Raw genomic sequence first — 56878 nt, 5'->3', positions numbered from 1 at the left:
TTGTGGAACACGTAGTACAGCAATCCGGCAAAGACCGCCGCGATGAGGACGTGGCTGACCTTCAGCCTGCGCTCGATCACCGCCATCCAGATGCCATAGAAAAGAAACGTCGCCACGATGAAGCCGAGAGTGTGGAACGACAACAGATAGCAGAAGAACGAGCCGATGGAAAAGTACTTGTTGAAACGGATCTCGTCGGCGGAGCCCTGCGACGTGTTGCGGATCTTCCAGGCGTAATACAGCGAGGTCAAGGCGCACAGCCCCATCAGGACCAGCAGCGCCTGCGGATAAGCGCGCACTTCGGCGGGCTCGTACAGCGATCGCCATAAGAAAAACAGGACGAAAACGACCTCGAGGGAAAGCGTTCTGACAAGAAACACGGGATTTTCCTCCTTCGCTGTGAAAAAGAGGGTCCCTGCGGGAACGAGGAACCCTCTTCATCGGTCGAAAAACTACTTGTTCGTCTTCACGCCGGTCTCGGCGATCACTTCGGCGATGTCCACCTTCTGCTGATCGACCAGCGCCGTGAAGTCGGCGCGGTTCATCCACATGTTGGCGGGCAGCCCCGCTTTGCTGTAAGCGTCGACGAACTCAGGATCCGCAAACGCCTTCAGGAAAGCCGCTTCGATCGCGGCCACCACTTCTTCGGGCGTTCCCTTGGGAGCGACAAGACCGCGCCAGGGGCCGTCCACAACCTCGATGCCCTTTTCGGCGGCGATGGGCAGTTCGGGATACTCCCCGAGACGCTTGGGAGCCAGCGTCAGCAGATAGGCGACCTGGCCGCTGCGCACCTGCTCGGAAAGCTCGGAAGGCGAGACGATCGTCAGGTCGACGTGGCCGCCCAGCATGGCCGTGATGGCCTGAGAACTGCCGTTGGTGGGCACGCAGACCCACTTCAGTCCGCTCTTCTTGAGCACGCGGAGCACGGCGAGGTGGTCGCTGGCCATGGCGCCGGAGACGCTGATCTTGACGCCGCCGGGGTTGGCCTGCGAGGCGGCGACAAGCTCTTCCCATGTCTTGAAGCGATCGCTCAGGCAGGCGATCGTTTCCGGTTCGTACACCATATTGACGATGGGCGTAAAGGAATCGACCGTGAAATTGGTCTTCTTGGTCAGGGGCGCTATGACGACGCTGGGCCCCACTTCGCTGAGCGTATAACCGTCGGGGCGGGATTTGGCGACTTCGGCATAACCGGTCACGCCGCCGCCTCCGGGACGATTCTCGACCGCCATGGGCTGGCCGAGATATTTTTCGGCGACCTTTGCCGCCAGACGGGTGGTCATGTCGGCGGCGCCGCCGGCGGCGAAGGGAACGATGATCTTGACGGGCTTGGCGGGATAGTCGGCGGCGAAACCGCACGCGGGGATTAGAAACGCTGCTGTTGCGACAAGTAAAGCCGAAATGCGACGATTCATTTTCATTACGGGATCCTTCCTTTCGGTTTCAGATTTTAAAGCGGATCGGGATCATGTTCCGTGTCCGCCCAAAGCTGGAATTTATTTGTACTCCTTTTTCTCCCAAATGGAATAGATCGCTTCCATGGTTTGGGGCGCTACGCCGCTCAGTTCCTTGTTCATCCCAAGCGCCGCCGAACGGGCCAGACGCTCCTTGGCTCCGGCGGCGACCAACGGCTCGACGCCGACTTCTTTCATCAGTTCCATCGACTCGCCCACCTCGAAAGAACGCCGCTCCGAGTGGATCAGGTCGGCGCCGGCCATCCGTCGGGCAATGTCCTTGAACGACTCTTTGTCCATCGTGCCGGCGACGGAGTCCATGATGCGCTCCTCGACGCCGCATTTGCGGGCGAACAGGAACGTTTCGACAACCAGCGCTTCGAAGCCTTTCATGAAAACGCTGCGCACCAGCTTGATGCGCGAGGCTTCGCCGGCTTTCGAGCCGGCGCCGGCCAACGCGATCTTCATGCCGTAGGGCGTCATCGCCTCTTTCCAGCGTTCTGCGCCGTCGCCGGAGGCGAGCATCGGCACCTTGTGAGCGGAGACGACCAGCGAGCCGAGCATGGCCGAGTCCACGTACTGCGCTTTTTTCCCGGCGAACAGAGCCGCTTCCTTTTCTTTGACGTGGGGCAGCGCCGTGGTCACATCGACGAACAGCTGGCCTTCCTTCGCGAAAGGCAGCAGCCCCTCGGCCGTGGAGGCGGTGAAGCGCGCCGGCACGCAGATGACGACGATGTCGCAATTCTTCACGACCTCTTCGGCCGACGCCGCCGCCGCGACGCCGGCGTCGGCGCAGCGCTTGAGCACCGTGTCCTTGTACGCGCCGCCCATGTCGAGCGCCACGTCAAAGGCGCGAATGTCCCCGATCCCTTCGCTCTTCAGCCCCTTGCCCATGTGGTAGGCCGCTTCGCCGAAACCGATGTAGCCAAGTTTTACGCTCATCACATCGTCCTTCTTTCCTATATTTGAAAAAAAGATATTTAATAACTGAAATTATACTATCAGCAGATTATAGTCTTGTCAATCAAAAGAACGCTCTCCCATCGATTAATATACAGTATACATTCAAAGCCGCTGTTACCCGTACCGCCAGGCTAAATATAAGAGAAGAGCGTCAAAAAAAGAGAAGCGGGACGGCGCGCCGGAGACAATCTCAGCGTGCCGTCCCGCTTCTTTCGTGCGAGAGTCATGTTTTTCATTCGTATTTCCGCCGCGGATTTTTGGGGAACCAGCCTTTTCTGACGCGTTTCGCCTGAGCTTTCAGCTCGACGACGCTCCACAAATTGGTGGCGCCGAGAAAGGCGAGGATAGGCGAGGCGACGCCGCGCAGGCAGGCGGAAGCGGACAGGCAGATCAGCCCGGCCACGGCGAATAGCGGCCAGACGCGCGTCCCGAACCAATATTCCGCCTTGATCACGAGCGGATGGTAGGCGGCGATGATCAGCAGCGAAGCGGCGGCGAGAACGACGCCCTCATAGTTCAGATTCACCGCGCGGCGTCCTTCCACGACGTCGGAAACGCCCGCAACCCCTTGCCCGCGTAATAGGAAAGGAAAATGAACAGCGCCATGATGGAGAAATAGTTGAACAACACCGCGAGATCGCTCTGCGTTTCGTCGAAGAAAGCGAACTGGCTGCGTAGCGTCAGGAATCCCCACACGTTCATGCGTCCGAAGGCGCGCGCCCCGCAGACGGCCAGCGCCGCCGCGCCGAAACGCATCAGCCAAGCGGCCGCGCCGCGATGGCCCTTGACCTTGAAGACGGTGCGCGTCATGCCCATGACCATGCTCCAGTGCAGGCCAATGTGGACGCTCATGAGCACCATGCCCCAGTAGGACGCGGCCAGATGCAGCGTACGGGCCGCGCCGACGCCGCGGGTGATGTCGAGGAAGGCGAAAACCGTCCCCGAGATCATCACGCCCGTGATCATGATCACCGCGGCGTCGAGCAGCATCAGCAGGATCGCGAAGTCTTGCAGTACGCGCAGAAGCGTGTAACGCCCGCTGAAAAAGCGCGCGAACCAGTGCCGGTTGAGGACGGCGTGAACGATGAAAAGCACGCCGATAAGGGTGCCGAGGACCTCGTGGGCAACGTCGCCGACGACCTGATAGGCCATCAGCGCGACCATCAGCGCCGTCATCGCGAAATCCACGGCAAGGCGCGTAAGCGCGTTGGCGTTCATGAAATTTTCTCCTCCTAGAATAATGTAGTCGCACTTGTTGACAGATTATTGAACGGAACAATCTGCGATAATGTCAGCATGCAGTGTGAGCGTCGCCGTTTGTTTCCTTGGGGACATTTCCTCGTAAAGGAGAGTGGCGCCTCACCTCTTGCGGCAGTTCACGAATGAGCTGGATGTTGAGACCGAAAGTCTTCTCCGTCTGTCCAAGGAGGTTGTGAGCCGCAGGAAGCGTGAGAATTCACCTGCAAATACGTTGTGGTGAGGTGACTCATGTACTATCTTGGTATTGACATCGGGAAGAACAATCACGAAGCAGGGCTTATCAGGGAGGACGGCAGCCACGTCGGCAAGTCGCTGCGTTTCGCCAATGCGCAGGAGGGCTTTCAGCAGCTTCTGCTCTTTCTCGAACAGAGTCTTCCCGAGCGGGAGGCCTTCTGTATCGGCATGGAGGCGACCGGTCATTACTGGCTCGCGCTCTACTCCTTTCTGCGGGAGCAGGGTTTTGCTCTGCATGTGATCAACCCGATCCAATCCGACAGTCTGAGGAACTTCCACATCCGGAAGCAGAAAACGGATGCGGTCGACTGCTTTCTGGTGGCTGAGGTGATCCGTTTCGGCTCGTTCAGCGCAACTCATCTGGCTGATGAAGATATCATGGCGCTGCGCAATCTGGCCCGTTTCAGAGAGTCGCTCAAGGACTCCTGCGCCGACTACAAGCGACAGGTCGTCACCGTTCTGGATCAGGTGTTTCCGGAGTATGCCGCCTTGTTCTCCAACGTCTTTGGCGAGAGTTCAAAGGCATTTCTCAAGACGTACGGCACTCCGGAACAGGTGGTCGACGTGAACACGAAATCGCTGGCCGCTTTGCTCAGAAAAACCAGCCGGGGCCGGCACGGTACTGACAAAGCCCGTGAGCTCAAGTCTCTGGCGGCGCGTTCGGTCGGCCTGACTCTGTGTTCGGATGCCTTTGCCTTTCAAATCAGGATTCTCATCGAACAGATCGAATTCACGGAGAAGCAGATCGATGAGATCGACAAGAAGATCGCCCGGCAGCTGAGGAAGTTTAGCTCTGTCATCCTCACTGTCCCCGGCGTGGGGCCGGCGACGGGCGCCGTGATCCTCGGTGAGATCGGCGATATCAGTCGTTTCTCCAATCCCAAGAAACTCGTCGCCTTTGCCGGGATCGATCCGACTTCGTTTCAATCGGGGAACTATGTCGGCCAGCACAACCGCTTGTCCAAGAAAGGATCCCCCTACCTGAGACGAGCTGTCTGGATGTCGGCGCTGATAGCAGTCAGATGCGATCCTGTCTTCAAAGCGTTCTACGAAAAGAAGCGCGGTGAGGGGAAAGCGCATGGGACTGCATTGGGGGCTGTGTCGAGAAAACTGCTTTATACGATTTACGCTGTTCTGAAAGCCAACAAACCTTACGAGGTACGCCGCCAGGGCATAGAATGATCCTGTTCCCGCGGGGTTCCCTGCTCGTGTCGCTTCCGTGTGAGCTCGTTCGCGTGCTTGTTTTGTCTGAGTTCTGTCCAATATGCCGTTTTCAGGGGCGCTTTGGCTTTTTCACGCGGGCAACCGGCTAGAAATACTTCGGGCATGAGCTCGAATTTCCTACTTGACTTTTAATAGCTGGTCTCCTTGTGAATCAGAAGCCTGCGGTCAAAGATTCTGCGCCGGCAGATCGTCGCGGTCGCGCGTACGGTAATAGCGCAGCCGCGCAGAGGTCTGCTGGGCGATCTGTCCCGTCAGCGAACCGCAGACGATGCCGCTGACCAGCAGAAACGGCAGGTAGGAGAGCAGCCCCGCGGTCTGCGTCACGGCAATGGCGGCCGCCAGCTGCCCGACGTTGTGCAGCGCGCCGCCGGCGGCGCTGCACAGCCACAGGCGACGTTCCGGGATGACGCGGCGCAGCGGCAGCGTGCCGGCCAAACAGAGCATTCCGCCCGACAGGCTGAAGATCAGTGCGGCCGCATTGCCGGTGAGCAGCGCGCCGAGCAAAATGCGGGCCAGCAGCACCAGCAACGTTTCGCGAGCGGTGCAGTGGTAGAGCGCCCAGACAGTGACGACGTTGGCCAGCCCCAGCTTGGCGCCGGGCACGGGGATGGGCGCGGGCAGAGCCATCTCGGCGGCGAAGAGGATCAGCGACAGCGCCGTGAGCAGCGCCAGTCGGGCGAAGTTTTTCGTGTTCATCTTTCCCTCCTATTGCGACAGACTGTCGAGCTCGCCCTCGCTGCGCGGCGCGTAACGCACCGTCAGTCCGTGCGGCAGGCAGATCAGCGGCAGCGAGGCCGAGCGCAGCCAGCCCATTCTTACGCAGTCCTGTCCCGGACAGTCGGCGCACAGCACTTTGACGCGTCCCCGTTCGACGAGCAGGCGGTTATAACCGCCGCCGGGAGCGCGGATGTTGATGGTGCGCGAACCCGTTTCGCGGCTCAGGTCGAGGCGGGCGATCACTTTGCCGCGTTGCACGATCTCGACGATCCGGCCGGGCGGCGCGAACCAGCGCCACAGGCACCAGCCGATCAGGAGCAGCAGGGCGGCGGGGATGAATTTTTTCATCGCCGCACCACCGTTACTTTCGCGTCCGCGTAAGCGGGATCGACGGCGAAGCGCGCGTTCAGATCCTCGCTGACCCACAGTTCGCCGTCTTCGGCGAGCAGCACGAAGCCGGGACTGCCGTGTTCTTTCCAAAACGCGGCGGTTTTTTCCGCGCCCATGACGAAGTACGCCGTGGACATCGCGTCGCAGATTCTGCCTTCGGGGCCGACAGCCGTGGCGGAGATCACGCCGCTGCGCGCCGGGGCGCCCGTGCGCGGATCGAGGATGTGCCAGTAGATCTGGCCGTCGGGGCCGGTGAAGAAACGTTCGTAGCCGCCGGAAGTGACGACGGCCTCCGCCGCCGTGCGCAGCACGCCGATCAGGCCGCCGTCGGGGACTTGATGCCGATGCGCCATCTTTGGCCGTCGGGGCGCACCCCTAGCGTCTGCACGTTGCCGCCCAGGTTGACCAGCGCCGATTCAACGCCCGCGGCGGCCATGGCGGCCAGCGCTTCGTCGCCGGCGAATCCTTTGCCGACGGCGCCGAGGTCGAGCATGCTGCCTTCGTCGAGGCGCAGCGTTCGTCCAGAGAGGTGGACGCGCTCCGCGCCGGCGAGTTTGAGCAGTTCCGCCAATTCGGCGGCTTCGGGCACGCGGCGTTCCTCCGTCGTGAAGCCCCAGGCGCGCAGCGCGGGATAGAGCGTGGGGTCGAACGCGCCGTCCGTCAGGGCGTTCATGCGCAGCGCGAAGGCCGTCAGCGCTGCCGCGTCTTCGCCGACCTGTACCGGCGCGCCGCCGGCGGCGTTGAGGCGGCCGACGTCGCTGCGCGGATCGGTGACGGACAGCTTGCTTTCGATCTGTTTGACGCGCGCGCGGGCCAGCGACAGCGCCCTCTTGCCGCGGGGCCCGTACGCCGTCAGCGTGATCGGCGTGTCCATGGCGTAGAAGCTCACGCTGTGCTTCCGAGTTTTTGCGAATTGGTTCCAGCCGATCCATCCCCCCAGCGCCAATAGGGCGACGGCTGCAAAACTGAGAATTCTTTTCATGACGTTTCCGCCTTTTTGCGCCAGTCCTCGCCCGTGGAAAGCCGGAGCTGACGATTTTCTTCCGTGATTATGGTAGCACGCCGGCCGTTTTCCGAAAAGAGTCTTGCATTGTCCAAAACGGCGATTATAATAGAGGCATCTCAAAGCAGAGTAAAAACCGATGCGTCAAGTGCCGGCTGAACGGGGAGTTGACAGCTGGACGAAAAGCCTTCCGGGCTTGCGGTGTCGGGTTTTGCATCCCGCTGCTGCATATCGGGCGAGTCCGCCTCCTTATGTAGTAAGAGGAAATTACTGCGAAGGAGGCGCTTTTGTATGATGACATCAGGCAATCCGCGTTCGTTGGGCGCTGGCGAAAACCGTTGGCTCGCTTCGCTGCGCGAGTTCCGTTCCATCCGCGTGGTGGCGTTCTGCGGCGTCATGTGCGCGCTGGCCGTGATCCTCCGCGCCGTGGCCACCATTTCCCTTGGGCCGTATCTGAGGATCGGCCTGTCGGGCTTCCCGAACCAAGTGGTCGACTACCTCTTCGGCCCCGCCGCGGGGGCTTTGTTCTCCGGCGCGCTGGAAGTGATCAAGTTCATGATCAAACCCGAGGGCGTTTACTTTCCGGGTTTCACGCTCAGCGCCGTTCTGGCCGGCGTGATTTACGGCACGATACTGTACCGCCGCCCGCTCACGGTGACGCGCGTGTTCGTCGCCCATCTGCTCGTCAAGCTGATCGTCAACCTCGGCTGCAACACGCTGTGGCTCGTGATCCTCTACAAAAAAGCCGTGTGGGCCATTTTCCCCGCGCGCGCCATGACCAACCTGATCTGCCTGCCCGGCGACGTGCTGGTCACCTATCTGCTGCTGAAGACCGTCGAGCGCGCGATCCTGCCGCTTTTCGGCGGGCGTTTTTCAGGACGTACATAAAAAACCAGGCCGACCCTGCGGGGCCGGTCTGTTTTTTTGGGGGCTTTATCATTCTGATTCTTGATAGAAAGTATCGACATAGTTTGCCGGGTGCTGCGAGGGAGATCCGATAGAAGAGGCAGTGGGCCTGTTCATTCTTCTCTCCATTGATCCGGCGCTGAAAGCGAGATTCATAAACAAACGTGTTTGGTTCAATATCAAAACGGGGGTTTGAGCTGATGGTTTATGCCGCTTCTCAATTTGTTGCAGACATAGGACCGTTTCTGTTTTACGTGCAGCATAAACTTAATGTGAAATGTTATTAATTAAAGTATTTTATTCTGAAGGTAAATTTTCAGAGTAAATGCAACCTCGTCAAAGTAAATGCGACGGGGTTGCATTTACTTTGACAGGACAAAAGCAGCAAGCAGTCATTACGAACACATAATAACGATCAAGATTGCGCTAACGGAACAAATTCAAGGGGATGAAAAGCTGTTACGAGGAAATTGTCCGAAAAAAGAGCATACAAAAGTGACCCTCAACTGAAAGCAAAATTTTCAGTTCAGAGTTAATGCAATCAAGAAATTAAAAAGGAGCCGTTATTTACCGGCGAGAAGAGTCCGCTTTAAACAGATATCCTGTGGCGGAATAAGTTCGAGTCCGAGTAAATGCAATACGTCCTCGCCATACAGGTTGATAAAGATCTCTGCAGGAGATTTTCCGTTAAATTTTTTCCTCCCGTATGAGTTTATATGAGACATCATCAGGTTGATATCAGTTTGGGATAAATTGTCGAAAGTTGTTCCCTTGGGAAGGATCCTTCGAATGAGAGTATGATTATTTTCAACCTTCGGTTTTTCCTGCGGTGCTTGTGGATTGCAATAGAACATATATGATTTTCTTTCTCCGTCCGGACCTTTTTCGATAGCCGTCGGATTGGAAAACTCTGTACCGTTGTCAGCAAGAAGGACCTGAAACATGGACTTATAGCGTTTCCTGCCCAGAAGAGTGAAGAGCATTGTAAAAATCTGCTCAACAGATTGAGCAGTATTTTTATCTCTCAAAAAAGCCAGCATAAAGTTGCAGTTTCTTAAGATGACAGTCAGAAGAACTTTTCCTCCTGCGGTGCCAACGACACTGTCGATTTCGGTAATAAGCATGTCCGGATGTTTCTCCGAAAAAGAGAGAAAATCATTGTAGGTACGGCCTTCACGACATTTTTTATCCACCTTCATGTTATTTCTTTTTCCCTTTCTCTTCTTAAAACGGACAGCTCGGGGCAAGTCTATTTTCCGTGCCTCTAAAATACCCGAAAGCAGGAGCCGTCTGGCGGTACTTTCAGAACAGGGAACAGTATCTCGATTATTACGGATAATATGATAGAGAGACTGCCCCTGTTTGATGAGAGGAGAGAAAAAAGAATCAATATCTGCAAGCTCGGCATCGGAGATATTGAAGCCTTCACGAGCCTCATGCAAAGTTTTCTCGTAAGAGTCATTTGCAGATTTAGCAGAATAGATCCGTTTTTTTAAAGTGCAGCGGTGACGGTTGGGGCAGCCGTTACAGACATACGGAGGAACCGAAAGCTGCGGGCAGACCTCCTCCTTAAAGTCAGGACACATCGTATTACATCTTGAGCACCGGAAACACAGTGAACGGCATTTCGGAGAGGTGTTACAAAGGGAAGTAACGGAGCAGTCATACCGGTGAAGGCAGCAGTTTGCTGTCCGGCCATAACAGCCTTTGAAGACAGTCTCTGCATGTTTTCTGATCTCTCTGGAGATCGTACTCGGCGACTTCAGAACTGTTGAGGCAATACTTCTGAGAGATTCTCGCCGGTTGAGGGCGCTTTCAATGGCTTTTCTTTCAGCCAGAGTCAAATGTTTGTTCATGATGATGAACTCCTTTCCGAGATCTGTTGTCTCGTAAGAAAGGTCTTTCATCAATTCAGACTAGGGCTTGTTTAAAAAACGTCAAAGTTGCCTAAATCGATCCAATCGCTTAAACTTTTCTCATGGAAGAGAGAAGATATGAACTGACCTCCAGCGAGTGGAATCGAATCAAGAGAATGCTGCCGCCCGAACACCCGAAATCAGGTCAACGTGGACGCCCGGCAAAATACGATAACCGCAGGATCATCAATGGGATTCTGTGGCTTGCCAGAAGTGGAGCGCCATGGAGAGATCTTCCGGAGCGTTACGGCAAATGGCAGGCAGTTTACGCACGTTTCAGGCTGTGGAAACAGCGGGGAATATTCGAGGCGATCTTTGCCGCCCTAAGCGCTGATGCCGACATGGAAAATCTCTCTATCGACTCCACGTCCTGCAAAGTACATCAAAGTGCCAACGGGAGAGGGAAAACCCCGGAAGGGGGAAAAAAGGGGCTCAAGCGATTGGCATGTCCAGAGGCGGCAAGAATACGAAAATTCATGCGATAGTAGATGGTTTAGGCAATCCGCTGGCGCTCCTGCTCAGTCCCGGCAATGACCACGATTCCCGCCATGCCGTGTCCTTGCTCGGGCAAGCGGAAATCAGAGGGAGCAACGTCATCGGCGATAAGGCTTACGGTTCGCAAGCCATCAGAGAGTACATTACTTCTCGGGAGGGAAGTTACACTATCCCGCCGAAGAGCGATAATCCCGAACCGTGGTTTATAGATGAGCATGTTTACAAGGAACGACACTTGGTTGAATGTTTCTTTCAGAAAATCAAATGGTTCCGTAGAATTTTCACCCGCTATGACAAACTTGACGCTTCGTTTTTCGCTTTTGTTCTTGTCGCTGCCAGTGTTATTTTATTGAAATAATACAAGCTGAAATGTTTTTTAAACAAGCCCTAAATGCAAGCTCCTTTTAATTCAGATTTAATGCAACGGGGTACCGGATGTTGCGTTGCATTTACCTTGAAGAATTTCAATTATTCTGAATATAATTAAAAGGAAATGGTTGGTTTTTTTATATTCAGTTTGTATAATATGGTAGGATTTGTCCGTATAAAAAGGGCATCCGTAATTTCTTAAAAGGGAGATGAGAAAAATGTCACGTGAGAAGGATGTTGCAAGAGGGCAGTGGAAGTCCAAGTTCGGCTTCTTGATGGCGGCGATCGGTTCTGCCGTTGGCTTGGGCAACCTCTGGGGGTTCCCCTATAAGATGGGAAAAAGCGGCGGCGGGGCGTTCCTGGTCGTGTACCTGGCAGTGGTCCTGTTGGTCGGCGTTGTCATTATGCTTGGAGAGTTGGCCCTGGGACGCAAGACCGGTAAGGGCGCCGTGGAGGCCTATCAGGCTCTCTCGAAGAAGTTCGCCTGGGTGGGATATCTGGGCGTGGCTTCGCCGTTTATCATTCTCGCTTTTTACAACGTCTTGGGCGGCATGGTCTTGAAGTACATGGTCGCTTTCGTCGAATCGATGTTCTCGGGGGGCGCGAATTTCGCGAACATCAAAAGCGGCGCTTACTTCGGAGAGTTCATCTGCAGCGGCTCCGACATGCTCCTCTATCTGGCGATCTTCCAGGTCCTCAACATCGTGGTCGTCATGAGCGGCGTCGAAAGCGGCATCGAGCGCTTCAACAAGTACGCCATTCCCGCCCTTGCCATCATTCTCGTCGGGCTGGCCGCTTACGTCTACACCTTCCCAGGCGCTGAAAAGGGTTTGGACTTCATGTTCAAGCCGAACTTCGCGGTATTCTCGGATCCTGAGATCGGCTTTTTCAAGGTCTTGAAAACGGCGGCAGGGCAGATGTTCTTCTCTCTGTCTCTCGGCATGGGAGTCATGATCACCTACGGTTCCTACCTGTCGAAGGAGCAGGATCTCTCCCGGGAGATGTACATCATCCCGCTGGCCGACACCATCATCGCGGTCCTGGCCGGTATGGTCGTCATGCCGGCGTGCTTTGCCTTCGGCCTTGCCCCTGCCGGCGGCCCCTCGCTGCTCTTCGTGTCTCTGCACGAGGTCTTCGTGACCGGTATGGGAGGCTTCAGCGGTTCCTTTGTGGGATTCCTCTTCTATTTCCTGGTGTTCCTGGCCGCCATTTCCTCCTCGATGTCCCTGCTTGAAGTCTGCGTAGCCTACTTGCTTGACCGTCAGATCCGCAAGGGGAAGGCCCCCGCGCGCGCCACAACGACCATTGTCCTCGCGGCGGTGCTCTTCGTCGTGAGCTTCCCCGTCGCGCTGGACGGGCTGGGCAGCAACGTAGCCGGCGGCGCGGCGATGAACAGCCCCGGCGTGATGATGGGGCTCACGAAGGTTCCAGTGGCCTTCGACTGCTGGCTTGACTTCTACGATATGCTCTCCGAAGGCGTGATGATGCCTCTCGGCTCTCTGCTCATGAGCGTCATGTTCGGCTGGGTTGTGGGCACGAAGGTCATTGCCGACGAAGTGGCCCTCACGCCTGGCAAGAAACTCCGCTTTGAGTGGTTGGTAGATCTCTGCTTCAAGGTCATCGTGCCCGTTATCCTCGTCGTGGTGCTTCTGGCTCAGCTGCAGGACTTCGGGCTCATCTAGGGGATCTTCGAAAAACGTTCGGGTTCATATGGGGACCGGCATCGCGCACTCCAAGCGCGATGCCGGCCTTTTCTTTCCCCGCCCTTTTCGTTTTTTCAGTCATAGCGACGGCGGGGATTGCGCGGATATTTGCCGTCGCGGACGCGTCGCGCCTGTTCCTTGATCTCGGCGATGGCCCAGAGGTTGACGGCCCCCGTAAAAGCGGCCAGATAACAGCCCGTGCCGCTGAGAAACAGCGAAGCTCCGATCAGCGCCGCGCCGGCGAGTAGAAACAGCGGCCAGACGCGCTCGGAAAACCAGTATTCGCCCCAGATCACCACGGGATAATAGGCTCCCATGATGAACAGCGAGGCGGCGCCCAGCGCCGGGCCGGCCAAGTTCAGTTCCATGCCGCGTGCCTCCGTGGATTTTCGGCGCTTGAAAAACGCCGGAATTTTTTGTAGATTATGTGCGGAAACGTCATTATTGTATCACCCCAAGGAGGAGAAAAACGTGAAAATCGCCGCACTCGATACGCCGTCGCTGCTGATTGATCGCGAGATCATGCGGGACAACATGCGGTTCATGCTTGATTACGCCGCCTGCCACGGCGTCAGGCTGCGCCCGCACACAAAAACGCACAAGATGCCCGCCGTGGCGCGCCTGCAGGTGGAAATGGGCGCGAGCGGCATCGCCGTGGCCAAAGTCGGCGAAGCCGAAGCCATGGCCGCCGCGGGGCTGGACGATATCTTCATCGCCAACGAAATCGTCGGCGCGCGGAAATGGGAGCGCATCCGCGCCCTGGCGCAGCGCGGCGTGAAAGTCGGCTTCGGCGTCGACAGTCCCGAGACGCTGCCCGGCATCCAAAAAGTTTTCGCCGGCGCCGACCGTCCCGCCGAAGTGCTGATCGAGATCGAAGTGGGCGAGGGACGCTCGGGCGTCGTCGAGGAAAGCGATTTCGCCGCTTTGCTGGAGGAGATCCGCCGCTATCCTGCGGTGCGGTTCAAGGGGATCTTTTCGCACGACGGCAACAGTTATGGCGCCAAAGACCGCGAGGAACTGATCCGTATCGCCGTCGGCGCGCAGGAGCGCACGCTGCGCTTCGCCCGCCTCGCCGCGGCGGCCGGCATGCCCTGCGAGACCGTCAGTTACGGGGCCACGCCGACTTTTATGAACGAAGTGCCGATCCTCGGCGGCATCACCGAACTGCGCCCCGGCACGTTCATCTTCATGGACGCCTCGCAGGGGCACGCCATCGGCACGCTGGCGCGCTGCGCCGCCACCGTGCTGGCGACCGTGATCAGCCGCCCCACGGCGGAGCGCGTCATTCTCGACGTCGGCGCCAAGGGACTGACCATGCAGCGCCGCAGCGAAGGCGTCTGCGCCACGCCGGGACACGGCACGCTGCTCGAGCATCCCGGCGTGCACATCGACAAAGTCTTCGACGAACACGCCATCGTCAACGACGCGGCGTTCCGCGAAAAGGTGCGCGTCGGCGACCGCGTGCGCGTCATCCCCGTGCACATTTGTCCTGTGTGCAATCTGTATGAATATGCCTACCTGGTCAGCGGCGACGAGGTGATCGACCGTCTGCCCGTGAGCGCGCGCGGCAAACTGCAATAGAAGCGGAGCGGCGGAGCCGTTCTTCGGCAGAAGTCTTTTTGGAAACGGCAAAAATGAAGAGGCGCTGATGCGCGTCAGAGTCTGGATCGAAGACTGTTTCTTGAGGATAATGTTCCACGTGGAACAATGAAAACATTCGCCGGTCGATGAGTCGAATCTCATCGACCGGCGAACGCTTTTTCGTCTTTTGGAAAGTCTCCGTTTATTTGCTCCAGCGGATCAGCAGGCCGTCGCAGGGGAGTTTCTGCACGTCCTTGAGATGGTAATATTGCGGGAATCCCGTCAGGTCGTCCGTGCCGGCCATGGTCAGGGCGCCGCGCGTGCCGTCCACGGCGGGAGCGACGACGATGCTGATCTCGTCGGCGAGCCCGCGGCGGATGAACTCGCCGTTGATCTGCGAACCGCCGCCGATGACGAACGTTTCGACGCCGCAGAGCGACTTGATCTTTTGCAAAAACAGTTCGAGGTCGAGATCGTCTTTGCCGGCGACGATGTAGGGCATCTGCAGATCGTTCAGATAGGCGAGGAACTCGGGCGCGCATTTTTCGGTGATCACCTCGACGATGGGCATGCGGCGCCCGGCGTAGTCCATGACGTTGCTCGGCCACCTCAGCTTACCCCAACGGTCGAAGGCGACGCAGATGATCGTGCCCTCGGGATAGCGGTACGCCGTGTCCTCGTACGTCACCGGCACGCCTTTGTACTTGGAAAGGTCGACTTCAGTCTTGGAAAGATCGACTTCAAGCCCGCTCTGGCAGGTCGTGCGTCCCAGCCCGTAAGCCTGGCCGTAGCTGAGCAGCAGGCGGTCGTATTCATCGCCGACCTTGTCGTAGTCGGCGCTCGGCTCGAACTCGACGTCGATCTTGCCGTCGATGGTCGTCATCATGTGGCAGATCACTTTTGCCCGGTCTTTCATCAATAACAGCTCCTTTGCCGAAGATGTTCAAACCTGAAGCGGTTCGATTATAGCCGATACCTTGCCGCCGAAGGATGTTTTTTTATCGCTCCGGCCGTTTTTTGTCCTGCGGCCGGCAGCCGTCGCAACCGCGGCAGCTGCCGCAATCGCCGGAACGCCGCCGGGTTCGCAGGGCAAGGAAGACGGCGGCGCCGATAACGCCGAGCGTCAGCCAGCTGGCGGCGTTCATCACGCCCACCCCAGCAGCGCGCCGGCCAGCCTGACGGCGTAAGCGCACAGCCACGCCGCGGCGCACTGGCCGACGACGATGCCGGCTGCCCAGCGTCCGCCCAGTTCGCGCCTGATCGCGGCGACGGCGGCCACGCAGGGCGTATAAAGCAGGCAGAACACCAGCAGCGCCGCGGCCGAGAGCGGCGAGATCAGCGCCAGCAGACGCTCCGTGCTGCCGAGCATGACCGTCAGCGTGGCGACGACGCTCTCCTTGGCGATGAAGCCCGTCACCAGCGCCGCGGACACGCGCCAGTCGCCGAAGCCCAGCGGCGCGAACAGCGGCGCGACGAAGCCGGAGACGGAGGCGAGCATGCTGTCCTGCGAATCGGCGACCGCGTTCAGATGAAAGTCGAACGTTTGCAGGAACCAGATCGCGATCGTGGCCATGAAGATGATCGTGAAAGCGCGCTGCAGGAAGTCCTTCGCTTTGTCCCACATCAGCCGCAGCACGTTCTTCAGAGCGGGCAGGCGGTAGTTGGGCAGCTCCAGCACGAAGGGCACCGCCTCGCCCTTGAAGACCGTGTTCTTGCTCAGCAGAGCGGCGAGGACGGCGATGACGATGCCGAGCGCGTACAGCCCGATCATGATCAGGCCGCTGTGCCGCGGGAAGAACGCCGCCGTGAAGAAACCGTAGATCGGCAGCTTGGCCGAACAGCTCATGAACGGCGTCAGCATGACGGTCATGCGCCGGTCGCGCTCCGACGGCAGCGTGCGGCTGGCCATGACGGCCGGCACCGTGCAGCCGAAGCCGATCAGCATCGGCACGATGCTGCGTCCCGACAGGCCGATGCGGCGCAGCAGATGATCCATGACAAACGCCACGCGCGCCATGTAACCGCTGTCCTCCAGCATGGACAGGAAGAAAAACAGCACGACGATGATCGGCACGAAACTGACGACGCTGCCCACGCCGCCGAAAACGCCGTCGACCACCAGCGAGCGAACGGCCGGATTGACATCCAGCGACGCCAGCAGCGCTGAGACCTCTGCGGTCAGCGCGCCGATGCCCTGTTCGAGAAAGTCCTGCAGCCAGGCGCCGACGACGTTGAACGTCAGCCAGAACACGGTGCCCATGATGGCGGCGAAAGCGGGAATGGCCGTGAAGCGCCCGGTCAGAAGGCGGTCGATGCGGCGGCTGCGCTCGCGCTCTTTGCTCTGCCGCGGCTTCACGACCGTGCGCCGGCAGAGCTTGCGGATAAAGTCAAAGCGCATGTCGGCGATGGCGGCGGCGCGGTCGAGGCCGCGCTCCCGTTCCATCTGCGCGACGATGCGCTCGAGCATCTCCTTCTCGTTCTCCGTCAGATGCAGCGCTTCCAGCACGAACCGGTCGCCTTCGATCAGCTTGCTGGCGGCGAAACGCACGGGGAGGCCCGCGTCGCGGGCGTGATCCTCGATCAGATGCATAATGCCGTGGATGCAGCGGTGCACGGCGCCGCCGTCTTCGTTGCGGTCGCAGAAGTCCTGACGGCCGGGGCGCTCCTGATACTTCGCCACGTGCACGGCGTGATCCACCAGTTCGCGGAGTCCCTCGCCTTTGGACGCCGAGATCGGCACCACGGGAATGCCCAATTCCGCCTCGAGTTCGTTGATACGGATCGAACCGCCGTTGCCGCGCACCTCGTCCATCATGTTCAGCGCCAGCACCATGGGCACGTTCAGCTCCAGCAGCTGCATGGTCAGATACAGACTGCGTTCGATGCTGGTGGCGTCGACGATATTGATGATGCCGGCGGGGTGTTCGTCAAGGATAAAGCGGCGCGAGACGATCTCTTCGCTGGAATAGGGGGAGAGCGAGTAAATGCCCGGCAGATCCGTGACCCGCGTGCCAGGATGCCCTTTGATCACGCCGTCCTTGCGGTCGACCGTGACGCCGGGAAAATTGCCCACGTGCTGGTTGGCTCCCGTGAGCCGGTTGAACAGCGTCGTCTTGCCGCTGTTCTGGTTGCCGGCCAACGCAAAAGTCAGCGCTGCGCCCTCGGACAGCGGGTGTTCGTCGGCCTTCGCGTGATAGCGTCCGCCTTCGCCAAGGCCGGGGTGCTCCGGCTCTTTGCGGCCGGGCGCGGGCGTTTCGCCGCCGTTCCGTTCCGCTTCGGTCAGCCCGCGGATCTGGATCCGCGCCGCGTCGGCGAGACGAAGCGTGAGCTCGTAATCGTGGATCATCAGTTCCATTGGGTCGCCCATGGGCGCGAACTGGGTGACGCTCACCCGCGCGCCGGGAATAACCCCCATGTCGAGAAAATGCTGGCGCAGCGCCCCCGCGCCGCCCACGGAAACGACGACCGCCGACTGGCCGATTTTCAGTTCGTCCAAGGTCATGAAAGATTCCCCCTGCCCCCTATTAAAGAAAAATCCCCTCACGGCGTTCGATCCTTTCGAGGGGATTCCGTTTGCCGCTTATTATATGGTATCGGCAACGATTTACAAGGGCGGAGGGCGGACGTCCAACGGCGGCGAAAAAAATGATCGGACGGCGTTCGCAGGGGAGGGGAGACGCGAGGACGCGGACGGAATTCCCTCAGTCTGCGGACGGTTCTGCCGTCGTGAATATAAAGTCAGGAATAATCAATCTCTTTATTCTCATTTTGTGATGTTTCTCCGGCCGTCCGACGCGGCTTTCCGGCCGCGGTATAATAAAGCTCGGCGCCGTGATACGGCGCCGAGCGAGGAAAGGAAGGCGATACACCATGAACATGAAAAGACGCGCCGTCGCGCTGTGCTGCATCGTGCTGCTGGCGTTCGTCCCGGGATGTCCGGCGGCCGCCGAACCGTCGCGGGACGCTTCCGGCTTTGTGCTGGTGGCCGAGGCCGTTCCCGACGTGATCCAGGAGATCCGCTACGCCACGACCTTCAACTTCGTGGGGCGCCGCATCGACGGCTACGAGCAGCCCTGCGCGCTGCTCACCCGCGAGGCCGCCGAGGCGCTGAAAAACGTCAGCGACGACCTGATCCGTCAAGGTTACCGGCTCAAGATCTACGACGCTTACCGCCCCCAGCGCGCCGTCGACCATTTCGTGCGCTGGGCTCGGGACGCCGGAGACGACTCGATGAAGCCTTGGTTCTATCCGGCGCTGGACAAGAGCCAGATCTTCGAAAAAGGCTACGTCAGCGCCCGATCCGCGCACTGCCGCGGCAGCACCGTCGACGTGACGCTGTTCGAGATGAGCTCCGGGCGCGATGCCGATATGGGCAGCCCGTTCGACTTCTTCGGCGAGATCTCGCGCTTCGACGGCACGCCGGCGCTGACGAAGCGGCAGCGCGCCAACCGCCGCCTGCTGCGCGACGCCATGACGAAGCGCGGCTTCCGCGCCATTTCCGGCGAGTGGTGGCACTTCACGCTGAAAGACGAACCCTGCCCGACGACCGCCTTCGACTTCCCCGTCAGCGCCGAAAGCCTGCGCGGCGGATCAGCGTCGGACGCGTCGGCGGGGGAGCGCGATGAAAACGTGAAGGAGCCGGAAGAAATCCCCGAAAAATGAAAACGAGCCGCCGTGCGGGAATTTTAAGATCCCGCGCGGCGGCTTGCCGTTTCATTGTCATACTGATTCTTGATGAAAGTATCAGCATAGTTTTTGTGAATTTCGTCCGCAGCGCCTCTGTATTCGGCATTTTAATTGAGAAATTGTATGAGTCGTTTGCGCGGGCGTTTTCCGTTGAAGCTATTTTTCCGTGGCGGTCTTCTCCTTGCGGATCACGTCGTGCGCGCCGCCTTCGACGATGCTGGTGGCGCTGACGAGGGTGAGCTTGGCTTTTTTCTGGAGCTCGGCGATGGTGACGGCGCCGCAGTTGCACATCGTGGACTTGATCTTCAGGCAGGTGCGCTCCACGTTCTCCTTGAGCGGGCCGGCGTAGGGCACGTAGCTGTCCACGCCTTCCTCGAAGGAGAGCTTGCCGGCGCCGCCGAGGTCGTAGCGCTGCCAGTTGCGGGCGCGGTTGGAGCCTTCGCCCCAGTATTCCTTGACGAAGGTGCCGCCGACGAGCAGTTTTTCCGAGGGACTTTCGTCGAAGCGGGCGAAGTAGCGGCCGAGCATGACGAAGTCGGCGCCCATGGCGAGGGCGAGCGTGATGTGGTGGTCGTAGACGATGCCGCCGTCGGAGCAGACGGGGATGTAGACGCCGGTCTTGCGGTAATATTCGTCGCGGGCCTGACAGACTTCGATGACGGACGTGGCCTGGCCGCGGCCGATGCCCTTGGTCTCGCGGGTGATGCAGATGGAGCCGCCGCCGATGCCGACTTTGACGAAATCGGCGCCGCACTCGGCGAGGAAGAGGAAGCCTTCTCGGTCGACGACGTTGCCGGCGCCGACCTTGACGGTGTCGCCGTACTCTTTGCGGATCCATTCCAGCGTCAGTTTCTGCCACTCGGAAAAACCTTCGGACGAGTCGATGCAGAGCACGTCGGCTCCGGCCTTGACCAGCGCCGGCACGCGCTCCTTGTAGTCGCGGGAGTTGATGCCCGCGCCGACGACGTAGCGCTTGTGGTCGTCGAGCAGTTCGTTGGGGTTCTCCTTGTGCTCGGAGTAGTCCTTGCGGAACACGAAGGCGGTGAGGCGGCCGTCCTTGGCGACGATGGGCAGCGAGTTGAGTTTTTTGTCCCAGATGATGTCGTTGGCCTCGCTCAGCGAGGTGCCGTCGGGGGCGGTGATGAGGCGGGCGAGAGGGGTCATGAAGCCGGACACTTTGTCGGCGGGGTCCATGCGGCTGACGCGGTAATCGCGGCTGGAAACGATGCCCACGAGTTTGCCGTTGGCGGTGCCGTCGTCGGTGACGGCGACGGTGGAATGTCCGGTCTTCTCTTTCAGGGCGAGGATGTCGGCCAGCGTGGCGTCGGGGCGGATATTGGAGTCGCTGGGGACGAAGCCGGCTTTGTGGCTTTTGACTTTGGCGACCATGGCGGCTTCGCTCTCGATGGACTGCGAGCCGTAGATGAAGGACACGCCGCCGGCTTTGGCGAGGGCGATGCCCATGGTGTCGTTGGAAACGGACTGCATGATGGCGGAGACCATGGGGATGGAGAGCTTGATGGCGGGAGATTCGCCCTTTTTGAACTTGACCAGCGGGGTGTGCAGCGAGACGTTTTCCGGCCGGCATTCGCTGGACGAGTAGCCGGGGATCAGAAGATATTCGTTGAAAGTATGCGCCGGTTCGTTGATGTAGGTTGCCATTCTAAACCTCCTGAAAGATGGGAATTCGCTCGCCGGGTGTTCCCGTGCCGAGTGGAAATTATGCCGCAGTATAAACGCATCGGTATTTTTTTGCAACCGCCGTTTTCAAAAAAAACGGGACGCCGTCGCGACGAAAACCGACCGGCCCCGGGGCCGCGAAAATTCTGCTGCGCGGCCCCGGGCGAAAGGACTTTGCTTATTTTTTACATTCTACCAGAAATATGCAAGTTGAGCGCGCTCGGGCCAGGGCAATCGCTTACGAAATAAGCAAGCCCGTCGGCACCAGCCCCAGGATCTGCAGAGCCGTAGGAATGCCAAGCCCGCAGAGCTTGCGCTTGCTCCTCATCCCGCATTTGCATGTTTCACAGGTCTTCAGCATCTGCAAAGCGAGTTTTCGCAGAATGTTCATCACTTCCGCCGCGTTCTTCGCTCTCGCACGGCAGTCATCCTCCCTGAAGGCCATGTCTAGCATCCAGTGTAAGTTGTTCTCGATCGCCCAGTGCTCTCTCTTGATGCGCAGAAGGTCTTGCGCCCGGGCTCCTTTCAGGCTGTAGATGAAGTAATGGTCTTCAGTGCTGGTCTTGTTATCGACGTTCCGGGTGTTGTGGATCCAGGCGACGCCCGTGATGCCTCGCCAGTCTTCAAGTCCTTCGAACCAGCTCAGGTCGTTGGAAAGGTAACATTCTCTTCTCTCGATGCGCCCATGATCCTTCTCCAGGGTGCTGGCATACTGTCCTTTGGCTTTGAGTTCTCTTGTGCTTGTGTCCTGCGCTTCGCTGCGCAGGTGCCAGATGATGTCGTCGTGCAGTTTCTTCTGATTGCCTTTGACGGCGAGGACGTAATCTCCGCCCTTTTCGATGATCTTGGCGGCGATGTCCTTCTGCGTCCCCATGGCGTCGATGGTGACGACGGTGTCTTTGACCTGAAAGAGATCCAGCAGTTCGGGGATGGCCGTGATCTCGTTGCTCTTCTCGTCGGTCTTGATCTGACCGAGGACCAGCTGCGCCCGACTGGCAAAAGCGGTGAGCACGTGACTGGCTTTCCGTTCGGAACTGCCGCTGCGGCATATGGTCTTGCCGTCGATGGCGACGGTCATGCCTCTTGACTCCGCCAACTTGCCCAGGTGGACGTACAGCTCGCTCATCCAGGCGTTGAAGCGTTCGGACAACACGCGGGGATCGAGGCGGCTCAACACCTTGCCAAAGGTATCGTGAGAAGGGGTGCCGTGGCGGAAGTCGCAGAACGGCGCCAGATATTTCTTCTGATGATCGGCAAACATGGCCATTTCCGTATAGGTATCCATGTTGCAGATCACGGCCAGCACGCTGACCAGAAGGATATCCTGGAGCCGATAGTGGATCGCGTTGCCTGTGCGGAAATCTTCAATTTCTGCCAGCAGTTCCAGAAATGTCTGGTTCATTTTCGTGCCTCCTGTCGGTGTTTTGGGGCGTTTTCGGTGTTTCTTTGTATTCTACCGCAGGGAGGCTTTCTTGGGATGAACTTACTTTTCTGCGTTGCGGCTTTCTTCTTCTCGTGAGCTTAATGGCAATTTCCTCGAGTGGATTTTCGTAAGCGATTGCCCTGCGCTCGGGCGGCATTTTTTGAAGGGGCCCGGACCACGGGACAGGATCCGCCGCGGAACGCGGGGAAAACAAGGCGAAGACACGCAAAAAGCCTGACGGTCGCTCGATCGCCAGGCTTTTTGCGTATGGAATGTTCCACGTGGAACAATGCCAATTATATGCTTTTTTTTCGTGTCTCCGTGGTGGCTTTTTGTCCTGCCTTTCAGGCTCCACGCAGCGCTTCGAGCGTGGCGCCGATGTCGGCGGTCACGGCGATGGAGCGGGCGCGGATCTCCTCAGGGACGCTTTGCGGCCGCTCGTTGACGAGCGCGTACACGGCGTCGGGGTTCCGGAGCGTGCGGATCTGGAACGGGTACTTGATGATGCCCGGCGTGTTGGAGCCGACGCCGAGTTCGAGATAAAGCACTTTTCCCGTTTTGTGTTTTTTCAGGAATTCCTCGTAGCGTCGCGCCGCCGCGTGCCAGCCTTCGTCCTCGACGAACGCGTCGTCGGAGCGCAGGTTCATGGTCATCGGCTTGCCGCATTTCGGGCAGAGCGGGATCAGCTTCGAAGGCACGCGCATTTTCGGCTTTTCATGCAAAGGCGGTTCGAGCCGGCCGTCGGCGTCGATGGCGAAGCCCTGCGCCAGCACCATTTGCCGCACCGTTTCCCTATTGTCGTAGGTGAGTTGGTGGCACGGTATGGAGCATTGCCAGAGGCCGTAATCGCCCTGCGTGTAAAACAGGCGCTCCTTGTCGAAGCGCGCTTTCTGGAAGCAGTGATCGACGTTGGTGGTGACGACGAAATAATCCTTGCCGCGCAGCAGCGCGCGCAGATGGCGGTACGTCGGCCGGGGCGCGTCCATGTAGCGATTGACGTAGATGCAGCGGCTCCAGAACGCCCACTGCTCTTCGAGCGTCTCGTAACGGTAAAAACCGCCTGAATACATGTCGGAAAAACCGCAGCGCGCCGCAAAGTCGCCGAAGTATTTGCGGAACCGCTCGCCCTCGTAGTCGAAGCCCGCCGCCGTGGAAAGCCCCGCGCCCGCGCCGAGCACGACCGTCGGGCATTCGCGCAGCGCCGAGCGCAGCTTTTGGATTTCCTCACGGGAAACTTCAGCGGGCGCCGAGGAGACGGGAATATATTTTTCGATCCAGTTCTTTAAAGACATCGAAGACGACCTCCATCCCTTTGTGCTCGGCAAGAAAGCCTTTGACCGCGGCGACGGCGATGGCCGCCGCTTCCTCGTTGGGGAAGCGGAACTCGCCGGTGGAGACGCAGCAGAACGCGATCGAGCGCAGGTTCCTTTCCGCCGCCAGCGCCAGACAGGAGCGGTAGCACGACGCCAGCAGCCTGCGGTCCTCGTCCGTGACCGTGCCGCCGACGACCGGCCCGACGGTGTGAATCACGAAGCGGCAGGGCAGATTGTACGCGCCGGTGATCCGCGCGCGTCCCGGCGGCTCGCTGCCGCCCAGCCGCTCCATAAGCGCCGCGCATTCGTTCCGCAGCTGCACGCCCGCCGCCGAATGGATGGCGTTGTCGATGCAGCCGTGACAAGGGACGAAACAGCCCAGCAGCGAGCCGTTGGCGGCGTTGACGATGGCGTCGGCGGCCAGCCGTGTGATGTCGCCCTGCCACAGGAAGATCCCCGGCTCGGCGGGGGAGAGCGACGCGATCGTGACCACGCCTTTCAGCCGCGTCTCCTCCTGCAGATATTCGTCTTGGATCCGCAGAAATTCCTCGGCAACGGGGGCCGGCTGACGCACGTTCATCAGCGCGCGCAGCAGACGTTTCCGTTCCTCGGGCGCGGCGGGGATTTTTACGTCGGCATATTGCGACGGTTTTTCGGCGAGCAGCTTTTCGATGAGCCATAGGCAGCGTTCCGACTGGTTCATGACGGCACCTTCCTTTCCATTTGTACGAATCATATGTCCATTGTAGCGCCGCCGCGTTCTTTTGTCCGAAAACGGCGCTCGAAAAAGTGTCAGGGGACTGACTTTGTCTGATGAATTGCCGCCGTGCCGCCGAAAAAGAAGCGGCCGTTCGTTCCCGACGGCGCTATTTTAACCGCAGGACGTTTCCGAGCGGAAGAAGGCACAATACAGTGTCCGGGTCACCTCTTGGTAACGGAGGCTTCCGCGCCGGGCGTCGCGTTTTTGTTTATTGCGCTCTTGCCTTTGAAAAGATATAATCATTGAAGCCATGGCAAGCGGACAAAACCCCGCGGCGCGGAGCCGCCTCGCGCGTCCCCGGCGTGAAGTGGAACGGATGATCGCATGGGGAGGATCTGGAAAGGGAGGACCGATGAAAAAGAATTACTATGCCGAGAACCTCAATTCTCAGAAACTGTATCAGGTATATGAGACCTCTCTCCCGCGGATAAAGCAATATCTTGAAGCGGAGATCGAGTTTGTCAGAACGCGGCTGTCCGGGCGCGAGCGCGTTCTGGAGCTCGGCGCCGGGTATGGGCGAATTGTAAAAGAGCTTGCTCCTTGCTGCGCCTCTATCGTCGGTATGGATATCTCGGAAGAGAACGTCAAATTGGGAAAACGGTACGTGAAGGATTTCCCCAATGCGGACATGGTGGTGATGGACGTACACGACATGAGTTTCGACCGTCAGTTCGACGTCGTGCTCTGTTTGCAGAACGGCCTTTCCGCGATGAGAGCCGACGATAGGGTCATTAAGGATATCATCGGTTTGCTGGCTCCCGGAGGCGCGGCCTATTTCAGCAGCTACAGCGCGAAGTTCTGGGATTTCCGCCTGAAATGGTTTGAGGAGCAGGCTTCCAAAGGACTGCTGGGAGCGATCGATCCCGAAAGGACGAAAGACGGCGTTATCGTTTGCGCGGACGGATTCAAAGCGGTGACTCACACGCCCGATGATTTTGAGAGGATCGGAGCGGCTTCCGGCTTCCCCTATCAGGTGACGGAAGTGGACGATTCCAGCGTTTTTCTGATAATTCACAAGACGTCATAAAACTGCGGTGGCGGAAGCGGGCGTCTTTGTTTTGCCGTCGTCTATGACATGAGATTTTTATTTAATAAGGGGGAAGAAAAATGTTGATTACCAGCGGATTTACCTATGTGGCGTTCCTCGTGTTCTTCGCCGGACTGCTCGTGTGGTGCCAGAAAGCGACCAACTGGAAAATCTTCGATTTCGTGCCGCCGATCGTCATGGTCTATCTGTTCAACATGCTCTTCTGCACGGTCGGCCTGTGGGACATGAAGGCCACGGCGCCGGCCTACTCGGCGGTGAAGAACAATCTGCTGTACGGCATGATCTTCGTGATGCTGCTGCGCTGCGACATCCGCAAGATGGTCAAGATCGGGCCGCGCATGCTGGCGATCTTCTTCTGCTGCGCCTTTACGATCATGGCCGGCTTTGTGGCGGCGTACGTGATGTTCAAGAGCAGGATCGGTGCCGAATCCTGGCGCGCCATGGGCGCTCTGTGCGCCTCGTGGATCGGCGGCTCGGCCAACATGGCGGCGCTGCAGGGCGCGCTGGAGGTGCCGGAGGGCGATTACGCCTGCGCGCTGATCGTCGACACGATCTATTACTCGGTCTGGATCGCGCTGCTGCTGATGGCGGTGCCGCTCGAGAAGGCGTGGAACCGTTTCTGCAACGCGCGCACGGTGACGTTCGAAGAGGCGGAAGACGCTCAGAAGGCCGCCGAGGAAGGCACGGCGAAGATGAGCGGCGCCACGCTCACCATCCTGCTCGGCCTGTCGCTGATGGTTTCGGCGCTGTCGCAGGTGGCGGGCAAGTACGTGGCCGGCCTGATGCCCGGCATGCTCAAGGATGTGTTCAACGGCTCCACCTGCACGATGCTGATCGTCACGGCGTTCGGCCTGCTCGCGGCGCTGTCGCCGATCGGGCGCATCGCCGGCGCCGACGCGCTGTCGACGATGTACCTTTACGCCGTCATCTCGCTGCTGGCTTCCCGCGCCGGACTGAACGAACTGCTCGACGCGCCGATGTGGCTGATGGCCGGGCTGTTCGTGTTCATCGTCCACATCGTCGCCATGGTGATCTTCTCGAAGCTGTTCCACTTCGACCTGTGCATGGTCTCCACGGCGTCGCTGGCCAACATCGGCGGCGCGGCCTCGGCCCCGATCGTGGCGGCAGCCTACAATCCCGGCTATACCGCTATCGGCGTGGTCATGGGCGTGATCGGCGCCGCGGCGGGCAACATTCTCGGCTTTGCGGCCGCGTATCTGATGAAAATGTTCGCGTGATAACAGCGAAAAACGGCGCAGCCCCGTCCCCGCGGCGGGGCTGTTTTTGACGGAACGGAGGATCTGAATGGAACTGAACGGAAATTTTCGCGCGCTTCACGCCGGCCTGCCGGAGGATGTTCGGCGCATGAAGGAACACGGGGATTTCGAAGGCGCTCTGGCGGCGATCGAGCGGCGTCTGGCTTGCGGGAACATGCCGGCGGAGATGCGGTACGCCCTGACGGCGCAGGCGGAGATGATCCGCCGCCTGCCGGGGAACTTCCCTTACCGCCGCGACGAGGCGCTGGAGTTGGTGCGGGCGCATATCGCCGATTTCGGCGCTGACGAGTTCGATGAGATGGTCCGCGACGGGCGCGTCGAATGGATCTACGTGAACGGCGAACCGCGCTATTTCGGGCGTTTTTTCGAGACGCTCTGTAAGGTGGACGCGCGTTTTGCCGCGCGGGCGGGCGTCGTCCCCGCCGGAACCGAGCCGCCGGACGAAAACGGCGAGTCGCGGCTCGACCGCGCTGCGCGCCTGATGCGCGAGAAGGGGAGCATGGCGGTGCGCTTTCGCTGCCGCGCTTCGCTGCGCGTCAAAGACGAGCTGTTCCGCCCCGGCATGAAGGTGAGCGCGGCGCTGCCATTGCCCTGCGCCTGTCCTTCCCAGAGCGGCGTTGCGATCGACTTGGTCTCGCCGCAGCCGTCGCTGCTCGCGCCGGAGGACGCGCCGCAGCGCGTCGTCGTCTGGAACGAGACGATGGAGTGGAATCACGATTTTTCCGTGGAGTTCTCGTTCACGCGCCGTCAAAACTTTGTCGATCTGTCCCGGCCGCCGCAGCAGCCCCGCGGCGAGGCTCCGCAGCTGGACGACACGGCCGAACTGCCGCCGCACGTGCTCTTTACGCCTTTCATGAAGAGTCTGGCGCGCGAGATCGCCGGCGGCGCCGAAACGGCGCTGGAAAAAGCGCGGCGTTTTTACGATTTCATCACGCTGAACGTGAAGTATCGCTTCATGCCCGATTATTTCTGCCTTGAGGACATCGCCGCCAGCTGTGCCCGCAACCTGACGGGCGACTGCGGCGTGCAGGCGCTGCTGCTGATCGCCCTGTGCCGGGTGTCGGGCATACCGGCGCGCTGGGAAAGCGGCTGGGTGACGCGGCCGAACTTCTGCAGCGGACACGACTGGATGATGTTCTACGCGCCTCCGTTCGGCTGGCTGTACGCCGATCCGTCCTTCGGCGGCGGCGCGGCGCGCGACGGAAACGAGGCGCGGCGGCAGTTTTATTTCGGCCATCTCGACCCGTGGCGCATGGCGGCCAACACGGCCTTTCAGGCGGATTTTCCCGTGCCGTGGGAAGGCTGGCGCTGCGATCCGTACGACAACCAGTCGGGCGAAATGCTCTGCGACGGGCGCGGTCTGCGCTGGTATGAGTTCACGAGCGCGAAAGAGGTCGTTTCCTGCGAGGAGTTGGAGTAACTCTGTTTCTTTGTTAAAAGACCACGCTCAGCAAAATGTGGTAATGCTTTCTATCGAAAATCAGTATAAAATAGATCGCGCGGACTTCATGCTCGTCCGCGCGATCCGTCTTTTAAAGGAGTTTTCGATCATGATGAGATTTGATATGCTTGGCGGCGTTTCGCTGCTGCTGGCTTTGCTGGCTGCGCCGGCGGCGGCGCGCCCGGCGCTGAACCTGACGGGCGAACGCATCGCCGATCTGGACGAACTTTCTCAGGTGCCGTCGTCGTATCTGCGCGGCGCGCTGAACGTGCGCTGGCTTGACGGAAAAAAACAGCACGAACTGGCCGCGGCGGCCATGGCGAAATTTTTTGCGCCGTGGCGCGGCGGCGCCGTGGACGATCCTCTCGTTTCCGGATGGGGCTTCGACGTGCTCGACGCGCCGCGCTGGGGCGAAAATCTGCGGCCGCTGACGGAGGAGAAAAAGATAGCCCTGCGCGGGCAGGCCGCCATGGATCGTTTCCCCTCCATGGACCGCGCCGCCGTCGCTGTCGTCAACACCAGCGCCCGGGCGCTGCCCACGGGACGTCCCGCTCTCGCCGATCCCGCCGCCGCCGGCGAAGGCTTCCCGTTCGATTACATGCAGTGCGGCGCCGTTTGGGCCGGCACGCCGCTGCGCGTGAAACACGCCGACCGCAGCGGCGCTTGGTATCTGTGCGAGTCCGGGCTGTTTTCCGGCTGGATCAGAGCCGCCGACGTGGCGCTGGCGGGGCGTTCGTTCATGGAGAAGTACGACACCGGCCGTTACGGCGTGATCGTGGCCGACGACACGCCGTTGCGCGACGCCAAGGGGCGCACTTTGGCCGTCGTTCACGCGGGCGCGATTTTCCCCGCGGCGGCGGAGCGCGACGGCATGCTGGTGCTGAACGTGCCCGTGCGCACCGCAAGCGGCACGGCAAGGATCGCTCATGCCTGTGCCGCCGCCGGAGCGGCGCAGCGTTGGCCGCTGCCGCTGGACGCCGCCGGCGTCGGCGCTCTGGCCGACCGCTTCATGGGCGTGAATTACGGCTGGGGCGGCCTGTTCGAAGACCGCGACTGCTCGGCCACCATGCACGATCTGTTCCTGCCCTTCGGCATTGGCCTGCCGCACCACAGTTCCTTGCAGGCGAAGTGCGGCGTTTTCGTCGATTTGACCGGAAAGAGCAACGAGGAAAAACTGAAGATCATCCGCGCGCGCGGCGTCCCCTTCCGCACGCTGGTCGGCATGAAAGGGCATGTGGCCCTGTTCGTCGGGCTGTCGCCCCAGGGCGAGCCGGCGATCCTGCACAACCTGTGGGGCGTGCGGCTGGCGTCGGAGGACGATCCCGATCTGAGCGGGCGCATCGTGGTCGGCCGCGTCGTCGTCACCACGCTCCGCCCCGGCGTCGAGCGCCGCGGCATGGTCGCGCCCGGCGGACTGCTCGACCGCGTCACCACGCTGACCTTCCTGCCGGGCTTCGAGCCGGCGGAGAAGGGCTTGGGGGACGATCTTCAAAAAGAAAAACGGCGGCTTTGATCGTTATTTCAAAACCGCCGTGAGGCTGCCGTATTTCGTTCAGGCGCCTAAACCGGCCGCCGCAACGACGGCTCTTTATAGATCCCTTTTCAAGTAAATCATATCGATCAGCTGTCGACCATCTTCATATATGGGGTGGTCATAATTCTCTACAAAGAAATTTTTGACGATGTGTGATCTTACAAATCCGCATCTTTCGTAGAAACGAAGTATCGCAGGAGTGTCGCCTGTCCCTGCGTATAACTCGCCGCCAGGCTCCTTGTAGTGATCAACGATAAAGGCAATGAGCTTTTGCCCATATCCTTTCCGTTGGTATTCAGGAACGGTAACGATATTTTTAAGCTCGTATCTCCCTGCGTGCTCTTGCGTAACGACACAGATCGCCCTTACGTCGTCGTCGCATAAAGCAAACATGTCGCCGCGCTGCAAATATTTTTCTATCATATGGATCTGTTCGTCCGCGATCAGCAGAAGTTCCATATACTTTGTTTTATCGCTATCATCGATTTTTACGATTTTCATGTGCCGTTTTCCCTTTCCGCTTCTCTGCTATCGTTGCAGATCCATTATATCATCTGCACTTTCATGAGAAATCCTCGTCTGGCAAACGTCTTGTATCGCCCGCATCTGATCGAAACCTGCGGCACGGGGCCGATGGAGAGCCGCGGATGTTACGCCGGCTTCACTCCCCCTCCCCCGATCGGGCCGACGCCCCCGCCGCAGCGAAAGGATCCGGCGTCAGTCGATCGTCGTCGTTTTTGAGGCAGCGGCCGCGGCGACGCGTTGGGAACTTCAGAGCGTTTTTGGAATTTCCGCGATTACCGCGGTCGCGACGCTGCGCGCGCAGTGCGAAGCGGCAGGATGACTGCCGCTGACGGAGGAGAATCGGTCGTGCGCGACTTCCTGAAGGAAAAAGAAGCTTTGGAAAATCAAGTCACGCTGAAAGAGATCTGTCGCTTTGGGCTGAAAGTCTTGGCGGTCATCATGCTGTTTATCTTGGGAGTTCAGTCCTTTCTGAAGTGAGGGCTAATGCATTGGGTAAATTTTCAGAGTAAATGCAACCTCGTCAAAGTAAATGCGACGGGGTTGCATTTACTTTAACAGGACAAAAGCAGCAAGCAGTCATTACGAACACATAATAACGATCAAGATTGCGCTAACGGAACAAATTCAAGGGGATGAAAAGCTGTTACGAGGAAATTGTCCGAAAAAAGTGCATACAAAAGTGATCCTCAACTGAAAGCAAAATTTTCAGTTCAGAGTTAATGCAATCAAGAAATTAAAAAGGAGCCGTTATTTACCGGCGAGAAGAGTCCGCTTTAAACAGATATCCTGTGGCGGAATAAGTTCGAGTCCGAGTAAATGCAATACGTCCTCGCCATACAGGTTGATAAAGATCTCTGCAGGAGATTTTCCGTTAAATTTTTTCCTCCCGTATGAGTTTATATGAGACATCATCAGGTTGATATCAGTTTGGGATAAATTGTCGAAAGTTGTTCCCTTGGGAAGGATCCTTCGAATGAGAGTATGATTATTTTCAACCTTCGGTTTTTCCTGCGGTGCTTGTGGATTGCAATAGAACATATATGATTTTCTTTCTCCGTCCGGACCTTTTTCGATAGCCGTCGGATTGGAAAACTCTGTACCGTTGTCAGCAAGAAGGACCTGAAACATGGACTTATAGCGTTTCCTGCCCAGAAGAGTGAAGAGCATTGTAAAAATCTGCTCAACAGATTGAGCAGTATTTTTATCTCTCAAAAAAGCCAGCATAAAGTTGCAGTTTCTTAAGATGACAGTCAGAAGAACTTTTCCTCCTGCGGTGCCAACGACACTGTCGATTTCGGTAATAAGCATGTCCGGATGTTTCTCCGAAAAAGAGAGAAAATCATTGTAGGTACGGCCTTCACGACATTTTTTATCCACCTTCATGTTATTTCTTTTTCCCTTTCTCTTCTTAAAACGGACAGCTCGGGGCAAGTCTATTTTCCGTGCCTCTAAAATACCCGAAAGCAGGAGCCGTCTGGCGGTACTTTCAGAACAGGGAACAGTATCTCGATTATTACGGATAATATGATAGAGAGACTGCCCCTGTTTGATGAGAGGAGAGAAAAAGAATCAATATCTGCAAGCTCGGCATCGGAGATATTGAAGCCTTCACGAGCCTCATGCAAAGTTTTCCCGTAAGAGTCATTTGCAGATTTAGCAGAATAGATCCGTTTTTTTAAAGTGCAGCGGTGACGGCTGGGGCAGCCGTTACAGACATACGGAGGAACCGAAAGCTGCGGGCAGACCTCCTCCTTAAAGTCAGGACACATCGTATTACATCTTGAGCACCGGAAACACAGTGAACGGCATTTCGGAGAGGTGTTACAAAGGGAAGTAACGGAGCAGTCATACCGGTGAAGGCAGCAGTTTGCTGTCCGGCCATAACAGCCTTTGAAGACAGTCTCTGCATGTTTTCTGATCTCTCTGGAGATCGTACTCGGCGACTTCAGAACCGTTGAGGCAATACTTCTGAGAGATTCTCGCCGGTTGAGGGCGCTTTCAATGGCTTTTCTTTCAGCCAGAGTCAAATGTTTGTTCATGATGATGAACTCCTTTCCGAGATCTGTTGTCTCGTAAGAAAGGTCTTTCATCAATTCAGACTAAATGCAAGCTTCTTTTAATTCAGATTTAATGCAACGGGGTACCGGATGTTGCGTTGCATTTACCTTGAAGAATTTCAGGCTAATGCATTGGGATCCGAAAATTGTAAAGCCTATTGACACTATAAGAACGATTCCATATAATAACCAAGAAAATAAGTGTGTGCTCAAATTATTTTGCTGTCAAGGTAGGAATCGTGCGATACGCTCGGAGTCGAGGCGGCGTGGGGGAATTCCTAGTCTTGAAGTACGGGGGAGCCGGGGAGTGTTCGTGTAATGCAGTGTAAAATGTTTCTGTGTAAATAATTTTTTGCCATTTTCGACAGGGGGAGAGATTCCGCGATGAACGATTTCAAAAAGAAACTGGAGAAGAAGCTTCGCGATCCCGAGTACAAAGCGAAGTGGGACGCTTACGATCCCGAGTATCAGGTCATCAAGACTCTGATCGAGGCCCGCCGCAAGAAGAACGTCACGCAGAAGCAGCTTGCCGAGATGACGGGCATCACGCAGCCCGACATCAGCCGTCTCGAGAACGGGCGCGGCAATCCGTCGCTACGGACGCTCAACAATCTTGCCAAGGGGCTGGGCATGGCGCTCAAGGTAGAATTTGTCGACGTCAAAAAGAAATAGCCGCTTTTTTGCCGGTTCATAAGGCGGCAAAAGAAATCCGCCGGACGCTCCGTTTTTTTGGAGGCGTCCGGCGGATTCCTTTGCGTTTGATTTCAGCTGAGCAGCATGCGGTCGTTGTCCAGATTCTTCTGCACCGCCTCTTTGAAGCGGTCCAGAAGCGCGGGCACGGTCATGCGGGCGCGCTCCTCGCCGCGCAGATCGAAGAGGATGCGCCCGTTGTCCATCATGATCGTGCGCGAGCCGAGCGCCAGCGCCGAACTGATATTGTGCGTGATCATCATGCAGGTCAGCTTGTTTTCGGCGACGATGCTCTTCGTCAGCGCCAGCACCTTCTCCGCCGTGGCCGGGTCGAGCGCCGCCGTGTGTTCGTCGAGCATCAGCAGCTTCGGCGTCACCAGCGTCGCCATCAGCAGCGTCAATGCCTGGCGTTGGCCGCCCGAGAGCGTGCCGACGCGCGCGTTCATGCGATTTTCCAGCCCCAGACCGAGCGTGGCGACGCGGTCGCGCAGATATTTTTTCTCGCGCGCCGACAGGCCGAACGGCGAGACGTGCTCGTCGTTGCGGATGAAGGCCAGCGAAAGGTTTTCCTCCACCGACATCGACGGCGCCGTTCCCTGCATCGGATCCTGAAACAGACGGCCGATGAAATGGGCGCGCCGGTAATCCTTCATGAACGTGACGTCCTGCCCGTCGAGCATGATGCGGCCGCTGTCCACGTAAAAAGCGCCGCTGACGGCGTTGATGATCGTCGATTTGCCGGCGCCGTTGGAGCCGATGACGGTCACGAACTCGCCGCGGTCGAGATGCAGCGAGAAGTCCTCCAGCACCTTCTTCTCGCCGGCCGTGCCGGGGTCGAAGGTCTTGCTGATCCTGTCGAGCGTCAGCATCGGCGGTTCGCCTTCTTCCGCAGCGCGAACTTCACGCGCGACACCAGCACCGGCCAGGAGATGGCCGCCGCCACGATCAGCGCCGAGAGCAGCTTGAGGTCGTTGGCCGACACCGACGAGGAAATGGCGCCGGCGATGATGAGCCAGTACACGGCGCCGCCCAGCAGCGCCGCAAAAACGCCGCGGCGCACCGACGGCCAGCGCATGGCGCCGGTGAGCACCTCGCCGATGATCAGCGAAGCGAGGCCGATGACGACCATGCCCGTGCCCATGGTGATGTCGCAGAACTGCTGGTATTGGGCGATCAGCGCGCCGGACAGGGCCGGCATGGCGTTGCCCAGGCACAGGCCGACGGTGATCGTGTACTGCGGATTGATGGACGAGGCGCTGACCATGCGCGGATTGTCGCCGGTGGCGCGGATCGAAAGTCCCAGCCGCGTGCGCAGAAAGAACACGAGCAGAAGTCCCACGATTACGGCTGCGCCCGCGGCGATCAGCAGGCGCGCCCAAGGCTGAACGGCGCGCGGCAGGACGGATTTCAGCAGAGAAAATACGGTGTCCAGACGCAGCAGCGTCAGATTGGCGCGGCCGCCCATGACGCGCAGGTTGACCGAGTAAAGCGCCGTCATCGTGACGATGCCGGCGAGGATCGACTGGATCTTCAGCTTCGTCTGCAAAAAAGCCGAGACCAGTCCGGCTCCCGCGCCGGCCAGCACGGCGCAGAACAGCGCCCAAAACGGGTGTCCCGCCGCCGTCAGCGCCGCCGAGACGGCCGCCCCCAACGTGTAGCTGCCGTCGACAGTCATGTCGGCGATGTTCAGCGTGCGGAAGGAAAGGTACAGTCCCAGCGCCACAAGGCTGTAGATCAGCCCCTGCTCGACGGCGCCGCGAACGAGAAGAAGACTCATGAAGACAAAAGCCCCGTCAGGCTATTGGGCGTACTTGGACACGTCGACGCCGATCGCGGCGGCCGTTTCCTTGTTGACCACGACGGAGACTTCGTGCAGCACTTCCACGGGCGTGTCGGCGATCTTCGCGCCGTTCAGCACGCGGATGATCATCTGCCCCGCCTGGCGTCCCAGATTCGTGTAATTGATCCCGCTCGTGGCCAGACCGCCGTCGCGCACGAGCGAGTCTACCGCGGCGTAGACGGGGACCTTGTGCTCTATGGCTACCTGCGACAGCAGCGGCATGGCCAGAGCGGTGGTGTTGTCGTCGGGCACGTAAATGGCGTCGACCTTGCCCATCAGCGAGTTGACGGCGGGGACGACCTCGGCGGCGGTGGAGACGATCGCTTCGCGGAAGGCGATGCCGCGCTTCGCCATCTCGGCCTCGGCCTTGCGCGCCGTGTTGGTGGAGTTGGCCTCGGCGGTGTTGTAGACGACGCCGTAGTTCTTCAGGCCGGGCGTGAGCTCTTCGGCGAGGTCAAGCACGTTGCCGGGGTGAATGGCGTCGCTGACGCCGGTGACGTTGCCGTCGGGATGAGCGGGATCCTTTACCAGACCGGCGGCGACAGGGTCGGAGACGGCGGCGAAGATCACGGGGATCGTTTCCGTGGCCGCAGCGGCGCCCTGTGCGGCGGGTGTGGCGATGGGCACGATGACGTTCACTTCGCGGGCGACGAACTTCTGGCAGATGGTGCTGATCAGCGCCGGCGAGTTCTGTCCATTTTGATAGTCGATTTCGACCACGTCGGGGCCGTAGCCGGCCGCGTTCAGTTCGTCGAGGATGGCGAGACGCACTTCGTCGAGCGAAGGATGTTCGACCAACTGGACGATGCCGACGCTGAACTTCGGAGCGGCCAGAGCCGCGGAGGCGCACAAGGCCATCAGGATGCAGGCCGTGAAGAGCTTTTTCATGATCATGACAAAAACCTCTCTTTCGAAAATGATTTTTTCGGGAACGGCAAAATTCACAACGGCCGACGCGTAATGCCGGGGCAGCGCCTTTCCTCCTTTCAAAAAACGAGGCCTGCCCCTGAACGGATACGTTCAAGGACAGGTCTCGAAAAAAGGCCTGCGGTGCCACCTTGATTGCCTTTCGCGAAAAAGGCCGCTCGCGGGATGCCAACACATCCCCGCTCTGTTACGGGAGCTCCCGTCGGGCCCTACTGGGCGATCTCTCGCCGTTGGGGTCCGCCCTCGGCGGTCCATTTGTCCGAGCCGCATTTCTGCCGGGATCTCAGCTGCCCCGGCTCTCTGTGAGCGCGCGCTGCGGTTTTATCTCCGCTTCTTCGGTTTGACGTTGTGAAGTTGTTGGGATTATTTAAGCACGAAATCCGAAAAAAGCAAGTGCTTTTTTACCGTCCGTCGCGGACGGTCGAGTGCGGATTCGTGAGTTGATGTATAATAGCGCTGACATCGAACGGGGTTTTATCGTGGACGAGGGAGAAATATCATATGCTTGTTTCGACGAAGGGGCGCTACGCTCTGCGCGTGCTGATCGATCTGGCCGAGCATCAGACTGGGGATTATGTGCCGCTGCGGGCGATCGCCGAGCGCCAGCAGATTTCCGAAAAATATCTGGAGGCCATTCTCAAGTCGCTGGTGCGCGGCAAGATCCTTACCGGCATGCGCGGCAAAGGCGGCGGCTACAAACTGGCCATTGCGCCGGAGGAGTTGACGGTGGGGCACATCCTGCGGCTGACCGAGCCTGCGCTGGCGACGGTGAGCTGTCTGGCGGAGCACGGCGAAAAGTGCGGCCGCCGCGAAGAATGCCGCACGCTGCCGATGTGGCAGGAACTTGACTCGATGATCCTCGCCTATCTTGACGGGCGCAAGCTGGCTGAGCTGACCAAAAAGGACGGTTCCGGCGCCGGCGGTATTTGAAAAAGCGAAATTTTCGGGCTTCCCGTGGTCGGAGCATTTCGGCGCGGGGAGCTTTTTTGACCTGAAATGAACTTCATGGGGTACAATATACTGACTCTGCGCCGTATTTGCGGTGAAGCGGCGGTGAATCGAGGAGTGACGGGATGAAAACTTCAATCAAAAAACTGCTCGAAGGCGTGCGCGACGGTGCGGTGCCGGTGGAGCAGGCGCTGCTGGCCCTGAAAGAAGCGCCGTTCGAGGACATCGGTTTCGCCAAGGTGGACCTGCACCGTCCGGTGCGGCAGGGCGCGGCGGAAGTGATCTACGGCGCGGGCAAAACGCCGCGGCAGATCGTCGCCATTCTCGGCGTCATGGCCCGTCACGGGCAGAACAACGCGATCATCACGCGCCTGTCGCCGGAAGCGGCGCGAGAGGTGAACGCCGCCTTCCCGATCGAATATCATGCCGAGGCGCGGCTCGGGCTCGTCGGCGGCTTTCCGAAGCCCGACGGCATCGGCCGCGTCGTCGTCGCCACCGGCGGCACGAGCGACGTCCCCGTCGCCGAGGAGGCGGCGCTGACGGCGCAGATGCTGGGCAACGACGTGCTGCGCCTGTACGACGTGGGCGTGGCCGGACTGCACCGCACGCTGTCGCATCTCGACGATCTGATGAGCGCCAGCGTCATTATCGCCGTGGCCGGCATGGAGGGGGCGCTGGCCAGCGTCATCGGCGGGCTGGTCGACTGTCCCGTCGTCGCCGTGCCGACGAGCGTGGGCTACGGCGCGTCATTCGGCGGCGTTTCCGCCCTGCTCTCGATGCTCAATTCCTGCGCCAGCGGCGTTACGGTCGTGAACATCGACAACGGTTTCGGCGCGGGCTATTTTGCCAGCATGGTCAATCATATGGAGGTCAAAAAATGAAAACGATTTATTTCGACTGCGCGATGGGCGCGGCCGGCGACATGCTGACGGCCGCATTGCTGGAACTGACGCCCGACCGGGAGGCGGCGCTCGCGAAGCTGAACGCGCTCGGCGTGCCCGGCGTGCGTTTTGCCGCGGCGAAGGGCGTCAAGTGCGGCATCACCGGCACGCAGATGACGGTCACGGTCGACGGCGAGGAAGAGGGCGCCGATGGGCACGAACATCATCACGAGCATGGCGGCTGCGGTTGCCGCCACGAGCATGGCGGACACGAACACAGTCACGATCACGACCACGGACATCGTCACGTCCACCGCGGCATGGCCGACATCGAGACCGTCGTCAACGGTCTGAACGTTTCCGAGAGCGTGCGCGCGCAGGTTCTCGAAGTGTACAAGATCATCGCCGCGGCCGAGAGCGCCGTTCACGGCGTGCCGGTGACGGAGATCCACTTCCACGAAGTAGGCGCCCTGGACGCCGTCGCCGACATCGCTGCCGTCTGCACGCTGATGGAGGATCTGGCGCCGCGCCGCGTGCTCGCTTCCGCCGTCAACGTCGGCAGTGGGCACGTGCACTGCGCCCATGGCGTCATGCCCGTGCCCGCGCCGGCGACCGCTCTGATCCTGCGCGGCGTGCCCATATACGGCGGCCACGAGAACGGCGAACTGTGCACGCCCACCGGCGCGGCGCTGCTCAGACACTTTGTCTCCGATTTTCGTCCCATGCCCGTGATGACCGTTTCGTCCATCGGCTACGGCATGGGCAAAAAGGATTTCGAAGCCGCCAACTGCGTGCGTGCCTTCCTCGGTGAAAGCGAGTAAACGCCTGAAAGGAATTGCTTCATGGATCAGCTTCACGAAAAGTACGAACGGCTCAAAGATTGTCTGCGCGGACTTGGCGGCGTCGCCGTGGCGTTTTCCGGCGGCGTCGATTCGACGTTTCTTTTGAAGGCCGCCCGCGAGGCGCTGGGCGACCGCGTCCTCGCCATTACCGCGCAGTCCTGCTTTTTCCCCCGGCGCGAGCGCGACGAAGCCAGCGAATTCTGCGCGCGCGAGGGCATCCGCCACGAGATTTGCGTCTGCGACGAACTGAGCGTTCCCGGCATTCGCGAAAACCCGCGCAACCGCTGTTATCTGTGCAAACGCTCTCTGTTCGAGAAAATGACCGCGCTGGCCGCGTCGCTCGGCTTCGATTGCGTCGCCGAGGGCAGCAACATGGACGACCTGGGCGATTACCGCCCCGGCCTGCAGGCCGTCGCCGAACTAGGCGTCGCAAGCCCGCTGCGCGAAGCCGGGCTGTACAAAGCGGAGATCCGCGCGCTTTCCAAAGAGCTGGGGCTGTCGACGTGGGACAAACCGTCCTTCGCCTGCCTCGCCTCGCGCTTCGTCTACGGCGAACCGATCACCGAAGAAAGACTGAACATGGTGGAGCGGGCCGAACAGCTGCTCCTCGACCTTGGACTCTCGCAGATGCGCGTGCGCGTTCACGGCGACGTGGCCCGCATCGAGGCGCTGCCCGAACAGTTCCCCCTGATCATGCAAAACCGCGCGCGACTCGCCGCCGAGTTCAAAAAGATCGGCTTCAGCTACGCCGCGCTCGATCTGCAGGGCTACCGCACCGGCAGCATGAACGAAACGCTGGCCGCAGAATAATTCGCGCAAAAAAGATCTCCGTTCCCGAACGATCGCTTCGGAAACGGAGATCTTTTTGATTTTCGTGGAATGTTCCACGTGGAACATGGCTGTTGGCGGCGCATGACCGACGGTTCTCCGTTTGAATTCATTCGGTCCGTCCTTTTCCGCGGCGGGGCGCCTTTCTCCCGTGCAGAATATGCGTATGCACCCAGTCGAACGCGCGCGACTCGCCCTCGTCTTTCAGGACGCGCAGCGCCTCTTCGAGCAGCGCCGCCGTGTTGGGGTGGATGAGGTAATGGCTCTTGAACTTTTCGTAATACTCCCATGGCGCGGCGTCGGTGTATTTTTCGCCGAGATAGGTCATGCTGGCGGCGACGCGGTCGCAGAACATCTCCGCTACGTACTTCCGCGGCATCTCCATGCCGCACATCGGCTGAGCTTCGCCGTTTGCGTCGTCGCCGACGGCGTAGTCGATCCAGTATTCGAAATGGTGCTTGTTGCGTCCCTTGTGGTGCAGCCACGCCGCGCTGTATCCCTTGTCGAGGCGCTCGGCGTTGTTGGGGCTGCACGTGCCTTGGTAATACCTGGCGCCCACGAAAAATTCGACGGGCGCGTACTTCGACAGGTCGTGCAGCAGGCCTTGCCGGTACAGTCCGAGGCGGAAACAGAATTTCATCACCAGCAGCTTGTGCCGCGTGATCGTTTTGAAGTGGAGGAGCGGATGCATCGCTGTTCATCCTCTCTGTCGGTTTTGATGATTTTCGCTGAATCCGTCAGCGAACCGCGGCGGATTTTTTTATTATACCCGAAGGAACTTTTGCGGAGGCTATGATCCATTTCTTCATCAACAATGAAATATTTTGCTGCATTCTTTTGTTATTTTTCTGCTGGAAAATATTTTTTAGACGATAGAACGTGGAACTCTTTGAATAATGTTTTTTGGTATAATTTAAATGTTGTTAAAAAGCGATCGAAATGAAGGTGATGCGTTGGTTCCTCTTGCTCATGTCAGAGAAAACGAGGATGGTTCGTGGGAAAAGCAGACGCTTATCGGGCATCTCGAGGCGGTCTCGCGACTGGCGGCGGATTTTGCCGGCGCGTTCGCTTCGGAGGATTGGGGGCGCATTGCCGGCCGGCTGCACGATCTCGGGAAGGCGTCGCCGGCTTGGCAGAAACATTTGAAAGACGACAGCGGCTGCGAACCGGAGCTTGCGCAGAAGCTCGACGGCGATGGCGGCAGCGCGCCCCAGCACAGCGTCGCCGGCGCCGTGGCGGCCGTTTGTGATTTTCGCAGCCGCGAAGATCCGATGGACGTGCCTGCGGCGTGTGCCTGGGCGTTGGCCTATGCGATCGCCGGGCATCACGCTGGCCTTGCCGACTGGGACGGCGACGGGCGCTCGGCGCTGGTCAGCCGGTTCCAAGAAGCCTATGAGACGAAAGTTGTCGAAGGGATTGGACAATGTCTGGGGGAAGGGGATTCCCAGATCAATTTTACCCCTTCGATGCTGCATTGCCAGCCGCCGTTGCCAAAGTCTTTTCTGGGGCTGACGGCGGAAAATTATCTGGGCGAGAGCGAAAATTTCCATCTCTGGGTGAGGATGCTGTTTTCGTGCCTGACCGACGCGGATTTCCTCGACACGGAATCCTTCATGACGCCGGAACGGGCGCAGGACCGCGGCGGTTATGCGACGCTTGCGGAGCTCGAAAAGGCATTTGCCCTTTTCATGAAAAAGCTGTCCGAATCTGCGGCGGATACGCCGGTGAACCGTTGTCGGCAGAACGTTCTGAATGATTGTCTGGCGGCCGCGGAGCAGCATCCAGGGTTTTTCTCGCTGACGGTGCCGACCGGCGGCGGCAAGACGTTCGCTTCCTTTGCCTTCGCGCTGAAGCACGCGCTGCGCTGGGGCAAAAAGCGCGTTATTATCGCGATCCCTTATACCAGTATCATCGAGCAGACAGCGGCCGATCTGAAAAAGGCGCTGGGAAGCGCGCTGGCGGAAAACGTCCTCGAGCACCATTCCAATCTCGATCCGCAGGAGGAGACGCGCCGCTCGGCGCTTGCGGCGGAAAATTGGGAGAGCCCGGTGGTGGTGACGACGAACGTGCAGCTTTTTGAGTCGTTGCTTGGCAGTAAGACCTCGCGCTGCCGCAAACTGCACCACGTCGCCGGCAGCGTTATCGTGCTTGACGAGGCGCAGATGCTGCCGCTGCCTCACCTGCGGCCGGTATTGTCGGTTCTGAAGTCTTTGGTCAGGCATTTCGGCGTTACCGTCCTGTTGTGCACGGCGACGCAGCCGGCGCTGAGCGGTCGTTTCGCCGAAGGGAGAAACGCTTTCGACGGGCTGCCGGAGCCGCGCGAGATCGTCGGCGACGTGCCGAAACTGTTTTCCGTTCTCAAGCGGGTCGAGCGCGTTTCCAGATACGATCTGGCAAAACCCGTCGGCTGGCCCGATCTGGCTCGGGATCTCGCCGCGGAGCCGCGGGCGCTGGCGGTGGTCAATCGCCGTAGGGACTGCCGCGCGCTGTACGACGAGCTGAACAAGCTGGCGCCGGAAGATCTGTTCCATCTTTCCGCCTGCATGTGCGCCGAACACCGCTCGGACAAGATCGCCCTGATAAAGTCCAGACTGAAGGGAACGAAAGAGCCGATCCGGGTCATCAGCACCCAGCTGATCGAAGCCGGTGTCAACCTCGATTTTCCCGCGGTGTACCGCGCCGCCTGCGGTCTGGATTCCGCCGTGCAGGCGGCGGGGCGCTGCAACCGCGAAGGGCTGCTGGCCGAACCGGGGCGTCTGTATCTGTTCATGCCGGAAAAGCCTTCGCCGCGCGGTCTGCTGCTCAAGGGCGAAGAGACGCTGAAGTCGATGCTGATGGACGACAAAAATCTCGATATCTTCGACCGGGACGCGATCTCGCGGTATTTCAGGCGCTATTACGCTGACGTCAACAGCTTCGACGGCGCGGGGTTCAGGGAGCGCCTGCTCGACGGCGCGCCGGAGTTCAAATTCTGGTTCCGCACGTTCGATCGGAAGTTCCGTCTTATCGACGAGGAGAACCAGATCTCCGTTTTCGTCGCCTACCAGAACGAAGAGACGGGCGCCGACGGCCAGGCGCTGATCGACCGGTTGCTGAAAAGCGGCCCCGAACGCGCGCTGATGCGCCGTCTTCAGCGCTACAGCGTGAACATTTCCCTTAACGACGCCGGCGCGCTGCTGCAAAAGGGCGTCATCGCGGCCACGCCGCGGGAGGGGTTCTATTACCAAACGCTGCCGGAGCTTTACAGTCCAAAATTCGGTCTCAATCTCGATTTTGCCGCAGACAACGCGGCCAACGTGTTTATCGGCCTGTAAACGAACAAGGAGGTGTGCAACGGAGTGGAGCATTTCAACAAAGAGTTCTGTCTTGAAGTGAGCGGCGAATGGGCCTGCTTCACCAGGCCCGAACTGAAGGTGGAACGCGTCAGTTACGACGTGATCACGCCCTCGGCGGCGCGGGGGATCTTTACGGCGATCTTTTGGAAGCCGGCGATCCGCTGGCGCATGAAGCGCATCGACGTGCTGAACCCGATCCGCTGGTTCTCGGTGCGACGCAACGAAGTCGGCGCGACGATCAGCCCGCGCGGTAGCGGCTTGTTTATCGAAGACTGCCGCCAGCAAAAGGCCGGCATGATCCTGCGCGACGTCGCCTACCGGCTCTACGCGGAGCTGGAGTTCGTCCCGCCACGCGAGCGGCCGTGCGTCTACGGGGAACTGTCGGAAGCTGTCCGCGAGCGCGAGGAGGAACGGCTTCTGCGAGGCGACGAGAATCCCGGCAAGTACTACGGCATTTTTGCGCGGCGGGCCGCGAAGGGGCAGTATTTCAACCGTCCGTATCTCGGCTGCCGCGAGTTCTCCTGCGCGTCGTTCCGTCTGGTCGAAGATGCAAAACGCGAGGCGCCGCGCCCGATCGCCGAGAGCCGGGATTTTGGCATCATGCTCTACGACATGGACTTTTCCGATCTGAAAAATCCCCAGCCCATGTTTTTCCGGGCAAAAATGGAAAACGGCATCATCATGCTGCCCGACGCTGAAAGCGAGGCGATCCTGCGATGATCCTGCAGGCGCTCTACCAGTACCAGAAACGCCAGGAAGCGCTGGGGCGCGGGCAGAAGCTTGGTTGCGCGGAAGTCGAGCTGAAGTTCCTTGTGGAGATTTCGGACCAAGGCAAGTTCCGCCAGCTGGTGGACCTGCGCGAAGGGAAAAGAGGAAAAATCTACACGCTGCCGCAGGCGGAGATCCGCTCGGGGAAGAAAGCCTACGAGAAACCGTGCCTGATGTGGGACAGCGTCGATTTTGTCCTCGGTCATCCCAAGTCCGACGGCGAATCCGATCGCGAAACGGCCGCCAACAAGCTGGAATTTTTTACCCGGCGCGTCAAGTCCGTGGAACCCCGGGTCAAAGAGCCGGAAACGAAGAAGGCCGTCGCGGCCGTTGTGGCGTTTTATGATGGAAACGAAAGAGAAAAGGTCGCTCAGGATCCGAAGTGGAAAGACTGCGCGTCGATCCCCGGCTGCAAAATGTCGTTTCGCCTCAGCGGCGACTCGCGCCCCGTGGCGGCCCTGCCGGAAATCCTCGATCTGGCTTCAGAAAAGCACGGCGCCGCGGAGGACGTCCGGCTCGGGCGCTGCCTGATCACCGGCGAGACCGGTCCGCTGGCGGTGCTCCATCCGCAGACGCCGATCCGCGGCGGACAGGCGACGGGAAAGCTGGTGGGATTTCAGAAATCGTCCGGCTACGACTCTTATTTTAAGGAACAAGGACTGAACGCGCCCGTCTCGCAGCAGGTGGCCTTCGAATATGCCACGGCGCTCAACGGGATGCTGGCTTCGGAGCGGAACTCTTTTTATCTGGCGGGCGACAGCTACGTGTTCTGGACCATGCCGCCGGAGGGGCAGAAAGACGTCGCGCCGCCGGACGACGAGGACTCGTTTGCGTCGTTCCTGCGCGCGACGGTCGTCGGCGTTCCGAAAGAGGACGATCCCGACAAAGGCGCCGAAAAAGTCAGAGCTTATTTCGAAAACCTGCGGCAGGGCATCGACTTTGCCGCCGAGGACGGACGCTTTTATCTTTTGGGCCTTTCGCCGAACAGCGCGCGGATCTCCGTGCGACTGTGGAGGACGGGGACGATCAAAGAGTTCAAGCGGAACCTGCAAAAACACATTGAAGATTTTACGGTCATGAACAGCAAGAGAGAACGTCCCTCGTTTACGCTCTACGAAATCCTGCGTTCGACGACGCTGGACGGCAAAGTGGACAAACTGCCGCCGAACCTGAGCGGTTCGCTGCTTGACAGCGTCGTCGGCGGCTCCTGTTATCCGATGACGCTGTATCAAAGGGTGATCGGTCGCGCCCGCGCCGAGCGCCGCATGCGCGACGAGTGGGCCGCCGTGGTCAAGGGCAGTCTCAACCGCTGGGCGCAAAGAAATCGCTATGAACTGGGAAAGGAGAATTTTACAATGTCCCTGGATGTGGAAAACAGAAACGAAGGGTACGTGCTGGGCCGTCTTTTTGCCGTCATCGAAAAAATCCAGCAGGACGCCTTGCCTGGAATCAACGCGACGATCGGCGACCGCTATTACGGCGCCGCTTCGTCCACGCCGGCGGCGGTGATCCCCCGCTTGCTGCGGATGGAGCGCTTCCATCTGAGAAAGCTCGGCATGGGCTCGCAGATTCATTACAATCAGATGCTGGCCGAGATCCTGTCGCTGATGAACGACCATTTTCCGCTCCGCCTCGACATTATCCGGCAGGGCGCTTTCGCCCTCGGCTATTACCATCAGCGTCAAGCGCTTTTTACAAAAAAAGAGGGCACTGAAGCTGACGTGGCTGAAATCAGCTTACAGAACGAAGAAGAATAAGGAGGAAAACACCCATGTCTGAGCTTAAAAATCGTTATGAGTTCGTGCTTCTCTATGACGTACAGGACGGCAACCCCAACGGCGATCCCGACCTCGGCAACCAGCCGCGCATGGACCTCGAAACCGGTTACGGCCTCGTCACCGACGTCTGCCTGAAAAGAAAGGTCCGCAACTATGTGATGCTGACTCAGGGCGGACGGGAAGGCTATGACATTTTTGTGAAGGAAAAGGCTGTTCTCAACAATATGATCGAGGAGGAGTGGAAGGGAGCTTCTGGTGGCAGAACGCCGAAAGAAGTCAAAGCTGCAAAAGAAACTCAGAAGGTTGAAGATGAGGCTCGTAAGCGTCTGTGTAAGCGTTATTACGATATCCGCACCTTCGGTGCTGTGCTCAGCACAGGAGACAGTAAGAGCGATAAAGAAAACAAGGAAGATGAAAAGAGCAAGGATAACACGAAAGATAAGAATGGCGGCAAGAATTTGAAGATGAGCGCCGGGCAGGTGCGCGGCCCCATCCAGCTGACCTTTTCCCGTTCGTACGATCCGATCGTCGTCGCCGAGCACAGCATCACCCGCATGGCCGTCACCAACGAAAAGGATGTCGACAAAGAGCGTACCATGGGGCGCAAGTACACCGTTCCCTACGCCCTGTACTGCGCGCGCGGCTTCGTTTCGCCGCAGCTGGCGGCTCAAACGGGATTTTCCGAAGAGGATCTCGAACTTTTCTGGGAAGCACTGCTCAACATGTTCGAATATGACCGTTCCGCCGCCCGTGGCCTGATGACCGCCAGGCGCCTTGTAATCTTCAAACACGGCAGCCCGCTTGGCAACGCTTCGGCGGAAAGTCTGTTCGAGCGCGTCGTTTGCAGGAAAAATAATGACGCTTCAACTCCCCGCTCTTTCGGCGATTACTGCGTCATGCTCGACGGACAGCCTCTGACCGAAGTGAAAAAGATCGTCGCCGTCAGCTAAAGAAAAGCTGGCCTCACCATTCAGGACAACGGCGCCGTTCCCCTGAACGTCCTTATGCAAAGAAGGGGGCCTGCCAAAGCGGCAAAATCGCAGCCAGAACGAACCTATCGAAAAAAGTTCCGCTCCAGAGTGAGCTCCGCTCCTGTGAGCGCGAACCTCAAGCGCGCAAAAAACGTTTTCTCCGTAAGCACATGTAAAACCACTCAGTTGCCTGAAAAAACGTAATACAATCTTCGAGGTTGCCGCGCCCCATGGAAATGCAGCGATTCATCTGAAATGGAGTGACAAAAGACGCCATGAAATATGATCTGTGGCGGGCTCCGCGAATATCTCTCCGAAGAAGCAGAGAAATATCAGCATCAAATGTACCACTGTCGCGCCCCTCGTGGGGCGCGTGAATTGAAACGAGTTCCGCGAGATGGCCATGCAGCACCTGTGCCTGTCGCGCCCCTCGTGGGGCGCGTGAATTGAAACCATGGCATGACGTATTGGGGCAACGGTCTGGTTTACGGTCGCGCCCCTCGTGGGGCGCGTGAATTGAAACAGCTGGCGAAGCTTGACTGGCCGCTGAAAAAGATCGTCGCGCCCCTCGTGGGGCGCGTGAATTGAAACCAGGACGGCTCAAGAAAGAAGCCGCCGACCGCCTGTCGCGCCCCTCGTGGGGCGCGTGAATTGAAACAACATCACCGTCCACAACGAGGGCGTCGGCAACATGTCGCGCCCCTCGTGGGGCGCGTGAATTGAAACACGGCGTACGTCATGGTATAATGGACGAAGGAAGAAGTCGCGCCCCTCGTGGGGCGCGTGAATTGAAACTCGAGCCAGAGCGCATACGGCGTGGCGTCGGGGTACGTCGCGCCCCTCGTGGGGCGCGTGAATTGAAACTCCCGACGTCCCGGAGGGTAACTGTGCAGTCCCAGTCGCGCCCCTCGTGGGGCGCGTGAATTGAAACGGTCCGTTCATCCCGCATACCTCCCCGCGCCGCTTGTCGCGCCCCTCGTGGGGCGCGTGAATTGAAACCATGGCGACTTGTCGTTGAACTCAGGGCGGCCGTCGTCGCGCCCCTCGTGGGGCGCGTGAATTGAAACACGCCCGGCCAGATCGTCAGCCTCGACGCCGAGGGTCGCGCCCCTCGTGGGGCGCGTGAATTGAAACGAACTAACGGATAGCAACGCGGCCTCTCAGATAAAGTCGCGCCCCTCGTGGGGCGCGTGAATTGAAACCATTGTTTCCCGCTCGCATTTCGACACCAGGTCGGTCGCGCCCCTCGTGGGGCGCGTGAATTGAAACCGAATCCACGCGCCCCTCTTTGACGGCATCCAGATAGGTCGCGCCCCTCGTGGGGCGCGTGAATTGAAACCATTTGCCGGCTGACGGCCCGCAGGGCGCTGTTTTGTCGCGCCCCTCGTGGGGCGCGTGAATTGAAACTGCTTCCCCATCGTCACCATCTACGACGATAGCCTGGTCGCGCCCCTCGTGGGGCGCGTGAATTGAAACACCTCTCGTCAATATCCGGTAGGCTTAAAGACGGGTCGCGCCCCTCGTGGGGCGCGTGAATTGAAACCCCATCCTCGTCAATTTTCTGGCACACCATTAACAGGTCGCGCCCCTCGTGGGGCGCGTGAATTGAAACCGAGATCGGCAGATATACAACGATCATGAGTAAAGGCGTCGCGCCCCTCGTGGGGCGCGTGAATTGAAACCGGAAAAGCGACGGCCTCGTGCGACGTGGCCGTCAGTCGCGCCCCTCGTGGGGCGCGTGAATTGAAACTGCATGACCACCACATGGCGGCAGTGCATCCCCTAGTCGCGCCCCTCGTGGGGCGCGTGAATTGAAACACCTCTCGTCAATATCCGGTAGGCTTAAAGACGGGTCGCGCCCCTCGTGGGGCGCGTGAATTGAAACAAACGTCTTTCCACGCTCTGGGCGGATTTGCTTGTCGCGCCCCTCGTGGGGCGCGTGAATTGAAACCGAGATCGGCAGATATACAACGATCATGAGTAAAGGCGTCGCGCCCCTCGTGGGGCGCGTGAATTGAAACCTGCACGGTCTCGACGTCGACGCGGAACCGTTCTCGTCGCGCCCCTCGTGGGGCGCGTGAATTGAAACGTCTATACCCAATTTATGCTGGCGCTGCGGTGCTGGTCGCGCCCCTCGTGGGGCGCGTGAATTGAAACAAACGTCTTTCCACGCTCTGGGCGGATTTGCTTGTCGCGCCCCTCGTGGGGCGCGTGAATTGAAACCGAGATCGGCAGATATACAACGATCATGAGTAAAGGCGTCGCGCCCCTCGTGGGGCGCGTGAATTGAAACCTGCACGGTCTCGACGTCGACGCGGAACCGTTCTCGTCGCGCCCCTCGTGGGGCGCGTGAATTGAAACTCGGCGGGGACAGCGAAGGACGCTGCGCATTGTGTCGCGCCCCTCGTGGGGCGCGTGAATTGAAACATCAGCAGGAACGCCGCCCGCGTGCCGAGCACGACGTCGCGCCCCTCGTGGGGCGCGTGAATTGAAACTTTTGATGCGGCTGATGCAGTCTTTCAGCGGCTGGTCGCGCCCCTCGTGGGGCGCGTGAATTGAAACGATCGTATAGTTCACCGCCTGCACGTCGTTGACGTCGCGCCCCTCGTGGGGCGCGTGAATTGAAACCCGTGGGGGCCCGGCATCTCAAGGAGGATATCCCGTCGCGCCCCTCGTGGGGCGCGTGAATTGAAACAAGCTCGCCTGGACCGACAACCCCGCCTGGGTGCTCGTCGCGCCCCTCGTGGGGCGCGTGAATTGAAACGTACATTTTCGTACACCCTATTTTGCTATTGCGACGTCGCGCCCCTCGTGGGGCGCGTGAATTGAAACACGACGGCGCGGTCTTGCTGCAGCTCGTCGTAAACGTCGCGCCCCTCGTGGGGCGCGTGAATTGAAACCGGCGGGGGCGGCGGCGGCAACGACGGCAGCGGTCGCGCCCCTCGTGGGGCGCGTGAATTGAAACGTGTCAGATTTACATACGTTGACATGGCGTTTCGTGTCGCGCCCCTCGTGGGGCGCGTGAATTGAAACATCGCCGAAATCGGATTGAACGCAGGAGGGGATCGTCACGCCCCTCGCACGGTCGCGTGAGTTGAAGCCCGAGACGCTGGCGAGGGCTCTGGCAAATGCAGTTTCTCCGAGAGATCGTCACCCCGCATCTTCATCGGCAGCTCAGAAGTCTCCTGCAACGCGATGTCTGCAAGCTTGCGCAGACGCCTCGAAGAGCCGATTAAAGGAGCCTGTCTCTTCTCCCTTCTATGGGATTTAGAGACAGGCTCTTCTTTTCGCGCGTTTATACCGGCCTCCGTGAAAAAGGCCGAAGATTTTCTGCCGCTTTTATAGCGCCGAAGGCGCAGCAAAGACTGCATGGAATCGCATGGCGCGCGTTTTTATGCGGCATGGCCGCATAGAGGCACGGCATTTTCAATTGAAGTTTGTGATTGAAGTCAACGTTACTTTGCGGCAGGAGCGGGTTCCTCTTTCTTGTCGGCCATGGAGTCCATCACTTTATCCTTGATTTCTTCGGCTTTCTCGACCGCTTTGTCGGTGAGTTCCGCAGCTTTCTCTTTGACTTCTTCAGCTTTTTCGACGACCTTGTCCTTGATCTCGGTTGCCTTGTCCTTCATTTCCTGCTTGATCTGTACGTTTCCGTCAGGCGCTTTCTCGAATGGGCCTGTCCCCTTGTAATAGCAATATCCCAGCACACACGCGGCAATTAGAAGAATGAGAAGAATCATTTTTTTCATCTTGGGTCACAGCTCCTCTTTTAAATTTGTGGCATTCTTTCGGATGCTACGACGACATTTTACTATATTTCTTCAGAATGGCAACCTGTGCCCTGAACAACGCAGTAGAATCAAGAGGCGAGACGTTTTCTCCCGGAGGCCGTGGCCAATATGGTGAACGGCCTCTTTCAGAAGCTTGCGGAGCGGCGCTCCGTTTCCGCCCGACGTCTTGCAGGAACGGGAAAAACGCAGGGCGCGCGTTTGAGGGGACGAAACTTACGAGGCGCTGTCTGCCCTTTTCATCTGCGAATCGGCGCTGCCTGATTTTCTTTCTCTCCCGGCGTTGAGGAAGATCCCCGCGAAGATCACGGCGGCGCAGACGATCTGGATCATGGAGAGCGATTCTCCCATAAAGACCATGGCGGCGAAAATGCTGACGACCGGCGAGCCGTTGAGGAACGCTCCCGTCGCGCCCGCGCCGATGCGCTGGATTGATATTTGCTGAAGCACGTACGCGCAGCTCGAACCGAGAATGCCGATGTACAGCGTACCGGCCAGGGCGCGCCCCGACAGCGCCAGGTTCATCGGCTGCCCAACGACGGCGATGAGCGCCGCGGTCAGCACGCAGGACGCGGCCATGTTGCACAGTGTCACCACGATCGGCGAGGATTTTGCGATCTTTTTGCCCAGCACGGTCATCACCGAGCAACAGAACGAGGCGCAAAATTCCATCAGGTCGCCTTTGTTCAGCGACAGATTGGCCAGCAGCGACAGGTCGCCCTTGCAGAGCAGACAGACCGCCCCGCTCAGCGCGAGAACGATGCCGCAGACGCGCCGCGGCGTCAGCCTTTCGCCGAGGAAAACGGCGGCCAGGATGGTCGTGATCAGCGGCGACGTGGCGAAGATGATGGCGATGTTTGTCAACGACGTGAACTTGATCGCATAGAAAAAGCAGAGGTTGTTGAGCAGTACCCCGGAAATGCCCATCAGCACGGAAATCGCCAGATCGCCGCGGTCCGGCAGCAAACGCCGCTCACGGCCGTACGCCAGCGGGGCAAGGATGACGACGGCGATAGCCGTGCGCAAAAGCAGCAATTCCAGCGGCGGCATCTCACGCAGCGCATAAGTGGCCGGCACGTTCATAAAACCCCAGATCAGCAGCACGAGCGTCATTGGCAGATAGCGCCGCAACGTTGAATTGTTTTCGTTCATCGGATCACCTCGGAAAATGTGCCGAACGCAAAAGGACGTTGGCCAAAACGACCTTATTTTACCGCTCTGACCGCGAAATGACAGACGGAAATAAAAAACTTTTCCGAACGTGCAGAACGCGCGCGATCGGTGAAAATCGAGGTAAAAACTTGCCAAGCGGCGTTGGCTCGTCTAAAATAAACAGACATCTTCGCTCCTGTTTTTGACCGGTGGGTGAAAACAGATCTCGCCATCCGGCAGTTGAATTTTCGGACAGAAAAAGCGGCGGACCATGATTCCGTGAGGAGGCGCTGAGGCATGAAGAAAATATGGCGGTGGCTGCTGGCAGCGCTGGCATTCTGCGCGGCGCCGGCCGGCGCGGAAGACAAACCGTACGTGGTCCTGGCGCTGTCCGGCGGCGGCATTAAGGGGTACGCTCACATCGGCGTGCTTCGGGAACTGGAAAAGGAAGGCGTCGGCGTCGCCGGCATCGTCGGCACCAGCATGGGGGCCATCGTCGGCAGTCTCTATGCCAGCGGCAGAACGCCGGCGGAGCTGGAACGAATCGTCATGGACGTCAATCTCGGCGAACTGGTCACGGCGAGCGGCGGCAATTATTTCAACCTTTCCGACAAAGCTACGCGCGACATCAGCATGATCCGTCCGGAAATCTACACCGACGCTCACAACAAAGTGGCGGGACCGCTGGGATTCGTTGCCGGCACGAGCGTGCTCGAGTACATCGCTCAGCTGCTTTCCCACGTGACCGTGACCGATTTCCGTCGTCTGCCCATACCGTTTGCGGCTGTTGCCACCGATCTTGTCAGCGGCGAGAAAGTGGTGCTGCGCCGCGGCTCTCTGGCTTCGGCTGTGCGCGCTTCCATGTCCATTCCCGGCGTGTTCGACCCGTGGGAAATCAACGGCCGCCTGCTCGTCGACGGCGGCATGGTCTCCAACATGCCGGTGGAGACGGCCAAAGAGCTGTTCCCCGGCTATCCCGTGATCGCCGTCAACCTCACCAGCGAGCTGGAGCCGCGCGAAAAGCTGAGCACCGTGTTCGACGTGGTCAGCCAGTCCATCACCATTCTCACCATGCAGAATGTGCGCCGCGAGGCGACGTTGGCCGATTTGGTGATCAGTCCCGGCGTGAAGGAGTACCCCATCCTCGGCACCTCGCCTGCCGCCGAGATTATTCAGCAGGGGCGCGACGCTGCCGTCAAGGCTTTGCCGCAGATCCGCGCGCTGTTGAAGAAAGCGCCGCGGCGCCCCGTGAAGGAAAAGGAACTGGCGCCGCCCAAGCCGCCTCATGTGATGGGCGTGCATGTCGTGGGAGTGCCCGAGAAAATGGGCAAGGAGATAGAACGGGAGCTGCTCAAGGTCTGGCTGGGGCGCCCCGTGCCCATGAAGGAGATCGTCGCTGCCAGCGCCAACATCGCCAAGCGCGAGGACGTCCGCAGCGTCGATTACGATCTGCTGAATACCGAGCGCGGCGTCATCGTGCTGCTCAAGGTGCAGCGTTTTCCCGCACACCGCTATTCGCTCGGCGGCTATGCCAGTACCTACAGCGACATGGGATGGCTGGTGATCGGCAGCCGTCGTTACGATTTGTTCACGCCCGGCGACACGCTGCAGTCGAGCTTCTACCTTGGCCAGCGCTGGGGCGCGGATTTCAACTATTTCTGGGATATGGATGTGTCGCACAGCTCCTTCTGGGAGGCGGGCCTGTCGGCGTCTCATTTCAGGATCGACGCGTCCGGCGCTCCGCTTGAATGGCAGCGCTACAACTTCGACGTGCAGCGTCACTTTACGTTGCACGAACGTCTGCGCCTTTCCGCCGGCGTGTCGGCCACGGCCGCGCGTCGCGTGGAAGGAGGCGAAAGCGCCAACTACGTGGCGCCGTTCCTCGAAGCGACGTTCAACCTGATGGACAATCCCGACGATCCGGTCAACGGGTGGCTGCTGAACGCGCGCTCGATGTGGCCTTCCGAGACGGGGACCATGCTGATGCGGCTCAGCCTCACAGGGCGCCGCCGTATCAGCTCGAAACTCATGGCTGAGCTCCAGGGCGGCTTCGCGGAAGGCGACATGGACGATAAGCGCCTGTTCAGCGCCTATCTTGGCGCCCGCGAAGAACTGTACAGCCTGGCGGAGCACCCCATCGAGGCCGAGCGCTTTGCCTGGTGGCGCGCCAAGCTGCGCTACCCGCTGTCGCAGACCATCTTCGGCAACGTCATCGCCGAGATCTTCGGCGGCCAGGGGTACGCTTGGGGCAGCGACGGTGCGGAGATCGCCCGGCCGTGGGAAGTCGGCGTCGCGCTCTGTGCGCCGCGCCGTCTCATCGACGGCAAACTGTACGCCGTCTACACCGACCGCAAGGAATGGCGCTTCGGCGTCAGCGTCGGCGTCCCCAACTGGGACGCGTTCCATCTGTTTTAAGTTTAAGCGGTAGAACAAAGGCCACTGCGGAGAAACAGAGAAGCGGCGAAAAAATAAACGGCTGAAAAATGTTTTTTCGCTTTTCGCCGCTTCTTCGCTCCGCCGCGGTGGATTTTGTTTTGACTTTCGATTTCACGCAGGAGGACAAGAGCGCCATGGCACGCAACATCACCCCGAGAGAACAGGATTATTCACAGTGGTACCTTGACATCATCAAAGTCGCCGAGCTGGCCGACTACGCGCCCGTGCGCGGCTGCATGGTCGTCCGCCCCACGGGCTACGCGATCTGGGAAGACCTTCAGGCCAAGTTCGACAGGGCTTTCAAGGAGACGGGGCACGTCAACGCCTACTTTCCGCTGCTGATCCCTTCGTCGTTTCTGCGGAAGGAAGCCGAGCACGTCGAAGGCTTCGCTCCCGAGTGCGCGGTCGTCACCCACGCCGGCGGCGAAGAGCTGGAAGAGCCGCTCGTCATCCGTCCCACGTCCGAAACGGTCATCGGCGCGATGTACAGCAAGTGGGTGCAATCGTGGCGCGATCTGCCCCTGCTGATCAACCAGTGGGCCAACGTGCTGCGCTGGGAAAAACGCCCCCGCCTGTTCCTGCGCACCTCCGAGTTCCTCTGGCAGGAAGGTCACACGGCCCATGCCACGGCCGCCGAAGCCGAGGAAGAGACCGTGAAGATGCTCAACGTCTACGCCAAAATCATGAAGGAAGACATGGCCCTGCCCGTCGTCGAGGGCGTCAAGTCCGAGGGCGAACGCTTCCCCGGCGCGCTCGACACTTACACCTGCGAGACCATGGTCAGCGACACCAAGGCCCTGCAGGCCGGCACCAGTCATTTCCTCGGCCAGAACTTCGCCAAGGCCTTCGACATCCAGTTCCAGGACCAGAACGGCGCCATGCAGTACGCCTGGACCACGAGCTGGGGCGTTTCCACCCGCATGATCGGCGCCATCATCATGACCCACTCCGACAACGACGGCCTGATCCTGCCGCCCCGCGTCGCGCCCGTCAAGGTCGTGATCCTGCCGATCTCCAAGGACGATTCCACGTTCGCCGAACTCGACGCCAAGGCTCACGAGCTGGCCGACGAGCTCGATTCCGTGCTCGGGGCGCTGACCGTGCGCGTGGACGAGCAGAACCACCTGCGCCCCGCCGACCGCTTTTTCTATCATTTGCAGAAGGGCGTGCCGCTGCGCCTCGAACTGGGCGAAAAGGACGCCGCCGCCGGGACCGTGCGCGCCGTGCGCCGCGACACCGGCGCCAAGGAAGACCTGAAGTGGAGCGAACTGGCCGAGCGCGTGCCGGCGATCCTCGAAGACATTCAGAAGAGTCTCTACGAAAAAGCCTGCGCTTTCCGCGACGCCAACACGTACGAGGCAAGCAGCTACGACGAGCTGAAAGCGCGGCTCGAAAAGGGCGGCTGGGTCAAGTGCTTCTTCGCCGGCGGCAAGGAAGACGAAAAGAAGATCAAAGAAGAAACGCAGGCCACCGTGCGCTGCTACCCGCTCGCCGAAAAAGACCGCACCGGAAAATGCGTCTACACCGGCAAAGAAGGCGCGCATCTGGCCGTCTTCGCCAAATCCTATTAACGGACGGAAAGCGCCTGGGCCGCGGCATGGCTCAGGCGCCGTTATGCGTAATACACACGGAAGGAGTTGAAAAAGCATGGAGGAAAATAAAGAGGGGGGCTATCCTTTTTATCCGTGGCAGCTGGAAGCCTGGGGCGAGCTGACGGATGACGGCGGAACGCCCCTCAGCGCCGTGCTGTCGGCTCCGACCGGAGCGGGAAAGACCATGGTGGCCTACCTGTGGGCCGGCCTCGTCGACGGCGAAGGCCGCCCGCTCACCGATCGCAGCGGCTGCGACCGCGTCATCTTCACCGCGCCCATCAAGGCCCTCAGCAACGAGCGCTACATGGAACTGCTCAAGATGGGCTTCGACGTCGGGCTGGAAACCGGCGACTTCAAAAAGAACGACGGCGCGCCCGTGATCTGCTGTACGCAGGAGATCTACGATCTCAAATACGCGGGCTGCGACCGCATCCGCCTGATCATCGACGAGTTCCATTACATTTTCAGCGAAAACGAGCGCAGCCGCGCCTACATCGACGGCCTGCGCAAGACCCATCCCGCCGTCCCCATCCTCGTCATGTCGGCCACCTTCGGCCAGCCGGAAGAGATCCGCGGCTACCTCGAACGCGTCATGGAGCGCGATTTCGAACTGTATCTGCTCAAGGAGCGCGCCACCAAACTGACCTACCTCAGCCACGCCCTCAGCGCCCGCGAGATCCACGACGCCTTAGTCTTCGCCTTTTCGCAGAAAGGCGTGCACCAGGTCGCCGACCTGATCGCCGCGCAGCGCATGGACATCGACAAGGACCGCAAGGCCCGTCTGCGCGACCTGGCGTGGATCCTCGAAGTGAACGTCGTGCAGAAGCACCTCTACAAAGGCGTCGGCGTCTATTACGGCCGCCTGCTGCCCAAGGAAAAACTGCTCGTCGAGCGCGCCTACCGCGAGCGCATCATCGACGTAGTCGTCGGTACCGACGCGCTGGCGCTTGGCGTCAACCTGCCGGCCGAGACCGTCGTCTTCGCCCAGACGGTGAAGTATTTCGACCGCCGCCCTCTCACCAAGACCAGCTTCAGCCAGATGGCCGGACGCGCCGGGCGCAAGGGCCTGTTCGACGAAGGTTTCGTCAGCTGGCTCGCCGATTCCCCCGTGGAATCCCGCGGCGTCGACACCGGCGAGATGTTCAAGGCGCTCGAGCGCACCGGCGACGAAAAGGCCATGATCGAGCTGCGCCCCGACTTCGGCGCCATCCTCAAAAAACGCAGCACCGTCGAAAACGAAGCCGAGATCGTCGCCCGCTACTCGCTGCCCCAGCTCCGCACCAAAAGCGTGCTCGAAGAGATTCGCGACGCCGTGCGCCGCATCGATTCCAGCCTCGGCCTGCTGGCCCCCGGGCGCAAGGAAATGTTCAAGCGCATCCTCGTCGACGTGTGGTACGGCGAGATGGAGATCGACCAGAATCTGGAAATGGCCGATCTGTTCTTTCGCGGCGCCGGCAGCGGCGAAGAGTACGTCCACCCCGACGGCTTGATCGCCGCCGAGCTGTTCCAGAAGTACGAAAAGAACTTTTTGCAGGCCCTGCTGCGCGTCAAACGCTATAACAACTCGCTGCCCGACGAGTACAAATTCAACGGTATGGACAAAGTGGAACAGGCCATCGAAGAGATCGACCCTACCGTCTTCGGCTTCGAAGACCGCATCCTCGAAATGGACAACACCGCCGTCGACCTGCCGGAAGCGGAAGTGCGCCTCGTCCCCAGCGACCGCGTGCGCCTCGAAAAGCGCCGCCGCGTCCGCAAAAAAACGCCTCCCGCTCAGAAAACTCCGCCCGAAAAGAAGGACGGGAACGCCGGAGCAAAGAAGAAAAAGCGCCGCGGCCACCGCGGCGGCCGTCGCCGCAGCGCCAAGAAAAAACAGCAGATCCAGGAAGCGCTGAACGCCGCGGAAGAGCAGCGCGTTCGGATCATTGGCGAAGTCTTGGACTGAAAGCAGGCGGGAACGAAAATGGGACTTTATCTTGACGAATCTTTAGCGGCAAGTTATTCGAGCCGGTCGCAGAAAATACGGATCATGACCGAGACGTGGCTGGCGGGACGCATGTTCTGCCCCTGCTGTGGGCACGACAGCCTGACGAAGCTGCCGAATAACAGGCCCGTCGCCGACATGCGCTGCGACGCTTGCGGC

At 59.5% G+C, this 56878-nt stretch carries 48 protein-coding genes, 1 pseudogene, 1 CRISPR repeat array and 1 riboswitch (2 of these 51 cut by a window edge); of the genes and pseudogenes, 24 read left to right on the top strand and 25 right to left on the bottom strand.

Translation table 11 applies throughout. The features are described from left to right. The 5 genes from RAH42_RS11630 to RAH42_RS11610 all read right to left on the bottom strand — a co-directional run. Window positions 1-380: the 5' portion of a tripartite tricarboxylate transporter TctB family protein gene (locus RAH42_RS11630; protein ID WP_317539571.1), read on the bottom strand. 55 nt of this gene lie to the left of the window's left edge; only the first 380 of its 435 coding nucleotides appear in the window; the start codon lies at window positions 378-380; its stop codon lies off the left edge, out of view. A 72-nt stretch (window positions 381-452) separates the two neighbouring features. After that, window positions 453-1415 (bottom strand): tripartite tricarboxylate transporter substrate binding protein, encoded by a 963-nt coding sequence (locus RAH42_RS11625; protein WP_317539570.1) that lies wholly within the window; start codon window positions 1413-1415, stop codon window positions 453-455. Window positions 1416-1496: 81 nt separating this feature from the next. Next, on the bottom strand, window positions 1497-2396 hold the full coding sequence (locus RAH42_RS11620) for an NAD(P)-binding domain-containing protein (protein ID WP_078015041.1): 900 nt from the start codon (window positions 2394-2396) through the stop codon (window positions 1497-1499). A 253-nt stretch (window positions 2397-2649) separates the two neighbouring features. After that, window positions 2650-2943: a DUF4491 family protein gene (locus tag RAH42_RS11615; RefSeq protein WP_078015042.1), complete on the bottom strand. Its 294-nt coding sequence runs from the start codon at window positions 2941-2943 to the stop codon at window positions 2650-2652. After that, a complete protein-coding gene (locus tag RAH42_RS11610) occupies window positions 2940-3635 on the bottom strand; it encodes a DUF4405 domain-containing protein (RefSeq protein WP_317539569.1) in 696 nt (231 codons plus the stop codon). Before RAH42_RS11610 ends, RAH42_RS11615 begins: the two co-directional genes overlap by 4 nt. 270 nt (window positions 3636-3905) lie before the next feature. Here RAH42_RS11610 and RAH42_RS11605 point away from each other — a divergent pair, with 270 nt between their 5' ends. Beyond that, complete coding sequence (locus tag RAH42_RS11605; RefSeq protein ID WP_317539426.1) at window positions 3906-5093, top strand: IS110 family transposase; 1188 nt, start codon at window positions 3906-3908, stop codon at window positions 5091-5093. A gap of 207 nt (window positions 5094-5300) precedes the next feature. Here the strand turns inward: RAH42_RS11605 and RAH42_RS11600 are convergent, their stop codons facing one another. The 3 genes and pseudogenes from RAH42_RS11600 to RAH42_RS11590 all read right to left on the bottom strand — a co-directional run bounded on the left by RAH42_RS11600 (window position 5301) and on the right by RAH42_RS11590 (window position 7116). Beyond that, window positions 5301-5831 (bottom strand): Gx transporter family protein, encoded by a 531-nt coding sequence (locus RAH42_RS11600; RefSeq protein WP_078015044.1) that lies wholly within the window; start codon window positions 5829-5831, stop codon window positions 5301-5303. Window positions 5832-5840: 9 nt separating this feature from the next. Beyond that, complete coding sequence (locus RAH42_RS11595; protein WP_302295051.1) at window positions 5841-6200, bottom strand: NusG domain II-containing protein; 360 nt, start codon at window positions 6198-6200, stop codon at window positions 5841-5843. Then, window positions 6197-7116: pseudogene (locus tag RAH42_RS11590) on the bottom strand (FAD:protein FMN transferase). Before RAH42_RS11590 ends, RAH42_RS11595 begins: the two are co-directional and overlap by 4 nt. A gap of 252 nt (window positions 7117-7368) precedes the next feature. After that, window positions 7369-7471: riboswitch (THF riboswitch) on the top strand. Window positions 7472-7536: 65 nt separating this feature from the next. Between RAH42_RS11590 and RAH42_RS11585 the strand changes: the two are divergent. Further along, a complete protein-coding gene (locus RAH42_RS11585; protein ID WP_317539568.1) occupies window positions 7537-8133 on the top strand; it encodes a folate family ECF transporter S component in 597 nt (198 codons plus the stop codon). Between the two features lie 581 nt (window positions 8134-8714). Here RAH42_RS11585 and RAH42_RS11580 read toward each other — a convergent pair. Further along, window positions 8715-9737 (bottom strand): IS30 family transposase, encoded by a 1023-nt coding sequence (locus RAH42_RS11580; protein WP_317539177.1) that lies wholly within the window; start codon window positions 9735-9737, stop codon window positions 8715-8717. Window positions 9738-10129: 392 nt separating this feature from the next. Between RAH42_RS11580 and RAH42_RS11575 the strand changes: the two genes are divergently transcribed. Continuing rightward, a protein-coding gene (locus RAH42_RS11575) for an IS5 family transposase (RefSeq protein ID WP_317539161.1) occupies window positions 10130-10920 on the top strand; the annotation gives its coding sequence in 2 pieces (ribosomal slippage) (window positions 10130-10498 and window positions 10501-10920; 789 coding nt in all). Between the two features lie 229 nt (window positions 10921-11149). After that, window positions 11150-12613: a sodium-dependent transporter gene (locus RAH42_RS11570; protein WP_233543420.1), complete on the top strand. Its 1464-nt coding sequence runs from the start codon at window positions 11150-11152 to the stop codon at window positions 12611-12613. 95 nt (window positions 12614-12708) lie between these two features. Here the strand turns inward: RAH42_RS11570 and RAH42_RS11565 are convergent, their stop codons facing one another. Further along, the gene (locus RAH42_RS11565) at window positions 12709-13002 is read right to left on the bottom strand and encodes a DUF4491 family protein (protein WP_317539567.1); all 294 of its coding nucleotides are present in this window, start codon (window positions 13000-13002) and stop codon (window positions 12709-12711) included. A gap of 103 nt (window positions 13003-13105) precedes the next feature. Between RAH42_RS11565 and RAH42_RS11560 the strand changes: the two genes are divergently transcribed. Then, window positions 13106-14215, top strand: a complete 1110-nt coding sequence (locus RAH42_RS11560) for an alanine racemase (RefSeq protein ID WP_317539566.1) — start codon at window positions 13106-13108, stop codon at window positions 14213-14215. Between the two features lie 202 nt (window positions 14216-14417). On the opposite strand, the gene RAH42_RS11555 is transcribed toward RAH42_RS11560, so the two are convergent. From RAH42_RS11555 to feoB, 3 genes are all read right to left on the bottom strand, one after another. Continuing rightward, window positions 14418-15131, bottom strand: coding sequence for a dihydrofolate reductase family protein (locus RAH42_RS11555; RefSeq protein ID WP_078015051.1), 714 nt, complete (start codon window positions 15129-15131; stop codon window positions 14418-14420). An 82-nt stretch (window positions 15132-15213) separates the two neighbouring features. Beyond that, a complete protein-coding gene (locus RAH42_RS11550; protein WP_143521659.1) occupies window positions 15214-15360 on the bottom strand; it encodes a FeoB-associated Cys-rich membrane protein in 147 nt (48 codons plus the stop codon). Further along, on the bottom strand, window positions 15360-17717 hold the full coding sequence (feoB, locus tag RAH42_RS11545) for a ferrous iron transport protein B (protein WP_078015052.1): 2358 nt from the start codon (window positions 17715-17717) through the stop codon (window positions 15360-15362). Before feoB ends, RAH42_RS11550 begins: the two co-directional genes overlap by 1 nt. A 368-nt stretch (window positions 17718-18085) precedes the next feature. Between feoB and RAH42_RS11540 the strand changes: the two genes are divergently transcribed. Further along, complete coding sequence (locus RAH42_RS11540) at window positions 18086-18877, top strand: M15 family metallopeptidase (protein WP_078015053.1); 792 nt, start codon at window positions 18086-18088, stop codon at window positions 18875-18877. A 180-nt stretch (window positions 18878-19057) separates the two neighbouring features. On the opposite strand, the gene RAH42_RS11535 is transcribed toward RAH42_RS11540, so the two are convergent. The 4 genes from RAH42_RS11535 to RAH42_RS11520 form a co-directional block, all read right to left on the bottom strand. Further along, on the bottom strand, window positions 19058-20563 hold the full coding sequence (locus tag RAH42_RS11535; RefSeq protein WP_317539565.1) for an IMP dehydrogenase: 1506 nt from the start codon (window positions 20561-20563) through the stop codon (window positions 19058-19060). Between the two features lie 256 nt (window positions 20564-20819). Next, entirely contained in the window at window positions 20820-21983 is a 1164-nt protein-coding gene (locus RAH42_RS11530) for an ISAs1 family transposase (protein WP_317539564.1), read from the bottom strand. 365 nt (window positions 21984-22348) lie between these two features. Then, a complete protein-coding gene (locus RAH42_RS11525) occupies window positions 22349-23296 on the bottom strand; it encodes a Sir2 silent information regulator family NAD-dependent deacetylase (protein ID WP_317539563.1) in 948 nt (315 codons plus the stop codon). Further along, on the bottom strand, window positions 23241-24020 hold the full coding sequence (locus RAH42_RS11520; RefSeq protein WP_317539562.1) for a protein-ADP-ribose hydrolase: 780 nt from the start codon (window positions 24018-24020) through the stop codon (window positions 23241-23243). Before RAH42_RS11520 ends, RAH42_RS11525 begins: the two co-directional genes overlap by 56 nt. A 409-nt stretch (window positions 24021-24429) precedes the next feature. Here RAH42_RS11520 and RAH42_RS11515 point away from each other — a divergent pair, with 409 nt between their 5' ends. From RAH42_RS11515 to RAH42_RS11500, 4 genes are all read left to right on the top strand, one after another. Beyond that, window positions 24430-25104, top strand: a complete 675-nt coding sequence (locus RAH42_RS11515; RefSeq protein ID WP_078015056.1) for a class I SAM-dependent methyltransferase — start codon at window positions 24430-24432, stop codon at window positions 25102-25104. 80 nt (window positions 25105-25184) lie between these two features. After that, window positions 25185-26363, top strand: a complete 1179-nt coding sequence (locus RAH42_RS11510; RefSeq protein ID WP_317539561.1) for a DUF819 family protein — start codon at window positions 25185-25187, stop codon at window positions 26361-26363. 67 nt (window positions 26364-26430) lie between these two features. Then, on the top strand, window positions 26431-27822 hold the full coding sequence (locus tag RAH42_RS11505; protein WP_317539560.1) for a transglutaminase-like domain-containing protein: 1392 nt from the start codon (window positions 26431-26433) through the stop codon (window positions 27820-27822). Between the two features lie 130 nt (window positions 27823-27952). Then, window positions 27953-29356, top strand: coding sequence for an SH3 domain-containing protein (locus tag RAH42_RS11500; protein WP_317539559.1), 1404 nt, complete (start codon window positions 27953-27955; stop codon window positions 29354-29356). Window positions 29357-29431: 75 nt separating this feature from the next. Here the strand turns inward: RAH42_RS11500 and RAH42_RS11495 are convergent, their stop codons facing one another. Then, window positions 29432-29836 (bottom strand): GNAT family N-acetyltransferase, encoded by a 405-nt coding sequence (locus tag RAH42_RS11495; protein ID WP_317539558.1) that lies wholly within the window; start codon window positions 29834-29836, stop codon window positions 29432-29434. Window positions 29837-30247: 411 nt separating this feature from the next. Here RAH42_RS11495 and RAH42_RS11490 point away from each other — a divergent pair, with 411 nt between their 5' ends. Next, the gene (locus tag RAH42_RS11490; protein WP_317539557.1) at window positions 30248-30379 is read left to right on the top strand and encodes a hypothetical protein; all 132 of its coding nucleotides are present in this window, start codon (window positions 30248-30250) and stop codon (window positions 30377-30379) included. Window positions 30380-30649: 270 nt separating this feature from the next. Here RAH42_RS11490 and RAH42_RS11485 read toward each other — a convergent pair whose 3' ends face one another. Continuing rightward, window positions 30650-31453: an IS30 family transposase gene (locus RAH42_RS11485; protein WP_317540263.1), complete on the bottom strand. Its 804-nt coding sequence runs from the start codon at window positions 31451-31453 to the stop codon at window positions 30650-30652. A gap of 890 nt (window positions 31454-32343) precedes the next feature. Between RAH42_RS11485 and RAH42_RS11480 the strand changes: the two genes are divergently transcribed. Beyond that, window positions 32344-32631 carry a helix-turn-helix transcriptional regulator gene (locus RAH42_RS11480; RefSeq protein ID WP_009163915.1) on the top strand — a complete coding sequence of 96 codons (288 nt, stop codon included), beginning with the start codon at window positions 32344-32346 and terminating at the stop codon, window positions 32629-32631. Window positions 32632-32723: 92 nt separating this feature from the next. Here the strand turns inward: RAH42_RS11480 and RAH42_RS11475 are convergent, their stop codons facing one another. From RAH42_RS11475 to RAH42_RS11465, 3 genes are read right to left on the bottom strand one after another with little or no spacing between them, the layout of a single operon-like run. Continuing rightward, window positions 32724-33518: an ATP-binding cassette domain-containing protein gene (locus RAH42_RS11475; RefSeq protein ID WP_120371687.1), complete on the bottom strand. Its 795-nt coding sequence runs from the start codon at window positions 33516-33518 to the stop codon at window positions 32724-32726. After that, window positions 33512-34426, bottom strand: a complete 915-nt coding sequence (locus tag RAH42_RS11470) for an ABC transporter permease (RefSeq protein WP_317539556.1) — start codon at window positions 34424-34426, stop codon at window positions 33512-33514. Before RAH42_RS11470 ends, RAH42_RS11475 begins: the two co-directional genes overlap by 7 nt. 21 nt (window positions 34427-34447) lie before the next feature. Then, window positions 34448-35383, bottom strand: coding sequence for an ABC transporter substrate-binding protein (locus RAH42_RS11465; protein ID WP_317539555.1), 936 nt, complete (start codon window positions 35381-35383; stop codon window positions 34448-34450). A gap of 534 nt (window positions 35384-35917) precedes the next feature. On the opposite strand from RAH42_RS11465, the gene RAH42_RS11460 reads away from it, so the two are divergent. The 4 genes from RAH42_RS11460 to larE all read left to right on the top strand — a co-directional run bounded on the left by RAH42_RS11460 (window position 35918) and on the right by larE (window position 38897). Further along, complete coding sequence (locus RAH42_RS11460) at window positions 35918-36346, top strand: Rrf2 family transcriptional regulator (RefSeq protein WP_120371690.1); 429 nt, start codon at window positions 35918-35920, stop codon at window positions 36344-36346. A 143-nt stretch (window positions 36347-36489) separates the two neighbouring features. After that, window positions 36490-37245: a nickel pincer cofactor biosynthesis protein LarB gene (gene larB / locus RAH42_RS11455; RefSeq protein WP_120371691.1), complete on the top strand. Its 756-nt coding sequence runs from the start codon at window positions 36490-36492 to the stop codon at window positions 37243-37245. Continuing rightward, window positions 37242-38066 (top strand): LarC family nickel insertion protein, encoded by an 825-nt coding sequence (locus RAH42_RS11450; protein ID WP_317539554.1) that lies wholly within the window; start codon window positions 37242-37244, stop codon window positions 38064-38066. The genes larB and RAH42_RS11450 overlap by 4 nt, the downstream gene beginning before the upstream one ends. 21 nt (window positions 38067-38087) lie before the next feature. Next, complete coding sequence (gene larE, locus RAH42_RS11445; RefSeq protein WP_078015840.1) at window positions 38088-38897, top strand: ATP-dependent sacrificial sulfur transferase LarE; 810 nt, start codon at window positions 38088-38090, stop codon at window positions 38895-38897. Between the two features lie 127 nt (window positions 38898-39024). Here the strand turns inward: larE and RAH42_RS11440 are convergent, their stop codons facing one another. Then, complete coding sequence (locus tag RAH42_RS11440; protein WP_078015839.1) at window positions 39025-39606, bottom strand: DUF5662 family protein; 582 nt, start codon at window positions 39604-39606, stop codon at window positions 39025-39027. A gap of 262 nt (window positions 39607-39868) precedes the next feature. Here RAH42_RS11440 and cas3 point away from each other — a divergent pair, with 262 nt between their 5' ends. Genes cas3 through cas7c form a run of 4 tightly spaced genes read left to right on the top strand, consistent with a single transcriptional unit; the run spans window position 39869 to window position 45746 of the window. Further along, complete coding sequence (gene cas3, locus RAH42_RS11435) at window positions 39869-42229, top strand: CRISPR-associated helicase Cas3' (protein WP_317539553.1); 2361 nt, start codon at window positions 39869-39871, stop codon at window positions 42227-42229. Between the two features lie 24 nt (window positions 42230-42253). Further along, on the top strand, window positions 42254-42970 hold the full coding sequence (cas5c, locus tag RAH42_RS11430) for a type I-C CRISPR-associated protein Cas5c (RefSeq protein ID WP_078015837.1): 717 nt from the start codon (window positions 42254-42256) through the stop codon (window positions 42968-42970). After that, complete coding sequence (gene cas8c, locus RAH42_RS11425; RefSeq protein WP_317539552.1) at window positions 42967-44775, top strand: type I-C CRISPR-associated protein Cas8c/Csd1; 1809 nt, start codon at window positions 42967-42969, stop codon at window positions 44773-44775. Before cas5c ends, cas8c begins: the two co-directional genes overlap by 4 nt. Before the next feature lie 14 nt (window positions 44776-44789). Continuing rightward, window positions 44790-45746, top strand: a complete 957-nt coding sequence (cas7c, locus tag RAH42_RS11420) for a type I-C CRISPR-associated protein Cas7/Csd2 (RefSeq protein ID WP_078015835.1) — start codon at window positions 44790-44792, stop codon at window positions 45744-45746. A gap of 373 nt (window positions 45747-46119) precedes the next feature. Further along, window positions 46120-48867: direct repeats of the CRISPR family, unit length 33 nt; unit sequence GTCGCGCCCCTCGTGGGGCGCGTGAATTGAAAC. 355 nt (window positions 48868-49222) lie between these two features. Here the strand turns inward: cas7c and RAH42_RS11415 are convergent. Beyond that, on the bottom strand, window positions 49223-49516 hold the full coding sequence (locus RAH42_RS11415; RefSeq protein WP_078015834.1) for a YtxH domain-containing protein: 294 nt from the start codon (window positions 49514-49516) through the stop codon (window positions 49223-49225). 255 nt (window positions 49517-49771) lie between these two features. Next, on the bottom strand, window positions 49772-50707 hold the full coding sequence (locus tag RAH42_RS11410) for a DMT family transporter (protein ID WP_078015833.1): 936 nt from the start codon (window positions 50705-50707) through the stop codon (window positions 49772-49774). A 297-nt stretch (window positions 50708-51004) separates the two neighbouring features. On the opposite strand from RAH42_RS11410, the gene RAH42_RS11405 reads away from it, so the two are divergent. The 4 genes from RAH42_RS11405 to RAH42_RS11390 form a co-directional block, all read left to right on the top strand. Then, a complete protein-coding gene (locus RAH42_RS11405) occupies window positions 51005-53122 on the top strand; it encodes a patatin-like phospholipase family protein (protein WP_317539551.1) in 2118 nt (705 codons plus the stop codon). A 155-nt stretch (window positions 53123-53277) separates the two neighbouring features. After that, window positions 53278-54714: a proline--tRNA ligase gene (proS, locus tag RAH42_RS11400; protein ID WP_078015851.1), complete on the top strand. Its 1437-nt coding sequence runs from the start codon at window positions 53278-53280 to the stop codon at window positions 54712-54714. 76 nt (window positions 54715-54790) lie between these two features. Then, complete coding sequence (locus RAH42_RS11395) at window positions 54791-56680, top strand: DEAD/DEAH box helicase (RefSeq protein WP_317539550.1); 1890 nt, start codon at window positions 54791-54793, stop codon at window positions 56678-56680. 18 nt (window positions 56681-56698) lie between these two features. Continuing rightward, on the top strand, window positions 56699-56878 hold the 5' portion of the coding sequence (locus RAH42_RS11390) for a DpnI domain-containing protein (RefSeq protein WP_317539549.1). 591 nt of this gene lie beyond the right edge of the window; the window shows 180 of its 771 coding nt (coding positions 1-180); it begins with the start codon at window positions 56699-56701; its stop codon lies off the right edge, out of view.

It is taken from the genome of Pyramidobacter sp. YE332 (assembly GCF_033060595.1).
Lineage (GTDB): Bacteria > Synergistota > Synergistia > Synergistales > Dethiosulfovibrionaceae > Pyramidobacter.
The sequence above is the reverse complement of the archived record's forward strand: the minus strand, read 5'-3'. Positions and strand labels throughout refer to the sequence as shown.

What these genes read in the sequence shown, in the direction of transcription:
- RAH42_RS11460 (WP_120371690.1), top strand. Translation starts at nt 35,918, where the DNA reads ATGCTTGTTTCGACGAAGGGGCGCTACGCTCTGCGCGTGCTGATCGAT.
- larB (WP_120371691.1), top strand. Translation starts at nt 36,490, where the DNA reads ATGAAAACTTCAATCAAAAAACTGCTCGAAGGCGTGCGCGACGGTGCG.
- RAH42_RS11510 (WP_317539561.1), top strand. Translation starts at nt 25,185, where the DNA reads ATGTTGATTACCAGCGGATTTACCTATGTGGCGTTCCTCGTGTTCTTC.
- RAH42_RS11520 (WP_317539562.1), bottom strand. Translation starts at nt 24,020, where the DNA reads ATGAACCAGTCGGAACGCTGCCTATGGCTCATCGAAAAGCTGCTCGCC.
- RAH42_RS11415 (WP_078015834.1), bottom strand. Translation starts at nt 49,516, where the DNA reads ATGAAAAAAATGATTCTTCTCATTCTTCTAATTGCCGCGTGTGTGCTG.
- RAH42_RS11565 (WP_317539567.1), bottom strand. Translation starts at nt 13,002, where the DNA reads ATGGAACTGAACTTGGCCGGCCCGGCGCTGGGCGCCGCCTCGCTGTTC.
- RAH42_RS11625 (WP_317539570.1), bottom strand. Translation starts at nt 1,415, where the DNA reads ATGAATCGTCGCATTTCGGCTTTACTTGTCGCAACAGCAGCGTTTCTA.
- RAH42_RS11540 (WP_078015053.1), top strand. Translation starts at nt 18,086, where the DNA reads ATGAACATGAAAAGACGCGCCGTCGCGCTGTGCTGCATCGTGCTGCTG.
- RAH42_RS11410 (WP_078015833.1), bottom strand. Translation starts at nt 50,707, where the DNA reads ATGAACGAAAACAATTCAACGTTGCGGCGCTATCTGCCAATGACGCTC.
- RAH42_RS11530 (WP_317539564.1), bottom strand. Translation starts at nt 21,983, where the DNA reads ATGAACCAGACATTTCTGGAACTGCTGGCAGAAATTGAAGATTTCCGC.
- RAH42_RS11395 (WP_317539550.1), top strand. Translation starts at nt 54,791, where the DNA reads ATGGAGGAAAATAAAGAGGGGGGCTATCCTTTTTATCCGTGGCAGCTG.
- RAH42_RS11440 (WP_078015839.1), bottom strand. Translation starts at nt 39,606, where the DNA reads ATGCATCCGCTCCTCCACTTCAAAACGATCACGCGGCACAAGCTGCTG.
- feoB (WP_078015052.1), bottom strand. Translation starts at nt 17,717, where the DNA reads ATGACCTTGGACGAACTGAAAATCGGCCAGTCGGCGGTCGTCGTTTCC.
- RAH42_RS11470 (WP_317539556.1), bottom strand. Translation starts at nt 34,426, where the DNA reads ATGAGTCTTCTTCTCGTTCGCGGCGCCGTCGAGCAGGGGCTGATCTAC.
- RAH42_RS11595 (WP_302295051.1), bottom strand. Translation starts at nt 6,200, where the DNA reads ATGAAAAAATTCATCCCCGCCGCCCTGCTGCTCCTGATCGGCTGGTGC.
- RAH42_RS11550 (WP_143521659.1), bottom strand. Translation starts at nt 15,360, where the DNA reads ATGAACGCCGCCAGCTGGCTGACGCTCGGCGTTATCGGCGCCGCCGTC.
- RAH42_RS11475 (WP_120371687.1), bottom strand. Translation starts at nt 33,518, where the DNA reads ATGCTGACGCTCGACAGGATCAGCAAGACCTTCGACCCCGGCACGGCC.
- RAH42_RS11500 (WP_317539559.1), top strand. Translation starts at nt 27,953, where the DNA reads ATGATGAGATTTGATATGCTTGGCGGCGTTTCGCTGCTGCTGGCTTTG.
- RAH42_RS11525 (WP_317539563.1), bottom strand. Translation starts at nt 23,296, where the DNA reads ATGTCTTTAAAGAACTGGATCGAAAAATATATTCCCGTCTCCTCGGCG.
- RAH42_RS11580 (WP_317539177.1), bottom strand. Translation starts at nt 9,737, where the DNA reads ATGTGTCCTGACTTTAAGGAGGAGGTCTGCCCGCAGCTTTCGGTTCCT.
- RAH42_RS11480 (WP_009163915.1), top strand. Translation starts at nt 32,344, where the DNA reads ATGAACGATTTCAAAAAGAAACTGGAGAAGAAGCTTCGCGATCCCGAG.
- RAH42_RS11610 (WP_317539569.1), bottom strand. Translation starts at nt 3,635, where the DNA reads ATGAACGCCAACGCGCTTACGCGCCTTGCCGTGGATTTCGCGATGACG.
- RAH42_RS11465 (WP_317539555.1), bottom strand. Translation starts at nt 35,383, where the DNA reads ATGATCATGAAAAAGCTCTTCACGGCCTGCATCCTGATGGCCTTGTGC.
- RAH42_RS11450 (WP_317539554.1), top strand. Translation starts at nt 37,242, where the DNA reads ATGAAAACGATTTATTTCGACTGCGCGATGGGCGCGGCCGGCGACATG.
- RAH42_RS11570 (WP_233543420.1), top strand. Translation starts at nt 11,150, where the DNA reads ATGTCACGTGAGAAGGATGTTGCAAGAGGGCAGTGGAAGTCCAAGTTC.
- RAH42_RS11600 (WP_078015044.1), bottom strand. Translation starts at nt 5,831, where the DNA reads ATGAACACGAAAAACTTCGCCCGACTGGCGCTGCTCACGGCGCTGTCG.
- RAH42_RS11515 (WP_078015056.1), top strand. Translation starts at nt 24,430, where the DNA reads ATGAAAAAGAATTACTATGCCGAGAACCTCAATTCTCAGAAACTGTAT.
- larE (WP_078015840.1), top strand. Translation starts at nt 38,088, where the DNA reads ATGGATCAGCTTCACGAAAAGTACGAACGGCTCAAAGATTGTCTGCGC.
- RAH42_RS11620 (WP_078015041.1), bottom strand. Translation starts at nt 2,396, where the DNA reads ATGAGCGTAAAACTTGGCTACATCGGTTTCGGCGAAGCGGCCTACCAC.
- RAH42_RS11535 (WP_317539565.1), bottom strand. Translation starts at nt 20,563, where the DNA reads ATGGCAACCTACATCAACGAACCGGCGCATACTTTCAACGAATATCTT.
- RAH42_RS11555 (WP_078015051.1), bottom strand. Translation starts at nt 15,131, where the DNA reads ATGAAAGACCGGGCAAAAGTGATCTGCCACATGATGACGACCATCGAC.
- cas8c (WP_317539552.1), top strand. Translation starts at nt 42,967, where the DNA reads ATGATCCTGCAGGCGCTCTACCAGTACCAGAAACGCCAGGAAGCGCTG.
- proS (WP_078015851.1), top strand. Translation starts at nt 53,278, where the DNA reads ATGGCACGCAACATCACCCCGAGAGAACAGGATTATTCACAGTGGTAC.
- RAH42_RS11495 (WP_317539558.1), bottom strand. Translation starts at nt 29,836, where the DNA reads ATGGAACTTCTGCTGATCGCGGACGAACAGATCCATATGATAGAAAAA.
- RAH42_RS11585 (WP_317539568.1), top strand. Translation starts at nt 7,537, where the DNA reads ATGATGACATCAGGCAATCCGCGTTCGTTGGGCGCTGGCGAAAACCGT.
- RAH42_RS11605 (WP_317539426.1), top strand. Translation starts at nt 3,906, where the DNA reads ATGTACTATCTTGGTATTGACATCGGGAAGAACAATCACGAAGCAGGG.
- RAH42_RS11505 (WP_317539560.1), top strand. Translation starts at nt 26,431, where the DNA reads ATGGAACTGAACGGAAATTTTCGCGCGCTTCACGCCGGCCTGCCGGAG.
- cas7c (WP_078015835.1), top strand. Translation starts at nt 44,790, where the DNA reads ATGTCTGAGCTTAAAAATCGTTATGAGTTCGTGCTTCTCTATGACGTA.
- RAH42_RS11405 (WP_317539551.1), top strand. Translation starts at nt 51,005, where the DNA reads ATGAAGAAAATATGGCGGTGGCTGCTGGCAGCGCTGGCATTCTGCGCG.